Genomic DNA, 55934 nt, shown 5'->3' on the forward strand with positions numbered 1-55934 from the left:
CCGCAGTTCGGGAAGGACATGACGGCGGGTCTCGGCTTCATCGCCCTCGCCGCAGTGATCTTCGGCCGGTGGGATCCGATCCGCGCGACGCTCGCCGCGCTGCTCTTCGGGTTCGCGACGAACCTGCAGAACCTGCTGTCGATCCTGAAGACGCCGATCCCCGGCGAGTTCATGCTGATGCTGCCGTACGTCGTCACGTTGCTCGCGGTCGCCGGTTTCGCGGGTCAGATCCGCGGCCCCGCGGCGAGCGGCAAGCCGTACATCAAGTCCTGACACCCCGAGGAGTCGAGAACACATGACCGACATCGACTGGGACGAGCTGCGCCAGGTAGCCACGGAGGCGATGGCGAAGGCCTACGCACCCTACTCGCGCTACAAGGTCGGCGCCGCCGCGCTCGTCGGAGACGGCCGCATCGTGGCCGGCTGCAACGTGGAGAACGCCTCGTACGGCGTGACCCTGTGCGCCGAGTGCGCGCTGGTCGGAGACCTGCACATGTCGGGCGGCGGCCAGCTCGTCGCCTTCGTGTGCGTGAACAACGATGGGCAGACCATCATGCCGTGCGGACGCTGCCGTCAGCTCCTGTTCGAGCACGCGATGCCCGGGATGCTGCTGGAGACCGTCTCCGGCATCCGCACGATCGACGAGGTGCTGCCCGATGCGTTCGGGCCGCGCGACCTGGAGGACGCCCGATGACCGTAGAGCCTTTCGACGCTGTGGACGTGATCCGCGCCAAGCGCGACGGGGGAGCGGTCTCCGAGCCGGCCCTGCGCTGGATGGTGGACGCGTACACGCGCGGCTACGTGTCGGACGCGCAGATGGCGTCGTTCGCGATGGCGGTGTTCCAGCGCGGCATGGAGCGCGACGAGATCCGCGTGCTCACGGACGCGATGATCTCGACGGGTGAGCGGATGAGCTTCGCGAGCCTCGGCAAGAAGACCGTCGACAAGCACTCGACCGGCGGCGTCGGCGACAAGATCACGCTTCCCCTCGCCCCGCTCGTCGCGGTGTTCGGCGTGGCGGTGCCGCAGCTCTCCGGGCGCGGCCTCGGCCACACGGGCGGAACGCTCGACAAGCTCGAGTCGATCCCCGGGTGGCGTGCAGCGCTCAGCAACGAGGAGATGTTCGCGCAGATGCAGGGCGACGTGGGCGCGGTCATCTGCGCCGCGGGCTCCGGTCTCGCGCCCGCCGACAAGAAGCTCTACGCGCTGCGCGACGTGACGGGGACGGTCGAGGCGATCCCGCTGATCGCGTCGAGCATCATGTCGAAGAAGATCGCCGAGGGCACGGACGCGCTCGTGCTCGACGTGAAGTTCGGCTCCGGCGCCTTCATGCAGGACATCGAGCGTGCGCGGGAGCTGGCCCGGACGATGGTCGCGCTCGGTACCGACTCGGGCGTCGCGACCACGGCTCTGCTCACCGACATGAACGTGCCCCTGGGGCTCGCGATCGGCAACGCGAACGAGGTCCGCGAGTCCGTCGAGGTGCTCGCCGGCGGCGGCCCCGCTGATGTGCGCGAGCTCACCCTGGCCCTGGCGCGCGAGATGCTCGCCCTCGCCGGCCAGCCGGACGCCGACGTCGAGAAGGCTCTCGACGACGGGCGCGCGATGGACAGCTGGAAGGCCATGATCCGCGCACAGGACGGCGACCCGGATGCCGCACTGCCGACGGCCCGCGAGACGCATGTCGTCACGGCCCCGGCCGACGGCGTGGTCACCCGCATGGACGCGCTGCCTTTCGGCGTCGCGGCGTGGCGTCTGGGCGCCGGTCGCGCGCGCGCCGAGGACCCGGTGGTGTTCGAAGCGGGCATCGACCTGCACGCCAAGCCCGGCGACCGCGTGACCGCGGGCCAGCCGCTGTTCACGCTCTCGGCCGCCGACGAGGCCCGGTTCCCCCGCGCGCTCGAGGCGCTGGAGGGTTCGTGGGAGCTCGGCGACCAGGCTCCGGAGACCGGTCCGATCGTGCGCGAGCGCATCACCGCCTGAGCCCGCGACCGGTAGCCTGAGAGCTGCGGATCCGCGACCGAGAGGAACCTCATGTCGATCGACGCGAACGGCGACGTCACCATCCAGGGGACGTCCGTGCGCGCCCTGCCGAAGGTGTCGCTGCACGACCACCTCGACGGGGCCGTGCGGCCCGCCACGATCATCGAGCTCGCCGACGCGATCGGCCTCGACGTGCCCGCCGACGACCCCCGTGCGCTGGGGAAGTGGTTCGCGAAGAAGAGCGATTCCGGCTCCCTCGTCGAGTACCTCAAGACCTTCGGCCTCACGACGGCCGTCATGCAGACCGAGGAGGGACTCACGCGCATCGCCCGCGAGTTCGTAGAGGACCTCGCGAAGGACGGCGTGATCTACGGCGAGGTCCGCTGGGCGCCCGAGCAGCACCTCACCCGTGGTCTCTCGCTCGACCAGGCCGTCGAGGCCGTCCAGCAGGGGCTGGAGGAGGGCGAGGACGCCGCGGACCGCGCCGGCCACAGCATCCGCGTCGGTCAGCTGCTCTCGGCGATGCGCCACGCCGACCGTGCCCGGGAGATCGCGGAACTCGCGGTCGACTTCCGCGGACGCGGAGTCGTCGGCTTCGACATCGCCGGTCCCGAAGACGGTTTCCCGCCGTCCGACCACCGCGCGGCGTTCGACTTCCTCGCCGAGAACTTCTTCCCCGTCACGGTGCACGCGGGGGAGGCGGCGGGCCTCGCGTCCATCCGCTCCGCTCTCGTGGACGGTCGTGCGCTGCGCCTCGGGCACGGCGTGCGGATCGCGGAGGACCTGCAGGTCGTGACGCAGGAGGGCGATGAGGTGCAGGTGCAGTTCGGCGACCTCGCGCGCTGGGTGCGCGATCGGGAGATCCCGCTCGAGCTGTCCCCGTCGTCGAACCTGCAGACCGGGGCGATCTCGGCGTGGGGCAAGACCTTGGCCGACCATCCCTTCGACCTGCTCTACCAGCTGGGCTTCGCGGTGACCGTGAACGTCGACAACCGCACCATGAGCGCCACGTCGCTCACCCGCGAGCTCGCTCTGCTCGTCGAGGCGTTCGAGTACGACCTCGACGACCTCGAGACCTTCCAGTTCAACGCCGCTTCGGCCGCCTTCCTCCCGGTCGAGGAGCGGGAGGAGCTCGTCGAGATGATCGCCGAGGGCTTCGCCGACTAGTCATGGAGGGCTGAGGGATGGCTTCCGGGGGGGAAGAAGCGGCGCATCGTCATCACTGTCACGCTCGCTGTCCTGGTGGTGCTCGGCGGAGCCGGCGCGGCCGGCTACGCATGGCTCACACGCGAGCCCGAGAAGACGTCGCCGCGGGCGAGCGGGGCGGTGATAGAGCATCCGCTGACGCCGGCGCAGCAGCTCGTGAAGGACTCGGGCGATCCCGCCGGATGCGCCGTCACGTTCGTGGGCGACGGCGCCCCCGCCGATCCGATGCTGCAGTCGCAGAGCGGGCTGTACGTCGGGTTGCCGATCCCCGCGATCGACGGCCGCGTGTTCGCCGGCTGGTATGCGACCCCGGAAGACGCGACTGCCCTCACGGTCGCGGCCCGCGTCAACGGTGCCGATCCGGTGGTCTGCACCGATCAAGAGGTCGAGCTGTTCGCCGGATGGACGACGCCGGAGGCGAACGCCGCCGAGAACGCGCAGATCCCGATCCTCATGTACCACCAGTTCACGACGAACCCCGAAGGCGAGAAGGGCTGGCTGCGCGGCAACTACGCGTACATCGGCGACTTCCAGGCGCAGATGCAGCACATCGCGACCACCGGCTTCTACCTTCCGACCTGGGATGAGCTCAGCGCGTTCATCGACGGACGGCTCTACCTGCCCGCGCACTCCGTGATCATCACCGACGACGACGCCGACCAGACGTGGTTCGACCTCGCGGTGCCCGTGATCGACGAGTACAAGCTGCTCTCGACCTCGTTCATGATCACGGCGTACCGGCAGGACCCTGCGCCGTCGATCTACGTGCAGCGCCGCTCGCACACGAACGACATGCACCAGGCCGGTGCGAACGGCAAGGGGCGCATGGTCAACTGGACGGCCGAGGAGATCGCCGCCGACATGAACGCCTCCGGCGACATCCTGGGTGTGCGCGAGGTCATGGCGTATCCGTTCGGGCACTACAACGACACGGCCAAACAGGGCGTCGCGATGGCCGGCTTCGAGATGGCCCGCACGATCGAGCCGGGCTACGTCACGATCGGCACGGACAAGTACGCCCTGCCGGTCGTGCGCATCGACTACGGCATGGGGCTGGACGCGCTGATCAAGCGGATCGGCTGACCGCGACCCGATATCACCGGGTGGGGAGCTCCGCGAAGAATCCCTGGAGCAGCTCGTCGACCCTGGCGTGCATGTCGGTGCGGGAGATCGCCGGCGTCCCGTCGCCCGCCTGGGGTCCGTAGTCGCCGAAGGACGCGTGCGAGGCGCCGTCGATCTCGACCATCTCGGCGTCAGCCGGCAGCAGATGCCGCGCAGCATTCACCTTCGCGGGAGTCGACAGTCCGTCCTCGCTGCCGGAGATGCTGAGAACCGCGAGGCCGCTCGTCGAGAGGTCGTCGGCGCAGTACGAGCCGAACAGCACGAGCGCCTCGGCGTCGGCGGCGAGCCGGCACGCGCGCACCCCGCCCAGCGAGTGGCCGCCCACGGCCCAGTCGTCGATGTCCGGAGCGGCGGACGTGAACTGGTCCAGCCCGCGCAGGTCGAAGAACGCGAGGTTCAACCAGGGGCGGGTGATCACGACGGTCGTCCCGTCGTCGACGAGACCCTGCAGGATCGACGCGTAGGCCCAGGGATCGACCTTGGCGCCGGGAACGAAGACCAGGCCGCGGTCGGAGTCGCCGTCGGCCGGTGTCATGACGATGCCCTGAGGGGCGTCCTCGATGTGGATCGCGGCATCCGCGCGCACCTCGGCGAGCGGTTCCGGCTCGGCCGGCATCACGCCCACTTGACTCCACACGAGGATGCCGCCGACACCGAGCACCACGACGGCGAGAAGCCCCCACAGCACGACCTTCAGGACCCGGCGGCCGCGTTTCTTCTGCACCTCTCCAGGCTACGTCGTCGTGCGGCGCCGAGGAGCCGCGGGGAGTGGCCGCAGGAGAGCATCCCTTTCGTGCCTCACGGCGGCCCGATAGGCGTGATTGTTCACGTAGTACGACATGCGAGCGAGTCCGAGGTACCGGTAGCCGCCCGTGACATCGGGCCACGGTTCGCCGACGACGCGCGCGCGGAAACGGGCGGCGCGCGGCGGGTCGTTCGCCACGGCATCGAGGTACGCCGCGAGCAGATCCGCCTGCTCGTACCGCCCCTGCCAGCCGATCCCGGACGCCTCGATCATGCCGACGACATACAGACCGTTGAACGACGCGGGGAACATGTTCAGGAACAACCGCGGCGAGGCGCCATGCCAGTGCAGGTGCTCCCGGTCGACGAAGGGGTAGTCGAGGCGGTAGCCGGTGGCGAGGATCACGAGGTCGTACTCGTCGGACGAGCCGTCGCGGAACCGGACCGTCGGTCCGTCGAACCGTTCGACGTCGGGGCGGATGCGGAGGTCGCCCTGGCCGAGGTGGTTCAGCACCATGGTGTTCACGATCGGATGCGACTCGTAGATGCGGTAGTCGGGCTTCGGGAAGCCGAACCGCACCGGGTCCCCCGTGAAGGCGCGGAGCACGCGGCTGTCGAGCGCCTGCTTGAGCCGGGCGGGCAGTGGACGACCCTGGTTGAGCGTGTCGCTCGGCTTGCCGAACAGATAGCGCGGGACGAAGTAGTAGCCGCGCCGCACGCTCATGTCGACGGAGGCCGCATGGTGCACGGCATCCACGGCGATGTCGCATCCGGAGTTGCCTGCACCGATCAGCAGCACGCGCCTGCCTGCGAGCTGCGAGGGGGACTTGTAGGCGCTCGTGTGCAGCACCTCGCCGTCGAAACGGCCGGGGAACGTCGGGACGTTCGGCTCGGCGAGTGTGCCGTTCGCGAGCACGACTCCGTCGTACCAGAGCGTGTGCTCGCCGTCGGGTCCGATGCTGGTGAGATCCCAGCCGCCGTCGCGCGGCGTGAGACGGGTCACCCGCGTGTCGAAGCGGAACAGATCCGTGAGGCCGAACCGCTCGGCGTAGGCGCGGAAGTAGCGCAAGAGAACGCGGTGATCCGGGTAGTCGGCGTCGGAATTCATAGGGAACTCCTCGAACTGCGTCGTCGTGCGCGAGGAGATGAGGTGCGCGGACTCGTACATCGTGCTGCGCGGGTTGTCGATGTCCCACAGCCCGCCCACGCCGTGCGAGGCCTCGTAGCCGTCGATCTCGATCCCGCGCCGAGAGAGAGCGCGCGCCGCCGCGAGCCCCGACGGGCCCGCACCGATCACGGCGTATCTGCTCATGGTCCTCCCCGCACGTCCTCGTGCCGAGGGGCCGCGCACAGGGCGACGCCCCCTGCCGATCGTATCGGCCGGGGGCGTCGGGGCGGCATCCACGTGTCAGGCGCGGAGCGCCGTCTGCCGTGACGCGACGGCGTCGCGCACAGCGGGGAACAGCGGATGCTCCGGATCGAGGCCCGTGGTGCGGGTGGTGAACGCCTCGGCATCCTCCGTGCGCAGCAGCTCCTGCAGTTCGACGGCCTGCTCGTCGTCGGGCTCCTCGAACTCGAGCGCGGCCGTGACCGCGCCGATCAGCGCGGTCGTGGTCAGCCCGCGCTCCGCGGCCATGGCCGCGGGGCCGATGAAGCGCTCGTGCCGCGAGATCTTGCGGAGCGGCTGGCGGCCCACGCGCTGCACGGTGTCGACGAGGGCTGGATTGCGGAAGCGCTCGAGGATCGTCGCGCGGTACTCCGCGAGGTCGGTGGGATCGAGACCGTGCTCGGCGACCAGGACGGCCGAGGTCTCTTCCAGCGCGGCCGACACGCGCGCGGCGATGTCGGGATCGTCGAGCGCGTCGGAGATGCGCTCGATGCCTGCGCGTGCGCCGAAGTACGCGGTGGCCGCATGGCCCGTGTTCACCGTGAAGAGCTTGCGCTCGATGTACGGCGCCAGGTCGTCGACGAAGTGCGCCCCGGGGATGCGCGGCAGGTCTCCGCCGAACGCTCCCGACTCGATCGCCCACTCGTAATACGGCTCGACGGTGACGTCGATGCCCCCGTCGGCCGGCTGGCCGGGCACGATGCGATCCACCGCGGTGTTCGCGAACACCGCGCGCGAGAGCAGCTCTCCGGCATCCGCGCCCGCGGCCTTCTCGACCTCGGCACGGAGGGTGTCGGTCGCGCCGATCGCGTTCTCGCAGGCCATGACCTGCAGGGGTGCGGCGTCGGGGGAGCGGCGGGCGAGGCCCGCCACGATGGTCGGCGCGACGAAGCGCAGCACGGTGGGGCCGACCGCGGTCGTCACGACGTCGGCGGTCGCGACCTCGGCCGCGACGCCCTCCGGGTCGTTCTTGCTGTTCACGGCGCGGAAGCCCGTGACGACGTGGTCGGAGCCTCCCGGGCCGGCCTCGTGCACGGTGTACGAGTCGACCGCGTTGATCGCGTCGACCAGAGCGTCCGCGACATCGGAGAAGACGACCTCGTAGCCGCCCTCGTGCAGCAGCAGGCCGACGAATCCGCGACCGATGTTGCCGGCTCCGAAGTGCACGGCCTTCCGGGTGTCCGCTGCGGTCATCAGGAGTTCACGTCCGCGAGCAGCGCGAACAGCTCATCCGGGGTCTGCGCCGCGTTGAGCTTCGCGACGTCGTCCTCGTCGGAGAACAGGATCGCGATCTGCGACAGGATCTCCAGGTGCTCGTCGCCGCGACCGGCGATGCCGATCACGAACGTCGCCTGCTCACCGGCCCAGTCGACGCCGCCGTCGTAGCGCACGACCGACAGCGCGGAGCCGAGGATCGCGTCCTTGGTCTCGTTCGTGCCGTGCGGGATCGCCAGGCCGTTGCCCATGTAGGTCGAGACCGTCTCCTCGCGCTGACGCATCGCGTCGACGTACGCGGGGGTCACGGCGCCGGCGGAGACCAGGATGTCGGTGGCCTCCTGCAGTGCGGACTCCTGCGTGCTGGAGCCGGAGTGGATGCGGACCTGGCCGAGGGTGAGGACGCCCATGGTGATTCCTTTCGGGTTCTGCGGATGTGGGGGCGGGGCGGATGCCGTGGCACCCGCCCCGCCCGGTCTGTCACTCGCCGGATTCGCGCTGCTCGCGCACCATCTCGACGACTTCTTCATACTGCGGTGCGTTCATGAAGTTGTCCACGGACACGTGCACCGAGTTCGGCGACTTCGAGCGCGCCCGATCCGTGAGCTGCTGCTGCGTGATCACGAGATCCGCGGTGCCGTCGAGGTTCGCGATCGCCTGATTGGTGACCGTGACGCCCTCGATGCCCGCCTTCTTGAACTTGTTGCGCAGCACGCTCGCGCCCATCGCGGACGATCCCATGCCGGCGTCGCACGCGAACACGACGTTGTGGATCGGGGTCGTGGCGACGGCGGTGGCCGTGGTGCCTCCCGCGGCTGCGCTGGCTGCGGAGGATGCTCGGAGCGAGTCCATCGCGGCGGACGACTTGCCCTTGTTCGCCTCGGTCTGCGCGATGGCCGCGTCGAACGAGTCGCCCTCGGCTTCGAGGTCACGCTTGCGCGACGAGCGAAGGATGACCGCGGTGATGAGGAACGTGACTGTCGCGGCGATGAGCACCGAGAGGTACACGACGAGGACATTGCCGACTCCGCCGCCGAGCGCCGCGGCGGTCACCGCGATGATGCTTCCCGGAGCGGCCGGGAAGCCGAGGCCGCCGCCGAGCACCATGTTCGTCGTGACGCCGGCCGCACCACCCGCGATGAGCGCGAGGATCGTGGTCGGCTTGCTGAGCGCATAGGGGAAGTAGATCTCGTGGATGCCGCCGAAGAACTGGATGATCGCGGCGCCGGGTGCGGAGGCCTTGGCCGCGCCGACTCCGAAGAACGTGAAGGCGAGGAGGAGACCGAGACCCGGGCCGGGGTTCGCCTCGATGAGGAACAGGATCGACTTGCCGGTGTCCGCGGCCTGCTCGATGCCGAGCGGGGTGAACACGCCGTGGTTGATCGCGTTGTTGAGGAACAGCACCTTCGCCGGCTCGACGATGATCGAGACGAGGGGCAGCAGGTTGAGCGAGACGAGCCAGTCGACGGCCGCACCGAGCACAGCGCTGACGCCGAGCATGACCGGACCGAAGGCGAAGAATCCGACGATGGCGAGGATCATGCCGAGGATGCCGGCGGAGAAGTTGTTCACGAGCATCTCGAAGCCGGGGCGGATCTTGCCGTCCCACAGGCGATCCATCTGCTTCGTGATCCATGCGGCGATCGGTCCCATGATCATGGCGCCGAGGAACATCGGGATGTTCGTGCCGACGATGACACCCATCGTGGCGATGGTCGCGACGACGCCACCGCGCTCGCCGTAGACCATGCGGCCGGCGGTGTTGGCGATCAGGAGCGGCAGCAGGTAGGTGACCATCGGGCCGACGAGACCGACGTACGCGAAGAAGTTCCCGCCGTCGCCTTCGGCGAGAGCGGTCATGGCACCGTTCCAGTTGATGGCGGCGGCGTCGCCGCCGCCGCCGATGATCTCCGCGACCGGCGACCAGTGCCATGCGGCGCCGAACGGGCTGTCCGCGCCGAAGAATCCGGCGGGGATGAAGAGCATGGTGATGAAGCCCCACGCGATGAACGCCGCGATGTTGGGCATGATCATGCCGGACAGGAACGTGCCGAAGCGCTGCACTCCTGTTCGGAGGCCGCCCGATTTCGTGGGGGCCGGTGACGTCGTCGTCATGATGTCGTCTCTTTCTGGTGAGGGAGGGAGGTCGTGGCGTCGGCCACGGCCTGTCGGGCCCCGGCGGCGTCATCGGCTGCCAGTGCCAGTTCGGCGAGGTTGCGGGCCTCGTCGAGAGTGCGGGTGGACAGGGTCTGGCGCACGTCCGCCAGGGCGGACGGTGCCATGGAGAGGCTCGTCGCGCCGAGGCCGACGAGCACGACGGCGAGCAGCGGATCCGCAGCCGCCTCGCCGCAGATGCCGACGGGCTTGCCGAGGCGTGCGCCCGCGGCGCCCACCTCCCGGACCAGGCGCAGCACCGCGGGGTGCCACGGGTCCTGGAATCCGGCGACCGATCCGAGGAGGCGGTCGGCGGCCATCGTGTACTGCGTGAGGTCGTTCGTGCCGATCGAGGCGAAGTCCGCGTGGGCCAGTACGCGATCGGCGAGCAGGGCGCTGGAGGGGACCTCGACCATGACGCCCGCGGTCTTCAGGCCGTACTCGCGCGCGAGAGAGGTGAAGTACGCGGTCTCCTCGACGGTCGCGACCATGGGGGCCATGACCCACAGTTCGGCCTCGGTCTCGGCATCCGCCTCGGCGAGGGCCGTGAGCTGCTCGCGCAGGATGTCCTCGCTGGCGCGGAGGGCGCGGAGGCCGCGCAGACCCAGGGCGGGGTTCTCCTCGTGCGCGTCGTTGAGGAAGGCGAGCGGCTTGTCGGCACCGGCGTCGAGCATGCGCACGACCACCTTCTTGCCCGGGAACGCCGCCAGCAGCTCCCGGTACGCCTCGCGCTGCTGCGCCACGGTGGGCGCCTGCGACGACGACAGGAACAGGAACTCGGTGCGGAAGAGCCCGACGCCCTCGGCCCCACGTGCGACGGCATCGGATGCGTCTGCGGGCTTTCCCAGATTCGCCAGCAGCGGGATCAGCGTGCCGTCGGCGAGGGCGCCGGGAGTCAGGGGTGCGGCGTCCGCCGAGAGGCGGGCCGCGGCGCGCTCCTCGGCGCGCTCCTTCTCGTCGTCGGTCGGGTCCGTCGTGACGATCCCTGCGGCCGCGTCGACGATGACGTTCTGACCGCTCGTGAGCTCGGAAGCCGCAGCGGCGCCGACGATCGCGACGATGCCCTTCTCGCGGGCGAGGATCGCCGTGTGCGAGGTGGGGCCGCCGTCGAAGGTGATGAGCGCGAGCACCTGGTCGAGGTTCAGCAGGGCTGTGTCGGCCGGCGCGAGGTCGCGGGCGACGAGCACGAACGGGTGACCGGGGTCGGGGACGCCGGGCGCCTCCACGCCGCGCAGGCGGGCGAGCACCCGCTGGGCGATGTCGTCGAGGTCGGCAGCGCGCTCGCCGAGATAGCCGCCGACGGCCTCGAGCGTGGCCTTGAATCCGGCGAAGGCGTCGTGCACAGCCCACTCGGCCGTCGCGCCGTCGTCGATGCGGGAGTCGACCTCGTCCTGCAGAGTCGGGTCCTCCGCGATCATGGCCTGCGCCTCGAGGACCTCCTGGGCGGACCCGCCGGCCGTCTCGCCGCGAGCCGTGAGCTCCTGAGCGACGGCAGCGATCGCTTCGCGGACGCGCGAGCGCTCGGCATCCGCGCCCTCGGTGCTCGGGGCGTTCTCGGGCGCGGGCAGCGCCTCCGTCATCCGGACGACCGGTCCCTGGGCGACGCCCAGACCGATCCCCACTCCGCGCAGTTCGCTCATGCGGTGTCCTGGTCGTGATCGGTCGTCAGCAGTTCGGTGAGCGTGTCGAGCACGGTCTCCGCGTTGTCGCCGTCGGCCGTGAGCGTGACGTAGTCGCCGTGCTCGATCGCCAAGGCGATCACGCCGAGGATGCTGGCGGCGTTGACCGCCTTGCCGGAGTCCTTGGCGATCGTGACGGGGATGCCCGAATCCTTCGCCGCCTGTGCGAAGAGCTTGGCCGGTCGTGCGTGGAGTCCGTGGGAGGAGCCGATCCGGACGGTACGGGAAGCGGTCATGGTGTTCCTTTCGGGGTGTTCCTGACGTCGATGATCGAGCGCGCGAACGCGAGCGTGCGGGTGCCGTCCCTGTCGGCGAAGACGTCGTCGGGGAGCAGCGCGACCGGGGCGATGACCGCCTCGCGGAGCGCCTCCAGACGCGGCGCCATGTGCGGGCCGAGGAGGACGAGGTCGTGATCGCTGCCGACGAGGGTGCTCTCGGTGCCCGCAGCCGCGTCCCAGTCAAGACCGGCGTCGGCAGCCGCACGGCGGAGTCGCTGTGCGACGAACGTGCTCGACGCGCCCGCGCCGCACACCACCAGGATCCTCATCGATCGATGCCACCTTTCCTGAGAACATTCTGGGAACAGGAGGATGCCGGGTGCCAACAGGTTCCTTTCCGCCCCCGCGGAACCCCCGTTCCGGCGCGGGGGTTCGACGCACCTGGCAGGATGGAAGACACGTCACGACAGTGCGGTCAGCACGGGAGAACGGGAGGACGATGTCTCGGCAGCGCCAGGACCAGCTCCTCTCGACCCTGCTGCGTCGGGGCAGCTGGGCGACGGCCGCGAGTCTCGCCGATCAGCTCGGAGTGACTCCGCGCAGCATCCGCTCCTATGTCGCGGCCCTCAACTCACGGACGTCCGGCGCCGACGCGATCGAGTCCGGACCGGCCGGATACCGGGCCGGGGCGAGCGCGCGTGAGGCGCTGCGCACGCGCCAGGGCGGCGAATCCGCCCCACGTGACCGCCTGCACGCGCTCGTCCGCGCGCTCCTCGACGACCCGGATGGGATCGACGTGTTCGCGATGGCCGAGCGGCTGCACGTGAGCGAGGCGACGCTCGAAGCCGACCTCGCCCGTGTGCGCACGCTCCTCGACGACAGCGCGCTCGTGCTCGAGCGCGACCGGGAGACGGTGCGTCTGCGCGGCGACGAGACCGCACAGCGCCGCCTGCTCTCGCGCCTGGCGCATGACGAGATGGACGCGGCGTCCTTCCACCCTGAGACGTTCCGTCGAGCGCTGGACGGCAGCGCCGTCCCCGCGCACGCCGTCGGCCCGTTCAAGTCGGAGCTCGTCCGCGAACTCGGCGCACTCGGCTACTACGTGAACGAGCTCGCGATCTCCGACGTGCTGCTGCACATCGCGATCGCAGCGGATCGGGTCGCAGCCGGCCACGCCCTCGAGGCGACCGCTACCGGAGCTCGCCCGGAGATCCCCGCGGTCGGCACCGTCATCGCCCGCCTCGCGCAGGAGCACTTCCAGGTGTCGCTCGGCCCGGGCGACAGCGGGCACCTCGCCTCCCTGGTCCTCACCCGCGTCGTCGCGCCGGGTCAGGATGCCACCCGCGACGTCGCCCGCAGCGGCATCGAGCCCGGGGTCGAGGCCGCGGTCCGCGAGGAGATCGCGCGCGCGGCCGAGGACTTCCAGGTCGACCTCCTCGACGAGACCTTCGTGCTCCGGCTCGCGCTGCACGTGCAGAACCTCCTGCGCCGCGCCGAGGAGAGCGCCCTCACCCGCAACCCGCTCACGCGCTCGCTCAAGACCTCGTACCCGATGATCTTCGAAGTGGCGGTGTCGATCGCGAGCGGGCTCCATGACCGGCTCGGCACGCCCATCCACGACGACGAGATCGCCTACATCGCCATGCACGTCGGCGGGCGGCTGGAACGCAGCCGCAAGGCCGAGACGATCCTCACCGCCACGATCGTTTGCCCCGGGTACTACGAGCTCCACGAGCTGCTCCGATCGAGCGTCGACCGATCGCTCGGCTCGGCGATCGAGGTCACGAGCGTCGTGACGAACGTCGATCCCGACTGGTCGTCGTTCGACACCGATCTGGTGCTCAGCACGATCGAGCCCGGTGCCGCTGGTGACCGCTATGTCCGCATTCAGCCCTTCCTCACGGATGCCGACGTCGACCGCATCCAGCAGGCGGCGGGGCGCGTGCGCCGCGCTCGCCGCCTTGCGCGCCTCCGCGCCGAGCTCGCCCGGTACTTCGTCGCCGACGCCTTCGTCCATCCGCTCCCCGACGAGGGGGAGGAGACCATCATCCGCCGTCTGGGAGGCTTGCTGGTCGACGCGGGTCTGATCGGCGAGGACTACGTCGACAACACGATCGCCCGCGAACGCATGTCCTCGACCGCGTTCACCGACGCCCTGGCCGTGCCGCACGCCCTGCAGATGACCGCGGCGCGGACAGCGATCGCGATCGGGGTGGCCGAGGGCTCGGCGGCATGGGGCGACGGGCGCGTGCAGGTCGTCGCGCTCGCCGCCTTCAGCGAGAGCGACCGTACCGCGTTCCAGACCGTCTTCGAGCAGCTCGTCGAGGTGTTCAGCGAGAGGGACAGCGTGCAGCGCATCGTGCGCCGCGGCACCACCTTCGAGGCCTTCCTCGACGAGCTCGTCGCCGTGATCGACGGCTGAGCCCGACCCGCTTGCGCCCCGAACGGGTGTGTCAGCCGCGCGGATCGAGCACGCCCGCGAGCGTGTCGAGCACCGCATCGGCCCCGGGCGACTCGGGTGTCTCGAGCACTACCGCATCTCCCTCGGCGAGGGCGAGGTCCATGATCGCCAGCACGCTGCTGAGATCGACCACCGCCCCCGTCGAGGTCTGCAGGGTCACGCCGTGAGAATGCGCCTGGACGAGGCGCACGAGCTCCGCGACGGGACGCGCGTGCACCCCGTTGTGCGCGGTGATCACGACGTGTCTGCGTGGCATGGCGCGGCCTAGGAGCGTTCGTCCAGGAGGGCGCGGACCGCGGCCTCGAGCTCTCCGATCGCCTGCGCCGCGTGCTCCGCGGATTCGCCGGCGGCGTCGATGTAGACCTTGAGCTTGGGCTCGGTCCCGCTCGGGCGCACGATGATGCGCGAACCGTCGACGAGGCGGTAGCGCAGCACGTCGCCGGACGGCTGACCCGGCTCGGCCTGCAGCAGGTCCTCGGCCGTCGAGATCGCGCGCTCTCCGAACCGCGTGGGCGGGAGCGTGCGGAGCGAGAGCATCACCGTTCCGATGACCGACAGGTCGTCGACGCGTACCGACACCTGTCCGCTCGCGTAGTGACCGTACGTGTCGCCCAGTTCTACGAGGAGGTCGGCGATCGAGGCCCCGCGACCGTAGGCCTCCGCGGCGAGGCCGAGGATCGCCACGACGGCGGAGATGCCGTCCTTGTCGCGCACCGTCTCGGGGTTCACGAGATAGCCGAGAGCCTCCTCGAAGCCGAACACGATGCCGGGTGCGCGTGAGATCCACTTGAAGCCCGTGAGCGTCTCGTGGAAATCGAGTCCGTGGTGCGCGGCGATCGCCCCTAGGCCGGGCGACGACACCAGCGAGCAGGCGAGTGACGCGCCGGGCGTTCCTGCGGCCGCACGCGCCGCGCGGGCGCCGAGCAGCAGGCCCACCTCGTTGCCCGTGAGACGGCGCCAGCCGCCCTCGGCGGACGTGTCGGGGATCGCGACGGCGAGGCGGTCGGCGTCCGGATCGTTCGCGAGGATGAAGTCCGCCTGCACGCGCTTCGCCCGGGCGAACGACAGGTCCATCGCGCCCGGCTCCTCCGGATTCGGGAACGACACCGTGCGGAAGGTCGCGTCCGGCTGCAGCTGCTCACCCACCACCATGGGCTGCGGATATCCCGCCGCCTTCACGATCGACGAGACGGTCTCCCAGCCCACGCCGTGCATCGCCGTGTACACCCAGCGCAGACCCGAGGCCGCCTCGGGGGCGGGCGCGACGGCGGCCGTGGCCGTCACGTAGGCGTCGACGACGTCCTCGGCCGCCGTCTCGTACGAGGTCGACCGGGGGAGGGCCGACACGTCGCCGGCATCCGCGACCCGCTGGATGTGTGCCGCGATCTCGGCATCCGCGGGCGACACGATCTGCGAGCCCTGGTCCGCACCGCCGAGATACACCTTGTAGCCGTTGTCGTTCGGCGGGTTGTGCGAGGCCGTGACCATCACGCCCGCATCCGCACCGAGATGGCGCACGGCGAAGGCGAGCACCGGGGTCGGCAGCAGGCGGGGAAGCAGGATGGCACGCAGACCGGCACCCGCGAACAGCTCGGCCGAGTCCGTGGCGAACACTCGCGAGTTGCGGCGTCCGTCGTAGCCGATCACGACCGTGGGGGTCGAGTCCGGTGCCTTCTCGCGCAGGTACGCCGCGAACCCGGCGGCGGCCTGCGCCACCAGCACGCGGTTCATGCGGTTGCTGCCGGCGCCGAGCGCGCCGCGCAGACCGGCCGTGCCGAAGGCGAGGCGCGTGGCGAAGCGGTCGTCGAGGTCGGCGAGCGCGGCCGCGTCACCGCCGCCCGCGCGCGTGATGACGCCGGCGAGCTCGTCGCGGGTCTCCTGGTCGGGGTCCTGGCGCAGCCATGCGCGCGCCTGTGCCAGGCGCTCCTCGCTCACAGCGCCTCGACCACTCGGGCCAGCAGCGCCGAGATCACCGGCTCGGCCTCGCGGCCCGCCTCGATCACCTCGGCGTGGCTGAGCGGCGTCTTCTGGATGCCGGCGGCGAGGTTCGTGATGAGCGAGAACCCGAGGATCTCCATGCCCGCCTCGCGCGCCGCGATGGCCTCGAGCGCGGTGGACATGCCGACGATGTCGCCGCCGATGCGCTTGGCCATCTGCACCTCGGCCGGCGTCTCGTAGTGCGGGCCGCGGAACTGCGTGTACACGCCCTCGTCGAGGGAGGGGTCGACCGTACGGGCGATGTCGCGCAGGCGCGTCGCGTACAGGTCGGTGAGGTCGATGAACGTCGCCCCCTCGAGCGGCGAGTCGGCCGTGAGGTTGATGTGATCGCTGATGAGCACCGGCTGGCCCGGCTTCCACGTCTCGCGCACGCCGCCCGCGCCGTTCGTGAGGACCATGATCTCGGCTCCCGTGGCCGCGGCGGTGCGGACCGAGTGCACGACGCGGCGCACCCCGTGGTTCTCGTAGTAGTGCGTGCGGGCGCCGATCACGAGGACGTTCTTGCCGCCCGGGGTGCGGATGCTGCGCAGGGTGCCGACGTGGCCCTCGAGCGCGGGCTTCGAGAAGCCGGTCACCTCGGTCGCGGGGATGGTCGCGACGGTCTCGCCGATGAGGTCGGCGGCCTTGCCCCAGCCGCTGCCGAGCGTGAGGGCGATGTCGTGCTTCTCGACGCCGGTGAGGCGGGCGATGTCCGCGGCGGCTGCGGCGGCGACCTCGAACGGGTTCGCAGTCGGGTCGTCGAGAGGGTTGCTGTGGTTTTCAGGCATGGATCCACTCTAGGAAGGTGGACGGCCGGGTGCCAGGATTGCGGAAGAATGGAGACCATGTCTTCCACCCCTTTCGAACGCACTCAGCGCGTCGCCGTGCTCGGCGGCGGTCCCGGCGGCTACGAGGCAGCCCTCGCGGCCGCCCAGCTCGGAGCCGAGGTGACCCTGGTCGAGCGCGTGGGCGTCGGCGGGGCGGCCGTGCTGACCGACGTCGTGCCCTCGAAGAGCCTCATCGCCACCGCGGATGCGGCCGTCGCGATCTCGGAGGCGTCCGACCTCGGAGTTCAGTTCTACGCGAAGGGCGAGCACGGCAAGCCGCTCAAGCCCGAGATCGCCATCAACCTGGCCGCGGTCAACAAGCGGCTGATCGCCCTCGCCGGCCAGCAGTCCGAGGACATGCGCGCCACCCTGCTCGAGGCCGGCGTCCGCATCCTGTCCGGTCACGGCCGCCTCGAGGGGCCGAACGCGATCATCGTCTCGACCGGGCAGGACGGCACGGACTTCGACCGCGTCGAGGCCGACACCATCGTGGTCGCTGTCGGCGCCTCGCCGCGCGAGCTCTCCTCCGCGAAGCCCGACGGCAAGCGGATCCTCACCTGGACCCAGCTGTACGACATGAAGGCGCTCCCCGAGCACCTGATCGTCGTCGGATCGGGTGTCACGGGGGCGGAGTTCGCCTCCGCGTACATGAACCTCGGAGCCAAGGTCACGCTGGTCTCCAGCCGTGAGCAGGTGCTCCCCGGCGAAGACCAGGATGCCGCGAAGGTCTTGGAGAAGGTCTTCAAGCGGGGCGGTATGGAGCTGCTGTCGAAGGCCCGCGCCGAGAAGGTCGAGGTGATCGACGACGGCGTCCGGGTGACGCTCGCCGACGGGCGCACGGTGGAGGGCAGCCACTGCCTGATGGCCGTCGGGTCCATCCCGAACACGCAGGGCATCGGTCTCGAGGAGGCCGGCGTCGAGCTCACCGAGCAGGGCAACATCCGGGTCAACCGGGTGGCGCGCACCTCCGTCCCCAACGTGTACGCGGTGGGCGACTGCACGAACTTCTTCCCGCTCGCCTCCGTCGCCTCGATGCAGGGCCGCACGGCCGTGTTCCATGCGCTGGGCGACATTGTGATCCCGCTCGAGCTCATCAAGATCACTTCGAACATCTTCACCGCGCCGGAGATCGCGACGGTCGGCTACTCGCAGAAGGACGTCGAGGACGGCGTCGCCGACGGCCTGGTCTACAAGCTGCCCCTCGCGGCCAACCCGCGCGCCAAGATGATGGGCATCAAGGACGGCTTCGTCAAGCTCATCGCCCGCAAGGGATCGGGCACCGTGATCGGCGGCGTGATCGTCGCCCCCAAGGCATCCGAGCTGATCTACCCGATCGCGGTGGCGGTCGAGCGTCGGCTCACCGTCGACCAGGTCTCGCGCGTCTTCGCGGCCTACCCGTCCCTGTCGAGCAGCATCACCGACGCGAGCCGCGCGATGCACCTCGTCAACATCTCGTAGATCGGGCTGAGCGTTTCGTCTCGCTCCGCTCGCTCGACGAACGGCGGTCGCCCCGCGAGGAGCGCAGCGACGAGACGAAAGCCCATGACGCGAGAAGGGCGCTCCACCGTGGTGGAGCGCCCTTCTCGTATGGGCGGGTCGAGTGCGGGTCAGCTGATCGTGAGCAGCTGGTGGCCGGCCGAGACCGTCGCCCCGGCATCCGCGCTGATGTTGCCGACGACGCCGTCCTTGTGCGCCTGCAGCGGCTGCTCCATCTTCATGGCCTCGAGGACCACGACGAGATCGCCCTTGACGACCTGCTGGCCCTCCTCGACCGCGACCTTGACGACCGTGGCCTGCATCGGCGACTTCACGGCGTCGCCCGACGCTCCGGCGTTGGCTGCGGTCGCATGGCTGCGACGCGACGGGGGCACGGCGGCGGGACGTCCCGCGGTGCCGGCGGCGACCGCGACGCGGTCGGGCAGGCTGACCTCGAGGCGCTTGCCGGCGACCTCGACGACCACGGTGTGGCGGCCGGACGTCGCGGCGGGCGACTCGAGCTCGCCGTCCCACGCGGGGATGTCGTTGACGAACTCGGTCTCGATCCAGCGCGTGAACACGCCGAACTCGCCGTCCTCGGCGGTGAACGCCGGATCGTTCACGACCTTGCGATGGAAGGGCAGCACGGTGGGCAGACCCGCGACCTCGAACTCCTCGAGGGCACGTCGGGAGCGCTCGAGGGCCTCGGCGCGGTCCTTGCCGGTCACGATGATCTTCGCGAGCAGCGAGTCGAACGCTCCGGAGACCGAGTCGCCGGCCGTGACGCCGGAGTCGAGGCGGATGCCGGGACCGCCGAAGGTCTTGAAGACGTGGATCGGGCCCGGCTGGGGGAGGAATCCGCGACCCGGGTCCTCGCCGTTGATGCGGAACTCGATCGAGTGGCCGGTGGGCGCGGGGTCGTCGTAGTCGATCGTGCCGCCCGCGGCGATGCGGAACTGCTCGCGCACGAGGTCGATCCCGGTGACCTCCTCGGACACCGGGTGCTCCACCTGCAGACGCGTGTTCACCTCGAGGAAGGAGACCGTGCCGTCGGCGCCGATGAGGAACTCGCACGTGCCTGCCCCGACGTAGCCGACCTCCTTGAGGATGGCCTTGGACGCGGAGTACAGCTGCGCGTTCTGCTCCTCGGTGAGGTACGGCGCGGGCGCCTCTTCCACGAGCTTCTGGTGACGGCGCTGCAGCGAGCAGTCGCGCGTCGAGATCACCACGACGTTGCCCTCGGCATCCGCCAGGCACTGCGTCTCGACGTGACGCGGCTTGTCGAGGTACTTCTCGACGAAGCACTCGCCACGGCCGAAGGCCGCAACGGCCTCGCGGGTCGCCGACTCGAAGAGCTCAGCGACCTCGTCGAGCTCGCGTGCGACCTTGAGGCCGCGTCCGCCGCCGCCGTATGCGGCCTTGATGGCGATCGGCAGGCCGTACTCCTTCGCGAACGCGACGACCTCGTCGGCGCCGGAGACCGGGCCGGGGGTGCCGGGGGCGAGGGGCGCCCCGACCTTCTCGGCGACGTGACGTGCGGTGACCTTGTCGCCGAGCGCCTCGATGGCCTCGGGGGACGGGCCGATCCACGTCATCCCCGCGCCGATCACAGCTCGGGCGAAGTCGGCGTTCTCGGCGAGGAAGCCGTAGCCCGGATGCACGGCGTCCGCGCCGGCGCGACGGGCGACCGAGAGGATCTTCTCGATCTGCAGGTACGTCTCGGCGCTGGTCTCGCCCCCGAGGGCGTAGGCCTCGTCGGCGAGCCGGGTGTGCAGTGCGTCGCGATCCTGGTCGGCGTAGACGGCGACCGAGGCGATCCCGGAGTCACGGGCGGCACGGATGATGCGTACGGCGATCTCGCCGCGGTTGGCGATGAGCACCTTGGCGATATCAGGCATGATTGCCAGCCTAGCGAGAAGAAAGCCGATCTCTTTGACGACTCCCCACAAGAAAGGTGGGGAAACGTCGAGGGGACCCTACGACCAGAGGTCGGTCCACTGCACGCCGAGCTCGGCGGCCAGGCGGCGGATCGTCGACAGTGACATGCCCACGACGGTGGAGGGATCGCCGTCCACCCGCGTGATGAACGCGCCGCCCAGGCTGTCGACCGTGAAGGCCCCGGCCACGTGCAGAGGCTCGCCGGAGGCGACGTACGCCGCGATCTCGGCATCCGAGATGTCGTCCGCGAACGTCACGGCGGCCTCGGCGGTCGCGGTGGCCTCGATCGGCTCGGCGCCCGGGGCCACCCGATACACGGAGTGGCCGGAATGCAGGATGCCGGTCGCGCCGCGCATCTCCTGCCAGCGCCGCGTCGCCTCCTCCGGCGTGTAGGGCTTGCCGTACACGCGGCCGCCGAGCGCGAACATGGAGTCGCCGCCGATCACGAGCCCGTCGAAGGTCGCGTCGGTCGCGAGCTTCCGGGCGACGGCTGCGGCCTTGGCCCGCGCGAGCAGGAGCACGAGGTCGGCGGGAGGGAGGTCGGCGCCGCGCTCGGCCGCCGCCGCGGCGGCCACGGCGTCCTCATCGACGTCAGGGGACTGCGTGAGCGGTTCGATCCCCGCCTGACGCAGCAGCATGAGACGGGCGGGGGAGGTGGAGGCGAGGCAGACGCGCATGTGCACCACCGTATCCTCGAAGGATGACTTCCTCCTCTGACCTGCTCGATCTGGACATCACCGGCATCGCGCACGGCGGAACCTTCGTCGCCCGCCATGAGGGGCGTGTCGTGTTCGTCTCCGACGCCATCCCCGGGGAGCGCGTCCGCGCACGCCTGGATGCCGAGTCGACCGGTGAGTCGAAGAGCTTCTGGCGCGCCGAGACCGTCGAGGTGATCCATCCCTCGCCGCACCGCACACCGCACATCTGGGCGGAGGCCGACGTCGAGAACGCCCCCGAGTCGCGACCAGGCGGAGCGGATCTCGGACACATCGAGCTCGCGCACCAGCGCGTCCTCAAGCGCCGGGTGCTCACGGAGGCTCTCGACCGGTTCGCTGGGGGCGGGCTCGAAGCCCCCGAGATCGAGGCCGTCGACTCCACGGACGGCACGGGGTGGCGCACGCGCGTCACACTCCACATCGACGACGACGGCGCGGTCGGCCCCTACGCGGCTCGCAGCCACCGCGTCATCCGCGTCGGAGAGCATCCGCTGGCACGGCCGGCGATCGCGGAGGCCGCCCTCTCGCTCACGGGCGGGCGCCCCGGGAGCGTCGACCTCATCGAGCCCGCCGACGGGCGGGTGCGCATCCTCCGACGCGACAGGATCGACGGGCGCCCCGGTCGCGGTCAGGGGCGCAGGCCGGAACCGGAGGTCGTGCACGAGCTGGTCGGCGACCGCCGGTTCCAGGTGGATGCCGGCGGCTTCTGGCAGGTGCACCCTCGCGCGGCATCGGTGCTCGACGCCGCGGTCTACGGCGTGCTCGACGGGCATGTCGACGAGACCGCCACGCACTACGACCTCTACGGCGGAGTCGGTCTGTTCTCGGCCACCCTCGGCGACCTCGGGGCCACCGACGTCGTGACGGTGGAATCGAGCCGCCGTGCGACCGCGCACGCCGCGGAGAACCTCGCGGACCTCGACGCGACCGCCGTCACCGCCCGGGTCGATCGCTACCTCGCAGGCCTTCCCTCCGGTGCCACGGCCGGCGCCGTGGTGCTCGATCCGCCTCGGGCGGGCGCCGGTCGCGCCGTCGTGGAGGCGTTGCACGGGCTCGCGCCTGACGCGATCGCCTACGTGGCCTGCGACCCGGTGGCGCTCGCCCGCGACCTGGGCACGTTCCGGGATCTGGGCTGGCAGGTGCCGACGATGCGCGGATTCGATCTGTTCCCGCACTCCCATCACTTCGAGGTCGTGGCGCTGCTCACCCGCTGAGCGCCGCGCTCATCCCCGATCGCGACTCAGTAGGCTGGACGGATGAGCAGGGTCGCACTCATCGACGATCACGAATCCGTCCGTCTCGGTCTGGAGGCGGCGTGCGCTCGTGACGGAGCGCAGACCGTCGTGTTCTCCGGCAGCACCGTCGGTTCGTACCTCGAGTGGCGGGCGTTGACCGCCGCCGCGCCGGCCGACGTCGTGGTGCTCGACCTCACCCTCGGCGACGGCACCACCGTGACCGAGAACGTCTCCTCGCTCGTCGCCGACGGGGCGAGCGTCGTGATCCACAGCGTCGCCGATCGCCCGGCCGCCGTGCGCGAGGCGCTCGTGGCGGGAGCCGCGGGCGTCGTGAGCAAGTCCTCGGCCCTCGACGACGTCCTCGACGCCATCCGCACCGTCGCGCAGGGCGACCCCCTCAACAACGTCGAGTGGGCGAGCGCGGTCGACGGCGACCGGGAGTTCGCGGACGCTCAGCTCTCGACCCGCGAGCGCGAGGTGCTGCGGCTGTACGCGACGGGCCTGCCGCTCAAAGCCGTGGCCGAGCGACTCGGCGTGGCCTACTCCACGGCCAAGGAGAACATCACCCGCATCCGCGTCAAGTACGTCGACGTCGGGCGCCCTGCGCCGACCAAGGTCGACCTGCTGCGCCGTGCGATGGAGGACGGCATCGTGGCCTCCGACGGGGCGCCGAGTGCCCGCTGATCCGCTCAGCATCCGCGAAGCCTGGAGCCAGATCCCTTCTCCGGGCAGCGTGGAGACCGAGTTCGAGCGCTTCACGGGCAAGCGCATGGAGCGCATCCTCGCGACCGTGGTCGCCATCGGGTCGGCCGTGCTCGGCACGCAGGCGCTGATCGCGGCGCTCTCGACGACGTCGTGGAGCGACGGCCCCCGGGTCGCGACGCTGCTCGCGGTGTACATCCCCTTCGCCGCCATGCTCGTCGCGTGCGTGATCGGGCGGGCGGTGCGCGTGGCATCCGGTCTCTTCGCCGTCGCCTACGTGCTGGCGCTCGGAGCCTGGCCGAGTCTCGTCGGTCCTGACGCCTCCGCGGCGGATCAGCCGTGGATCTTCTTCCTCGTCAACGTGGGCGTCGTCGCGGCGATGCTGGCGTTCCCGCTGTGGCTGCAGTTCGCCTGGGCGGTGGGGCTCCCGTTCGTCTACGGCTACGTGCGGCTCGTGGAGGGCTCGTTCTCCCGCGACTTCTGGGTCACGACGGCGTTCGACGTCTCGTTCACGCTGATCCTCGGCATCGTCATCATCTCGCTCGGGTGGATGTTCCGCTCGGTGGCCGCGGGCGTGGACGAGGCGCGGGCGCGCGCGGTGGCGTCGTACGCGGATGCCGCCGCCGCGGCCGCAGCGGAGGAGGAGCGCGTCGCGATGTCGGCGCTCATGCACGACAGCGTGCTCGCCGCCCTGATCGCGGTGGAGCGGGCCGAGGGGGAGCGGGCACGCGACCTCGCGGTGGGCATGTCGCGCGAGGCGCTGACCCGTCTGGCCAACACCGAGGCCGCTGTCGCGCAGGAGGGCAGCGACGAGCCGATCGGCATGTCGCAGATCGTCGTCGAGTTGCGCCGCGCCCTCTCCGAGCTCGGGGCCGATGCGATCGTGGAGGAGCGCGGCGGACCCGGTCTGATCCCGGGGCGTGCGGCCAGGGCCCTCGTGCTCGCGGCGCGTCAGGCGCTGGGCAACGCGGTGACCCATGCGCACGGGCGCGGTCTGCACATCCTCGCGGAGGGGCACGGTGAGGAGGGCATCCGCGTCATCATCTCCGACACCGGTCCGGGCTTCGACGTCGATGCGATCGGCGCAGACCGTCTCGGCATCCGCGCGTCGATCCTGGCGCGCATGGCCGGCGTCGCCGGTTCCGCCAAGATCGACTCGAGCGAGCACGGCACCACGGTCGCCCTCGGATGGGAGAAGTCGTGAACCGGACGGTGCGCAGCGTCGCCACCTCGCTCGCCGTGGGCTTCGCGATGTACTTCGCGGCGCGCGGCGTGTGGTGGATCGAGCAGCCGACCGGCCCGCTCTTCATGGTCGCGGCGATCGGCCTCTACCTGGTGGTCGTGAACGTCGCGATCCTGTGGGACTCGGCCGTCGATGTCAGGATGCCGCTGTGGACCGCGCTCGTCGCGCTGAGCTCGTCCGCGCTGATCCCGGCGCTCGTGACGCTGTCGTTGGATCCCGCCACACTGCGATCGCCGTTCGCGACCTGGTACATCGGCGCGCTCGGTCTGCTCGGCATCGTGTGCATCGTCCGCCGGCGCTTGGTGATCGGCTGGCTCAGCGTCATCGTCCTCGTCGCGGCGTCGTCGCTCGCGCTCGGGTTCTTCAGCGCCCTCTCCCTCGGCCTCGTGGGATCGATCATGTGGGTCGCGGTCGCGCACCTGCTCGTGATGTTCTGGGACAGGGCGGTGCGCGACACCGAGCGCCTCGCCGGCATCCAGCAGGCCGTGTCCGCCTGGCACGCCACGCAGCAGGTCCGGCAGCAGGAGCGCCGGTTGCGCACGCAGTTCGCGCTCGCGGTCGCGGGGCCCGTCCTGGCTCGAGCCGTGGCGACGCACGGGATGCTCGACGCCGCCGAGCGGCTCGAGGCGCGCCTGGCGGAGGGGCGGCTGCGCGACGAGCTCCGCGGTGCCGACCTCCTCAACGACGAGGTGCGCGACGCGATCGAGGACGCACGCCGTCACGGCGCGGCCGTCACGGTGTTCGACGAGGGAGGGCTGGACGACGTCGCTGAGGCGCGCCGCGCCGAGATCCGCGACGAACTCGCGTCGGTGCTGCGCGCGAGCGTCGCCGAGAGGTGGATCATCCGGGCTGCGCGCGATCCGCGCACGGCGGTGACCGTCGTGGGTCGGGCCGCGGCCGGCGACTCGAGCGACGACGACGCCGTCGACGTGTGGCACGAGATCCCGCGGGCCCCGGAGGCCTGAGGACGCTCCCCGGCGCGGGGGTCGATCGTGGCGTCCCGCCCGACGTGCGGTTTGCGCGCTCCGCCTCGGCTCCGGCCGGGGGAGGTGACCGGAGGCGAGGGGGGAAAAGAGTGGGCGAGGGGCGGCGAAGCCGCCTGCCCCTCGCCATGCGGGACAGTTACCCGAAAACCGTCCCGCCGAAGACCGGTCTGCGTCTGTCTACCCTGGGACAGAGAGACCAGCCGAACGCGAAGCGTCCCCCTCAGTCTGATGGTTCTTCAAGACGTTGTCTGTAGGTATTTTGGGGGACACGAACTCCGGGCGCATGCGAGAAGATGGGGCATGGTCAAGCGCCGCGGAACCAACCTGCCTCGGATGGGCGATTTCAATCAGTCCGTCATCCTGGAGGCGATCCGTCGGTCGGGGGAGGGCCTGAGCCGCATCGAGCTCGTCGACGAGACGGGGCTCTCGGCCCAGACCGTCACGAACATCACGCGTCGCCTGCTCGATGAGAAGGTCATCGCCGAGGCCGGCCGCACGATCAACGGCCCGGGCAAGCCGCGCGTCACGCTGCGCCTCGTGCCGGAGAGCCGCTACTCGGTCGGTGTGCACCTCGACCCCGCGGTCATCACAGTGGTTCTGCTCGACATGGCGGGGACGGTGGTCCATCGGCACGTGGTGCGCACCTCCGAACGGGAGCCGCGTCTGATCGTGGACACCATGGCTCGCACGATCGACGCCCTGATCCGCGACGCCGGGGTGGATCGCGCCGCGGTCGCGGGGGTGGGCGTCGCCGCGCCGGGACCGATCGACGCGGACCGAGGGACCGTGATCGATCCGCCGAAGCTCGACGGGTGGCACCGCGTTCCGCTGCGGGCCGTGCTCGCGGAGGCGACGGGACTCGACGTGACCCTGGAGAAGGACACGACCGCGGCTGCCGTGGGGGAGCAGTGGACGGGACGGTGGGACGCCGACCGCTCGTTCCTGTTCGTGTACCTGGGAACCGGCATCGGCGCCTCCCTCGTGCGCGACAGCGAGGCCGTCCGGGGCAGCTCGCACAACTGGGGCGAGATCGGTCACATCATCGTCGATCCCGACGGCCCCGAGTGCGCCTGCGGCAGTCGAGGGTGCGTCGAAGTGGTGTGCACCCCGCAGGCGATCGTCGAGCGCGCGACCCGCGGCGGCGTGCTCGACGCGGCCGCGGACGCGAACGGGGTCGAGGAGCGGTTCTCACTGCTGTGCGATCGGGCGCGAGCGGGGGACGAGGCGGCGCTCGGCGTGCTCAGGGGAGCGGCCGGGCATCTCGCCGTGCTCATCTCCTCGCTCACGAATGCGATGGACGTGGATCGAGTGGTGATGGGCGGTCCGTTCTGGAGCCGTGTGGCGGACGTCTACCTCCAGGAGCTCCCCGCCCTGCTGGAGCGACGTGACGTCACCCGTGCGCTGCGGGCGCTCTCGGTGGACGGTACCGTCGTGGGCGACGACGTGGCCGCGGTGGGGGCGGCGTGCGTCGTGCTCGACGAGATCCTGAGCCCGCGTCCTACGGACCTGTACCTCGAAGACTGAATAAGCCTGCAACCCGTATGCCGGAATATCGGCTTCAACCGTCGGTGCGTAAGTCCACTCGATGTACTATCGAAGCGGATGCGATGACTGGGGTACCGAGGGGGAAGCCGTCACGCATTTACGACGGAGGCTGTCTGCGCGGTCCGTGAGCTGGGGGGCTCGCGGACCCGCAGTTCGGCCGCTCAGCCGGAGAAGCGGCCCCAGGGGATGTCGCGCCTCAGCGGACGCCGCAGCGGGCGCTGCGTGCGGGTCCAGGCCGAGACGATCGGCTCCTCCGCCACCGCCTCCGCCGCCTCCTGCGCATAGGCGTCGCTGACCACGGCGATCAGCGCCGCGAGCTCCTCCTCCGTCGCCGAGCCGCGCGTGATCTCGATGGTCGGCCGTTCGTCCCGGCCGTCCGTCGAACCCTGCTCCTCCGCGCCCGTCACAGCGGGATGTTCCCGTGCTTCTTGGCCGGTAGCTCCGCACGCTTGCCGCGCAGGGCGCGCAGCGCCTTCGCGACCGACACGCGGGTGTTGGCCGGCTCGACGATGCCGTCGATCTCGCCGCGCTCAGCCGCCAGGAACGGCGAGGTGACGCTGTAGGTGTACTCGTTCGCGAGGCGGGTGCGCACCGCGGCGACGTCCTCACCGGCCTCCTCAGCCTTCTTGATCTCGTTGCGGTAGAGGATGTTCACCGCGCCCTGACCGCCCATGACCGCGATCTCGGCCGTCGGCCAGGCGAGGTTGACGTCGGCGCCGAGCTGCTTGGAGCCCATCACGATGTAAGCGCCGCCGTAGGCCTTGCGCAGGATCACGGTGACCATCGGGACGGTGGCCTCGGCGTAGGCGTAGATCAGCTTCGCGCCACGCCGGATCACGCCCGTCCATTCCTGGTCGGTGCCGGGGAGGTAACCGGGCACGTCGACGAGCGTGACGATCGGGATCGAGAAGGCGTCGCAGAAGCGCACGAACCGGCTGGCCTTCTCGCCGGCCTCGATGTTCAGGGTGCCAGCCATCTGCGACGGCTGGTTCGCGATGATGCCGACCGAGCGGCCCTCGACGCGACCGAAGCCGATGAGGATGTTCGGCGCGAACAGCGGCTGCACCTCGATGAAGTCGCCCGCGTCCACGACGTGCTCGATCACGGTGTGCATGTCGTACGGCTGGTTGGGGGAGTCCGGGATGATCGCGTTCAGCGAGCGATCGGCATCCGTGGTCTCCCACTCGAAGCCGCTCTCGTACCCGGGGATCTCCGCCATGTTGTTGTCGGGCAGGAACCCGAGGAGCGTGCGCGCGTAGTCGAGCGCGTCGTCCTCGTCCTGCGCGAGGTAGTGCGCGACGCCCGAGCGGGTGTTGTGCGTGAGGGCGCCGCCCAGCTCCTCCATGCCGACATCCTCGCCCGTGACCGTCTTGATGACGTCGGGCCCGGTCACGAACATCTGGCTGGTCTTGTCGACCATGATCACGAAGTCGGTCAGGGCAGGGCCGTACACGGCGCCACCGGCGGCCGGGCCCATGATGATCGAGATCTGCGGGATCACGCCGGAGGAGCGGGTGTTCAGGCGGAAGATCTCGCCGTACTTGCTGAGGGCGAGGACGCCCTCCTGGATGCGCGCGCCGCCCGAGTCCAGGATGCCGATGATCGGCATCCCGTTGGTGAGCGCGAACTCCATGATCTTGATGATCTTGTCGCCCGACACCTCGCCGAGCGAGCCGCCGAAGGTCGTGAAGTCCTGGGAGTAGACCGCGACCGTCCGGCCGTTGATCGTGCCGACGCCGGTGACGACGGAGTCGCCGTAGGGGCGGTTGCGATCCATCCCGAAGGCCGTCGTGCGGTGACGCACGTACTCGTCGAACTCGACGAAGCTCCCCGGATCGACGAGCAGCTCGATGCGCTCGCGGGCGGTCATCTTGCCCTTGGCGTGCTGCTTGTCCTGCGCGACCTTCTCGGCGTCGACAACGGCTTCGTTGTAGCGAGCGCGGAGGTCTGCGATCCTGCCGGCGGTGGTCGAGAGTTCGGGCTTTTCCGTCACGGATTCCACCTTATCGTCGCCCCGGCGCTCTTCCTTGGATGCTCACCACAACGGCTCGCCGGATCCTTTGGCGTCTGTCGTGCACGAGCCTGGCGGCGCCGTCAGCCGTGCCGGCCGTCGTCGGCAGAGGACCACGTGCCGTCGGGGAGGCCGTGATCGCCCGCGGATTCGATCTCGGCGACGTCCTTCGTGCGGCGGCCCCGCCCCACCGACGCCACCTTGCGTCCGGCCCAGCCGGCACCGCGGGCAGCGGCCCCTGCGGCCCCCGCCACGGCGTTTCCGAGGTACTGCGCGCCGTGCAGCATCCGCAGCTCGACCTTCTCGGCGCCGTCGACGGGCTCGAGCTCGAGCGGGAGGTCGACGGGGGCGGCGCCGAACGCCCGGTGCGAGGTGGTCAGCACACGGCGGCCGAGGATGTGGTTGCCTGCGCCGCCGATCGCCGCGCCGACGCCGAACGGCAGCGCCTTGCCGAGGAACGACGCCCCGCCCGCGGCCGCGAACTGCTTCACGAACATGCTCTTGAGACGATCGACGAGCGGTCCGACGGCTGCCCGGGGGAGCGATGTCGTGACGAGCTCGCCCCAGTACGAGGAGCGGGTGCCGCCACGGCCCGTGGCCTGTCCCGCGAGCTGGCTGACGAGCGCGACGCCCTCCTTGCCGAGCATGAGCGTCATGACCAGCGCTCGGGCGCGGTCGGGGTTGGAGACCGCGATCCCGTGCACCTCGGCGACCGACTGCGCGAACAGCGCGGTCGATTCGACGAAGCCCAGGGTCTCGACACCGGAGAGGGCGAGCGTGACACCCGTGCCGATGCCCGGGACCACGGCCGTCGCCCCGACCGCGGCTCCCCCCGTCGTGACGGCGGCGAGATACCGGCGCTCGAGGATGCGGATGATCTCCGCGGGCGTCGCATGGGGGTTGCGCAGACGGATGCTCCGGATGTGCGCGAGGACGAGCGGGCGCTGGATGGCGAGCACGCGATCCAGTCCTCTGACCATGAAGGGATGCTCGGGCGAGCCGACCGGCGGCACGCCCCGGTCCCAGGGCGCGTCGTCGGGGAGGGAGTGGATCTTGTGCACCTTCGGGGCCATGCACACGATCCTAGGAACGGATGCCGCGAGAACGCCGAAAGCCCGGCCCCGTTGACGGGGCCGGGCTTTCGTGCAGTGCGGATCAGACGAAGAGGTTCGCCCGCTCGAGGTCCTCGGCGAAGTCGACCTCGACCGCGTACAGGTCGGAGACGTCCATCGGCTCGAGGAGGAGGCCGTCCTCCGCGATCGCGAGCTCGAGCCCGCGCTCGAAGTAGTCCTGGTCCTCGACGCGCTGCAGCTGGCGCATGAACGCCTTCTTGTGCGTGGAGGAGATGTAGTTGATTCCGACGGCCTCGCCGAGACCGCCCTTGACCGTCTTCGACAGCTCCTTGATGAAGCCCTCGGCGGTCACGGTGTACTTGACCTCCTCGTCGCTCACCTTGGAGGTGTTGACGGTGACGAATGACTGGTCGCGCTCGATGTACTCGGCCGCGCGGCCGAGGATCATCGGGTCGAAGACGACGTCGCCGTTCATCCAGAGCACGCCGACGCGGCCGGTCGCGCCGAGAGCGCGCAGGAGGCTCTTGGAGGTGTTGGTCTCGTCGTAGCGCTCGTTGTGCACGTACTTCGCGGTCGGGAACGCCTCGATGATGGTCTCGGCACGGTAGCCCACGACGGTGGTGATGCGTGCGTCGGAGCCGAAGGCGGCGCGGATGTTGTCGTGCTGCTGACGCATGATGGTGCGGCCGTCGCTCAGTTCGGTGAGCGGCTTCGGCAGCGCACGGCCGAGGCGCGAGCCCATGCCTGCGGCGAGGATGACGGTCTGAAGAGTCACGAGTGCTCCTAAGGATTAGGTGTTCACGGTCGGTTCACCGACCGGACACTTCGTCGTGCCGTGAGTCATGCTAGCGATACAGCCTGGGAAGCACCGGGGCGCGGAGGCCCCGTTGCCGTTTCGTGATCCAGTACACACCGAACACTCAGATTCGTCCAGGGCTTGACAGGACCACGAGGAATCCCGAGGTTTCGCTCCCTTTATTGCGGCGAACGGAGGAATATTCCCGCCCCGTTGATACCGTAGGACGGTGACTGCCTCCCCCGACGACCGCACCGATCCGGCATCCGATGCCGTGACCCCTTCCGAGAAGAAGACGCCGGTTCGGAAGACCCCGGCGAAGCGCACTCCCGCGAAGCGGACTCCCGCGCGCTCGGCCGCTGAGCAGGCGGCCCCGACGGTGGAGGTGGTCGTGGAGCCGGTCGCGAGGACGGATGCCGGTTCGGCGGGCGCAACCGCTCCCACGGCGGCGAAGGCGCCGACGAGGCGCCCGACCGCCGCGAAGAGCACCGCGGCGAGGACGACTGCGGCGAAGAGCACTGCGGCGAAGAGCAGTGCGGCGAAGAGCAGTGCGGCGAAGTCGACTGCGGCGAAGACGGCTGCAGCCCGCTCGACCGCAGCGAAGGCGTCTACGGCCAAGTCCGCGGCGACGAAGACCGCAGCGGCCAAGGCGGCGGCGGAGAAGTCGGCGGTGAGGAAGAGCGCCGCCCGCACCACGGCGGCGCGCACATCGGCCGATCGGACCGCCGCGGCGAAGAAGGCCGCAGCGACCAGGGCTGCCAAGGCTGCAGCCGCGAAGGCGGAGGCCGAGGCGCGAGCCGCGCAGGAGAACGCGTCGACGGAGGTCGCGGAGATCGCGACGCCCGCGGTCGAGCGTCCCTTGGAGACACAGTCGGAGGTGCCTGCTCCGTTCGAAGCCGTTCCTGCAGAACCCGCCGCGGCCGAGCCTGAGCGCGAGCCGATGCACCCCGTCGCTGAGGCCGCACTCCCCGCGAAAGGCGCCGATCAGGCAGAGCCGGTCGAGGCAGAGCCGGTCGAAGCAGAGCCGGTCGAAGCAGAGCCCACCGTGGCGGAGCCGACCGAGGCGGAGCCGGTCACCGAAGCGCCGGCGGAAGACCTTCCCGCAGCGGTCGACGACGCTCCAGCGGAGGCCGTGGACGACGCTGTCGCCGAGGCCCCTGCACAGGAAGACCCGCCCGTCGAGGAGGTCACCCCGGTTGTCGACGATGCTCCGGCGGAGGAGCCCACGACGTCGAGCGCCGCCGCATCCGGAGTCGAGGCCATCCGCATCCGCGGTCTCGTGAAGAGCTTCGGCGATCACATCGCCGTCAACGGCGTCGACCTGACCGTGCCCGCCGGATCGTTCTACGGCATCGTCGGCCCGAACGGCGCCGGTAAGACGACCACGCTGTCGATCGTGGCCGGTCTGCTGCGCTCCGACAGCGGCGAGGTCGTGATCTGCGGCGTCGACCAGAGATCCGATCCGCTGGCCGCGAAGAGGATGATGGGCGTCCTCCCGGACCGCCTGCGCACGTTCGACCGTCTGACGGGGCGTCAGCTCCTCTACTACTACGGCCTGCTCCGCGGCCTGGCCTCCGACGTGATCGAGAAGCGCGTCGGCGATCTGGCTCGGGCGTTCGACCTCGGCGACGCCCTCGGGCGCGTCGTCTCCGACTACTCCGCCGGCATGACGAAGAAGATCATGCTCGCGGGAGCCATGATCCACTCGCCGCGCGTGCTGGTGCTCGACGAGCCCTTCGAGGCGGTCGACCCGGTGTCGTCGGCGGTGATCCTCGACATCCTGCGGGCGTACGTCGCGCACGGCGGAACCGTGATCCTCTCGAGCCACGGGATGGACCTCGTCGAGCGCGTGTGCTCCCGGGTCGCGATCATCGTGGGCGGAGACGTCCTGGCCGAGGGCACGATCGACGAGGTGCGCGCCGGGCAGACGCTCGAGGCGAGGTTCGTCGAGCTGTCCGGCGGCATCGGCGAGGTGGAGGGGCTCGAGTGGCTGCACACGTTCTCCGACTGAGGGCAGCGCTCCTGATCGGATCGCTCCGCGGCGAACGTCGGGTGCGGACGCTGCTCATGCTCGCTGTCGTGGTCGTCATCACGGTGCTCGTGTGCGCCGCGGTGCTGAGCCTCGAGTCCGCTCACGTCGACGTCGCCCGCACGGTCGTCGTCCTCGGCAATGCGGCGCTGTTCCTCGGGTTCCTCGTGGGGCCCATCCTCGTCGGCGCGGTCGATCAGCTCGATCCGCGGAGGTTCGCGGTCTTCGGCGTCGACGAGCGACGGATGCCGGCGGTCCTGGCGCTCGCCTCGCTCATCAGCATCCCGAGCCTGGCGGTGATCGCCGTGCATGCGAGCGTCTGCGTGGTCGCGGTGCGCCTGGGAGCCCCGTGGCCCGCGGCCGTGCTCCTGAGCGTGGTCAGCGCACTCACGACGATCCTCGCCGCCCGGGTCGGCATGGCCGTCAACGCCCTGCTGCTGCCCGAGCGCCGATCGCGTGAGCTGACCGCGCTGTTCGCGCTCGCCGTGATCGTCGTGGCGTTCCCCGTCGCGGTGTTCCTCGCGTCCCTGCGATGGGACGGCCAGGTGCCCGGGATCGTCGAGAGCATCACGACAGCGATCGGGGTCACGCCGCTCGCAGCCGCCCCGCGCTTCCTGTTCGCGGCTGCGGCGGACGACGTCGCCGGCGCCTGGATCAGCGGCCTCGTGGCCATCGCCACGCTCGTGATCCTCTGGGTGCTGTGGTCGTGGCTGGTGCGCCGTCTGCTGACGACCACGGAGCGCCCCGTGGCGTCTCGCGAGCGGACGGGTCTCGGCTGGTTCGGTCTGCTGCCGTCGAACGCCTTCGGCGCGATCGCGGCGCGCAGCCTCGTCTACTGGCTTCGTGACCGCCGGTACATCATGAACGTGATCGTGGTCCCCATCGCCGGGGTGCTCACCGTGCTGCCGCTCGTGGTCGCGGGCGTGCCGCTGGAGATCGCCGCACTGGTCCCGGTGCCCGTGATGGCCCTCTTCTTCGGGTGGCTCCCGCACAACGACGTCGCCTACGACTCGACCGCCCTCTGGACGCACGTGGCGAGCGGCGTGCGCGGTGTGCCCGACCGGCTCGGCCGTCTCGTGCCCGTGCTCCTCGTGGCGCTTCCGGTGCTCGCGGTCGCGGTGCCGCTCACCCTGCTGTCGATCGACGATTGGCGGCTCCTGCTGCCCCTCGTGGGCGTGGGCGCGAGCCTGCTGCTGTCGGCGCTCGGACTCTCGAGCATCGTGTCGGTGATCGCGCCGTACGCGGTCTCGCGTCCGGGCGACAGCCCGTTCCAGCAGCCGCAGCGCCCCACGTCGCGCGGCGCCTACGGTCCGGCGGCGGCGTTCCTCGGAGCGATCGTGCTGAGCGGGCCGACGATCTGGCTCTTCGCGCTCACGACGATCGAGGGCTCCGCGTACGCGCCGGCGACCTTTTGGGTCGGTCTCGCGAGCGGACTGGTCGTGCTCGCGTTGGGCGTCGTGATCGGCGGGCGGATCTTCCAGCAGCAGGGCGAGCGGCTGATGGAGTTCGTCGAGACGGCATGAGGGCCGCCCATCGGCATCCTGGCGCGACTAGACTCAGCGCATGAGTACTCCGCTGGACAGCCCCGATCAGGGCGGCGTGGCAACGCTTGATCGCGAACTGGAAGAGCTTCTCCGCGAGGAGAATCTCGAGCCGGGCGACCATGAGCGCTTCTCGCATTACGTGAAGAAGGACAAGATCCTCGAGTCCGCGATCACCGGCAAGCCGGTGCGGGCGTTATGCGGCAAGAAGTGGACCCCGGGCCGCGACCCGGAGAAGTTCCCGATCTGCCCCACGTGCAAGGAGATCTACGAGTCGATGGTCGGCTGACCGCCGCTCTCTCGCGTCGCGCCTCGGTCGTCGGCCGTCGACCAGCGGTCAGTCCGCGTCGACGAAGACCGTCGGGATCGCCGGGTCGGACTTGCTGAGCGCCAGCGCACGCACCGGCAGCTCCTCGCGCACGCGGAGGTGGTGCTCCCGAGCGGATGCCGTGCCTGCCGCTCCCTCGTAGGACGCGTCGATGTCCCCGGCCTCCATGAAGGTGACCTGCAGCGCGCGACCGTCCGGGTGATCCGCGGCTGTGTCGAGCTGCTCGAAGCCGTCCGAGACCACGACCGTCTCGCTGGTCGCGACGCCGTCGACGATCGTGCGGAACGCGGCCTTGCGCCCGCCGTGCGAGGCCTTGTCGGTCGAGGCCTTCGCGACGCCGACCCAGGCGCCGTCCGACCCCTGCCGTGCGACGAGCTTGTAGACCATGCTCGCAGTCGGGTAGCCGGAGCCGGTGACCACGGACGTGCCGACGCCGTAGGCGTCGACGGGGGCGGCGGCCAGCGTCGCGATCGCGTACTCGTCGAGGTCGCTCGTGACGGTGATGCGCGTCCCGATCGCTCCGAGCTCGTCGAGCTGGGCGCGCACCTCGGCTGCCACGATCGGCAGATCACCCGAGTCGAGGCGCACGCCGCCGAGCTCCGTGCCGGCGACCCGGATCGCGGTCTCGACGCCCGTGCGGATGTCGTACGTGTCGACCAGTAGGGTCGTGTCGACCCCGAGGCTCGCGATCTGCGAGCGGAACGCCTCCTCCTCGGTGTCGTGCAGCAGCGTCCATGAGTGCGCCGCGGTGCCCATCGTGGGGATTCCCCACTCGCGACCGGCTTCGAGGTTGCTCGTGGCGCCGAAGCCGGCGATGTACGCGGCGCGCGCGGCCGCGACGGCCGAGCGCTCGGCCGCACGGCGCGACCCCATCTCGGCGAGCGGCCGCTCTCCGGCGGCGATGCTCATCCGCGCGGCGGCCGTCGCCACCGCGGAGTCGTGGTTGAGGACGCTCAGGGCCAGGGTCTCGAGCACGACGGCATCCGCGAAGGTGCCCTCGACCGTGAGGATGGGGGAGCCGGGGAAGTACAGCTCGCCCTCACGGTAGCCGCGGATCGAGCCGGTGAAGCGGTAGTCCTCGAGGTAGGCGAGGGATGCGGCATCCACCACGTCGTGGTCGCGCAGGAAGCGCAGCTCGTCGTCGCCGAAGCGGAAGTCGCGCAGCAGGGTCAGCAGGCGTCCGGTGCCGGCGACGACGCCGAAGCGGCGGCCGCCGGAGAGCCTGCGGGAGAAGAGCTCGAACACGCTGGGCCGCGCGGCCGTCCCGTCGCGGAGCGCGGCGGCGAGCATGGTGAGTTCGTAACGATCGGTCAGAAGCGCCGTGGACGTCATCCGCTCAGCATAGTGACGACGACGCCCTGCGGCGGCGCGCATGTCGGGGGTGTGCGCGACTAGGCTGGGGAGTCATGAACGACGCGCCGATCGGAATCTTCGACTCCGGTGTCGGCGGGCTCACGGTGGCGAGGGCCATCCGGGCCCAGCTGCCCCGCGAGTCGTTCGTCTACATCGGCGACACGGCGCACTCGCCCTATGGGCCCAAGCCGATCGCGGATGTGCGGCGCTACGCGCTCGAGGTGCTCGACACCCTCGTCGACCAGGGCGTCAAGATGCTCGTGATCGCGTGCAACACGGCATCCGCGGCGATGCTGCGCGATGCGCGCGAGCGCTATGACATCCCGGTCGTCGAGGTCATCGCGCCGGCTGTGCGGCGGGCCGTCTCGACGACCCGCAACGGCCGCGTCGGCGTGATCGGCACGGTCGGCACGATCGGCTCGCGCGCCTACCAGGACATGCTCGAGGTGAACGAGCGGCTGTCGGTGTTCACGGCGGCGTGCCCGCGGTTCGTGGAGTTCGTCGAGGCCGGGATCACCGACACCCCCGAGGTGCTCGCGACGGCGGAGGAGTATCTCGCCCCGCTGCGCGAGGCCGGTGTCGACACGCTCGTGCTCGGATGCACGCACTACCCGTTCCTGCGCGGCGCGATCAGCTACGTCATGGGCGAGGACGTGACGCTCGTCTCGAGCGACGACGAGACGGCGGGCGACGTGTTCCGACAGCTCGTGCGCGGCGACCTGCTCGCTCCCGCCGACGCCGCGGCGTCCTACGTGTACGAGGCGACCGGCGCCTCGGCCACCGAGTTCACCGCCCTCGCCAACCGGCTGATGGGCCGCGAGGTGCGCGACGTGCAACTCGTGCAGACCGGCGTCATCACCCTGCCCGACGTCGCTCGCTGATCCACCGACTCCTGATTCTTCTCCCCGCCGCCAGACCGAACGCGTCACCCGACCGAAGGAACACCATGTCAGACATCGTCCGTGCCGATGGCCGCTCCACAGACCAGCTCCGCGAGGTCACGATCGAGCGCGGCTGGAGCGCTCACGCCGAAGGGTCGGCCCTGATCAGCTTCGGCGGCACCAAGGTGCTGTGCACCGCCTCGTTCACCAACGGCGTGCCCCGCTGGCTCACCGGCAAGGGCAAGGGCTGGGTCACCGCCGAGTACTCGATGCTGCCGCGGGCCACGAACAGCCGCAACGACCGCGAGAGCGTCAAGGGGCGCATCGGCGGGCGGACGCATGAGATCTCGCGCCTGATCGGTCGGGCGCTGCGCGCCGTCGTCGACACCAAGGCGCTGGGCGAGAACACGATCGTGATCGACTGCGACGTGCTGCAGGCCGACGGCGGCACGCGCACGGCCGCGATCACGGGCGCGTACGTCGCGCTGGCGGACGCGATCGAGTGGGGTCGCGAGAAGAAGTTCATCGCCAAGAACTCGACGCCGCTGATCGACTCGGTGTCGGCGATCTCCGTCGGCATCATCGACGGCGAGCCGATGCTCGACCTGGCGTACGTCGAGGACGTGCGCGCCGAGACCGACATGAACATCGTGGTCACCGGTCGCGGCCTGTTCGTCGAGGTGCAGGGCACGGCCGAGGGAGCGCCCTTCGACAAGCGCGAGCTCGACGCGCTGCTCGACCTCGGTGTCGCGGGCTGCGCCGACCTCAAGACCCACCAGCTGACGGCGCTCGCAGGCTGATGAAGGTCGTCCTCGCCACGCACAACGCGCACAAGGTCGCGGAGTTCCAGCAGATCGTCTCGCTCACGCGGCCCGATCTCGAGATCGTCGCGTATGACGGACCGGAGCCCGTGGAGGACGGTGTGACGTTCGCCGAGAACGCGCTGATCAAGGCGCGTGCGGCCGCGGTGCACACGGGGCTCGCGGCGCTCGCCGACGACTCGGGCATCTGCGTCGACGTGCTGGGCGGTTCGCCGGGCGTGTTCTCGGCGTACTGGGCGGGGCAGAAGAAGGATGCCGCAGCGAACCTCGAGCTGCTGCTCGACCAGCTGCGCGACATCGCGGACCCGCACCGCACCGCGCACTTCACGTCGTCGATCGCGCTCGTGACGCCCGACGGCGCCGAGCGCGTGGTCGAGGGGCTATGGCCGGGGCGCCTCGCGCATGCGGCATCCGGGGCGGGTGGCTTCGGCTACGACCCGATCTTTCTCCCCGATGGCCAGCCTGCGGGGGAGGAGCGTTCGGTGGGCGAGTTCACCGCGGAGGAGAAGCAGTCGCAGTCGCATCGGGCTCGAGCGTTCGCCGAACTCGTGCCGCTGCTGGCGGAGCTCTGAACGCTTGTCGCTAACCACTACGCTTGACGTACTTCATTCGTAGTGGTTGAGTGGTGGGCATGAGAGAGCTCACCTACTACATCGGCGTCACCCTCGACGGTTTCATCGCGGGACCCGACGACGAGGTCGACTTCTATCCCGTCACCCCCGCGTTCGCCGAGACGCTCGGCACCGAGCTCGCCGACCTGCAGCCGGCCTTCGTGCGTGCGGGGCGCGGGGGAGCGGACCAGCCCGTCACCCGCTTCGACACGGTCATGATGGGGCGCCGCACCTACGAGCCCGCGCTCGACCAGGGCGTGCTCGACCCGTACTCGCACCTGCGCACGATCGTCGTCAGCACGACCCTCGACGTTCCCGAGCATGAGAACGTCGAGATCGTGCGGACCGATCCTGTCCAGCGCGTGCGCGAGCTCAAGGCCGAGGACGGCCTCGGGATCTACCTCGCGGGCGGCGCGGGCCTCGCGGGCACGCTGCTCGACGAGATCGACCGGTTGATCGTCAAGAAGTACCCGGTGATCGCCGGCTCCGGCATCCCGATGGTCAGTCACGGCTTCCAGCCGACCGCGTTCGCGCTCGACCGCGCCCGCACCTACGACAACGGCTGCGTCGTGCTGGAGTGCACCCGGGCGCGGTGAACGGCGGCAGCGGGACTACTGAGAATCATCACCATTCCCGAGTACGCGGATCCGTCCCGAACGGACGGAAAGCGCCTCTAACCTGGTCGTATGCATGATCACGCGCCCGCCGCCGGCGGTATCCGCTCGGCCGGTCATCGTCGTCTCCTGGCGATCTCGCTGACCCTCACCGCGACCATCATGGTCGTGCAGGTGGTCGGCGCGATCCTCACGGGATCGCTGGCTCTGCTCGCCGACGCCGCGCATATGTTCACCGATGCCTCCGCGCTCGTGATCGCGCTGATCGCGGCCTCCGTGGCCGCCCGCCCCGCGGACGGCCGCCGCACGTTCGGCTATCAGCGGGCCGAGGTGTTCGGTGCGCTGATCAACGCGATCATCCTGATCCTGCTGTCGGGGTGGGTCGGCATCGAGGCCATCGGCCGCCTGCTGAACCCCGGCGAGGTCGAGGTCGCGGGCGGGCTCATGCTCGTCGTCGCCGCGGTCGGCCTCATCGCGAACGCGATCTCGATGTGGCTGCTGAGTCGCGCCCAGCGCACGAGCATCAACGTGCGCGGCGCGTACCTCGAGGTCATGGGCGACCTGATCGGCTCGGCGATGGTGATCGTCGCCGCGATCGTGATCGTCACGACAGGATGGATGCCGGCGGACGCGATCGCGTCCATGGCGATCGCGGTGCTCATCATCCCGCGCGCGATCGCGCTGCTGCGGGAGGTGTTCTCGGTGCTGTCCGAATCCGCGCCGAAGGGCACAGCCGTGGCCGACATCCGCCAGCATCTGCTCGACTACGAGGGCGTGGTGGGCGTGCACGACGTGCACGTGTGGCAGCTCACGCGCGGCGCCCCGGTCTTCAGTGCGCACGTGAGCGTCGAGCCGGCTCTGCTTGCGGACGGGCGCTCGGCGCGTCTCCTGAGCGAGATGCAGGAATGCCTGGCGGAGCACTTCGACGTCGAGCACTCGACGTTCCAGATCGAACCCGCCGAGCAGTCCGACTGCGAGCCGCACCACGCCTGATCCGGCCCGGCTGACCGCTCAGCTCTCCACGACGACTTCGTCGGGCGACTTGTCCGGACGCAGCCCCCGCCAGCGCGCGTGGCGCAGCACCCCGTCGGGCGTCCAGTTCGCGAACTCGACCTCGCCGACGAGCTCGGGCCGCACCCACAGCGCGTCCGAGGCGTCGGGGGCGGGCACGCCGCCGAGTGGAGCGTCGTCCACGCGCAGCGGTGCCAGGCGTGCGAGCAGGTCGCGCAGCATCCGATCCGTGAATCCGGTGCCGACACGTCCGACATAGCGCAGGCGCCCGGAATCCGGCACGGCGAGCAGGAGAGACCCGAACGTCCCCTCCCGATCGCCCTTGCCCGGACGGATGCCGACGATCACCGCCTCCTGCATGCGGGTGTGTTTGATCTTGAGCCACGAGGGCGAGCGCTGCCCCGCCCGATACGCCGACCGCGGGTCCTTCACGACCACGCCCTCGAGACCGAATTCCTCGCTCGCGGCGAGGGCGGCCTCCAGGTCGTCGAACACCGGCGGGACGCGCATCGGAGCATCCAGGTCGGACACCACGTCCTCCAGCAGCGTCCGCCGCTGCGACAGGGGCATCGACGACAGGTCATGACCGTCGAAGCGCAACAGGTCGAAGACGAGGTACACGATCGGGGTGCGCACGACCTCGCGCTCGATCTCGCGCGCGCGCGTCAGGTGCATGCGGTTCTGCAGCAGCGAGAAGCTCGGGCGACCCTGGGCGTCGAAGGCGACGATCTCGCCGTCGACGATCGCGTCGGAGGCCGGCAGGAACGGCGCGCCGTCGGCCGTGAGCTCCGGATAGCGCGCGGTGATGTCTATGCCGCTGCGGGCATGCAAGCGCAGCCGCCCCTCCGCCCAGGTGCCGACGGCGCGGATCCCGTCCCACTTGACCTCGACCCAGGGCGGCGTGCTGAGCCCACGCGCGATGGCGGGCGTGCCGTTCTCGGCGAGCATCGGCGAGAGGGATGCCGGGACCGCATCGGACGCGGACCCCGACGCCGCGGCGATCCGCGGACGATGCTCCTTGCGTGCCGGTCGCTCGGTGACGAGCTCGCGGTCATCGCGGGGCACCGGCGGGTTTTCAGGCCTCAACGCGGCGAGGGGATCGACACCCGCGGCCGCGCGTTCCAGGACCTGCTCGATGTCGAGCTGCGCGAGGTCGGGGTCGTCGAGCTCGTCCCAGGTGCGCGGCGCCGCGACCCAGGGCTGTGCGCGCCCGCGGAGCGAGTAGGGCGAGATCGTCGTCTTCTTGCCGTTGTTCTGGCTCCAGTCGAGGAACACCTTGCCGCCGCGCGCGGCCTTCGCCATCGTGCTCGTGGCGAGATCGGGATGCTCGGTCTCGATGATCCGCGCGACCTCCTTCACGACCCCGGAGATCTCGTCGCTGGTCTGCTGCCCCGGCAGCGCCGCATACAGGTGGATGCCCTTGCTGCCGCTCGTCACGGGCAGCGGGTCGAGCCCGATGCCGGTGAGGATGCCGCGGGCGATCCGCGCCACCTCGGCGCACTGCGCGAGGCCCACGCCGGGCCCCGGGTCGAGGTCGAGCACGAGGCGGTCGGGTCGCGCGGGGAGCCCTGCCGCATCGAAACGCCACTGCGGCACGTGCAGTTCGATCGCGGCGACCTGTGCGAGCCACACGAGCGTCGGCACGTCGGTGACGAGCGGGTACTCCTTCGGACCGTCGGAGTGCTGGATCGCCTGACGCGGGATCCAGCTCGGCGCTCCGGGCTCGAGCTGCTTCGTGAAGAACGAATCGGCGGGAGCATCCGTCGTCCCCACTCCCTCGACCCAACGCTTGCGGGTGACGGGGCGTCCGTCGAGCAGGGGGAGCAGCAGGGGAGCGATCGCCGTGTAGTACGCGAAGACCTCGCCCTTGGTGGTGCCCGTCTCGGGGTAGACGACCTTGTCGAGGTTCGTGACGCGCAGTCGGCGGCCGTCGATCTGCACGTTCTGCGCCTCGGCTGCCATAGGGACAGCGTAGTGAGGGCCCGCCTCGTCAAGGGACTGGCTGTGACGGGTGCGACTGGTGTTCACTTATGCCATGAGGACGATCTGGAAGGGCGCGCTGACCTTCGGTCTCGTGAACGTGCCGGTCAAGGTGTACTCCGCGACCGAGGACCACGACGTGCCGCTGCATCAGGTGCACGACAAGGACGGCGGGCGCATCCGCTACCAGCGCACGTGCGAGGTGTGCGGCGAGACCGTCGCGTACGCCGACATCGACCGCGCCTACGTCGACGAGGGGCAGACCGTCGTGCTCACAAAGGACGACCTCGCCGCCCTGCCGGCCGAGAAGAGCCGAGAGATCGACGTCGTCGAGTTCGTTCCCTCGGAGCAGGTCGACCTCCTCACCCTCGACAAGCCGTACTACCTCGAACCCGACTCTAAATCGCCCAAGGCGTACGTACTGCTGCGCAAGACCCTCGAGCAGACTGACCGCACCGCGATCGTGCGGTTCACGCTGCGGCAGAAGACCCGCCTCGCGGCGCTGCGCGTGCGCGGCAAGGTCCTCGTGCTGCAGACGCTGCTGTGGGCCGACGAGGTCCGTGAGGCCGAGTTCCCCTCGCTCGACGAGGACGTGCGCATCTCGAAGAAGGAGCTCGAGCTCTCGGCATCCCTCGTCGACAGCTACTCGGCGGACTTCGACCCCGAGTCGTTCGTCGACGAGTACCAGAAGGAGCTGCGCACCCTGATCGACGCCAAGATCGAGGCCGGCGACACGTTCGACGTGGCCGACACGTTCGGTGAGGAGGAGGGCGACGCCAAGAGCGGCGAGGTGATCGACCTCATGGAGGCGCTGCGCGCGAGCGTCGCGAAGTCCAAGGCCGCGCGGTCGGGCGGCTCGGATGCCGATGCGGACGATGACGCCGAGAAGGCGAAGCCGAAGAAGTCCGCGACGAAGAAGAAGGCCGGCTGACCGGCATCCGCTCTCGCGCGTCGGGTCAGTGCTTGCCGTCGCCGTCCAGGTCGGGTGCGCGGTCGAACACCTCGGGCTCGAGCGCGAGCTCCTCGGCCTCCGCAGCATCCGTTGCGCCTTCGCCTGCCGCGGCCTCCTTCTTGGCCTTGTGGCGCTCCGACAGGTAGTGCCAGAGCGTGACGAGCGCGGTGCCGCCCACGGCGGCGAGCAGGATGAGGTCGATGTAGCTCTCGACGAAGTGCGCGACCGGGGGGATGAACCCAATCAGGTAGCCGAACATCGTCAGGCCGAAGCCCCACAGCACCGCGCCGATCAGGTTGTACAGCGTGTAGCGGCGCCACGGCATGTGGCCGACTCCCGCCGCGACGGGCGCGAACGTGCGGACGATCGGGACGAAGCGGGCGAGGATGACGGTGATGCCGCCGAACCGCTCGAAGAACGCGTTCGTGCGTTCGACGTTCTTCTTGCTGAAGAGGCCGGACTCCTTGCGTTCGAAGACCGCCGGACCGCCCTTGTGGCCGATGACGTAGCCGACCTCACCGCCGACGAACGCCGCCAGGCCGATCAGCAGGGCGACGATCCAGACGTTGATGCCGAAGACGCCGTGCTCGGAGCCCGCGATCGGGTGCGACAGCAGACCCGCGATCACGAGCAGCGTGTCGCCGGGGAGCAGGAAGCCGACCAGCAGACCGGTCTCGGCGAAGACGATGAAGCACACCACGAGCAGAGCCCAGGGCCCGGCGGCACCGATGATCGTGGCGGGGTCGAGCCAGGGGAGGAGAGCGGCGTGATGCATGGATTTCCCGTCGTAGTGCTGAATGCGGCGGTGCTGACGTCGGCCGCGGAAGGATGCGACTGATCGGTGCGGAAGGTGGGACTTGAACCCACACGCCCTGAGGCACAGGAACCTAAATCCTGCGTGTCTGCCAATTTCACCACTCCCGCGCGGTGGGATAAGTCTACTGACCGGGGCATCGTGCGATGCTGGGGATCCGCCCGCAGTCGGATGAGGACAGTGTGGATAACTCGTCCGGGCAGGCCGGGATTCTTGCGAGGATGCCCGGGTGAATCAGCCCTCCCTCGTCATCGCCGAACGCGTCCGCCGTCGGCTGCGCGCCGAGGGGATCGAGCCCGCGGTGGATGCACAGGCCGCGCGGGCGGTCGCACAGGCCGAGGTCCGGCGGTTCAACGACGTCGCGCTGGCCCGCGGAGAGGCCCTGGCCGACGACGAAGCGCAGTGCGTCACCGACGTGCTCGCCTCGGTGCACGGGTTCGGGGCGCTGCAGCCCCTGCTCGACGATCCCGAGATCGAGGAGATCTGGCTCAACGGACCCGGCAGCGTGCACGTGGCGCGCGGTGGCGTCGCCGAGCGGATCGATCTGCGACTCACCGAGGTGCAACTGCGCGACCTCGTCGAGCGGATGCTGCAGTCCACCGGACGCCGGGTCGACATCGGTCAGCCCTTCGTCGACGCGTCGCTGCCCGACGGCTCGCGCCTGCACGTCGCGATCGCCGACGTCGTGCGCGGAGGGTGGGCCGTCAACATCCGCAAGTTCCTCACGCGGCACCGGGGTCTCGACGCGCTGGTGGCGCAGGGAAGCCTTCCCGCCGCGCTCGCCGCGGACTTGACGGCCGCGGTGCGGGCGGGGCGCAGCCTGATCGTGTCGGGTGCGACGCACGCGGGGAAGACCACGATGCTCGCTGCCCTGCTCGAGAGCGCCGCCGAGCGGCAGCGGATCGTCACGGTCGAGGAGACGTTCGAACTGGCGCTGCAGGGTCCGGACGTCGTCGCCCTGCAGGGGCGCCAGGCGAGCCTCGAGGGGGCGGGTGAGATCACGCTCCGTCGGCTCGTGAAGGAGGCGCTGCGCATGCGACCCGACCGGCTCGTGGTCGGAGAGGTCCGGGATGCCGAGGCGCTCGACCTCGTGCTCGCCCTCAACACCGGAGTGCCCGGAGCTGCCACCGTGCACGCGAACTCGGCTGAGGAGGCGCTCGAGAAGCTCGCGCTGCTCCCGCTGCTCGCGGGCCGCAACATCGACCGTGGTTTCATCGCGCCGGCGCTCGCCGGATCGATCGACCTCGTGGTGCACTGCGAGCGGTCGGCCGACGGCGTGCGGCGGGTGCGGGAGGTCGTCGCACCCACCGGTGCGATCGTCGCGGGGCGGATCGAGGCGCGGACGGTGTTCCGACGCGACGGCGGTCTCGTATGACGGCGCTCCTCGGCGCGACGCTCGCCGCCGGCATCCTGCTCGTGATCTCGCCGTGGCTGTGGCCGGGAGGGAATGGCGCGGACCGTGTGGTGCGGAGGGGGATCCTCACCCGGATGCTGGAGGAGGCCGGGTTCGCCGCGATCGCTCCCCGCATCCTGATCGTCGTGATGATCGGCCTGGCGCTCGCCGCGGCCTCCGTCGTGTGGCTGCTCGTAGGCATCCCGGTGCTCGCTGCGCTGGCCGGCGGCGCGGCGGCCGTCGCGCCCCTGCTGTTCCTCCGCGCCCGGCGGCTGCGCCTGCGCAAGGTACGTCGTCAGCTCTGGCCGGACGTGTGCGACCTGTTGATCGCCTCGATCCGGGTGGGGCTGTCGCTCCCCGACGCCGTTGCCTCGCTCGCAGACTCCGCTCCGCTCATGATGCGGCCCGCGTTCGAGGTGTTCGCGCGCGACCTGCACGCCACGGGACGCTTCGAGAGCAGCCTCGACCGGCTCAAGGCGACCCTGGCCGACCCGATCGCGGATCGGATGATCGAGACGCTGCGCATGGCCCGGCAGGTGGGAGGCACCGAACTCGGGGCGGTGCTGCGCGCGCTGTCGTCGTCGGTGCGGGCGGATGCCGCGCTGCGCGGCGAGGTCGAGGCGCGTCAGTCATGGATCCGCGGTGCCGCCGTGCTCGGAGCGGTGGCGCCCTGGGTCGTCCTGGGGCTGCTGGTGATGCGGCCGGAGGGTGCGGCGGCGTACGGCACGCCGGAGGGCGTCGCGGTGATCTGCATCGGCGCGGCTGTCTCAGTGGTCGCGTACCGGATCATGATCAGGATCGGGCGGCTGCCGGAACCCGAGCGGTGGTTCGGATGAGCGTGTTCTCGACGATGGCCGTGGCGGTGCTCGGCGGGGGAGCGCTCGCCGCCGGAGCGCTGCTGATGCTCGCCGCGCTTCCGCGCTGGTCCGCCACTCCGCTCGCGATGCGCATCGCGCCGTACGTGCGCGACGTCGTCGCCGAGGAGGCCCTTCCGCCCGCTGCGCTGCCCAGGGTCGGAGCGCTTCCGGCGACCTCGCGCTCTCTGCGAGGTCACGCCCTTGCCGTGGTCGAGCGTGTGCTGGGGGATGGCGCATCGCTGCAGAAGCGGCTCGCGCAGGCGGGAGCAGCACTGAATGCCGCGGGGTTCCGCAGTCGACAGCTCGGCTGGACCGTGGCCGGCATCGCCGCCGGCGCGCTGGCGCTCATCGTGATCGTGCTCGCCGGGCGGATGTCGCTCCCCGCGCTGCTGCTGCCGATCCTCGCCGGCGCCGGCGCGGCGATCGGGTACGACATGCAACTGTCGGCTCGGGTCACGGCGCGACGTCGGAGACTCACCGACGAACTGCCCACGACACTGGAGTTCCTCTCGCTGTGCCTCGCCGCCGGAGAAGGACTCCTCGATTCGCTGCGCCGGGTCGCGCAGGTCGGCACCGGGGAGCTCACGACCGAGCTTCGCGGAGTGGTGCTGGCGGTCGGCACGGGATCGCCGCTCGGGGAGGCTCTGCGCGAGATGTCGGTGCGGCTCGAGCTGCCGGGACTCACCCGCGCGGTCGATCAGGTGATCGCGGCGCTCGAGCACGGTGCACCGCTCGCGGGGGTGCTTCAGGCACAGGCGGGGGATGCGCGGGAGGACGCGAAGCGGGTGCTGATCGAGCAGGCGGGGCGCAAGGAGATCTTCATGCTCCTGCCGCTGGTGTTCCTGATCCTGCCGCTGTCGGTGCTGTTCGCGATCTATCCGGGACTGTTCATCCTGCGACTCGGCATCGGCTGAGTGCACCCAACGAGAGGACGACATGAACACACTGCGACGCTGGCGGCACGCGGCCGCCGAGAACCTGCGGGACCTCCGTGACGACGAGACGGGCGATGTACCCGGCTGGGTGCTGGTCACGTTGATGACGGCAGGGCTGGTCGTGCTGATCTGGGCCGTGGCGGGCCCCGCACTGAGCGACCTGTTCGAACAGGCGATCCAGCGCGTCTCCGGCCTCTGAGCGCGCTATGTCCATGTCGCTGCATGATGACGAGCGCGGGTCGAGCCCGGTCGAGTTCGTGCTCGTCGGCACCATGCTCACGGTGCTCACGCTGGCGGTGCTGCAGCTCGCGCTCGTCGTGTATGTGCGGAACGTCGTGCACGACGCCGCGGTCGAAGGCGCGTATTACGCGGCTCTGGCAGATACGGTTTCCGAGGAGGGTGCCGCGCGTGCGCGCGAGGTGGTCACGCGTGCCGTGGGCGCAGCCTATGCGGAGGACGTCACAGTGGGTCCGGCGCGGCAGGCGGGGGAGGACACGGTCGTGGTGCGGATCCGCACCACGCTGCCGCTCCTCGGTCTGATCGGGATTCCCGCCGCGCTGCAGGTGGAGGCGCATGCCCCGGTGGAGACGTTCGATGTCGAGTGAGCAGGCTGTCTCGGTGGATGAGAGGTCGGCGGAGGTGGGATCGGCGGCGCTGGAGTTCATCGCGGTCGGGGTGCTCCTGCTCGTGCCGCTGGTGTATCTGATCGTCGCGCTCGGCACGATCCAGGAGCAGGCGCTCGGCGTGGAGGCCGCCGCCCGGCATCTGGCTCGCACGCTGTCGCTGGCTCCGGATGCCGAGGCGGGAGCGGCACGCGCTCAGCGGGTGCTCGACGGTGTGACCGCCGAGTACGGCATCGACCCGGCGGCACTGGACGTCGACATGACGTGCGCGCCGATCGCGACACCTTGTCCTGCGGCGGGGACCACCGTGACAGTGACGGTGCGCACCCGCGTGCAGCTTCCGCTCGTGCCGGCCGTGCTCGGTCTCGATCGTGCTGCCGCCGTGCCCGTCGAGGGCATCGCCGTGCAGAAGGTGTCGCGCCTGTGGGGTGCGTCGTGAAGGCTCTCGCGGGGGATGCGGATGATTGCGACGAGGAGGGGAGCGTGCTGCTGCTCGCGCTCGGCTACGCGGTGCTCGCGATCTCCCTGATCCTGGTGTGCGTATGCGCGACGGACCTGTACATCGCGCAGAAGCGCCTCGACGCGCTCGCCGACTCCGCCGCGCTCGCCGGAGCGGACGGCTTCATCGTCGAGGTCGAGGGGGATGCCGTGCGCGCCGAACTCACGAACGCTGCCGTGCAGGGGCAGGCGGTCGCCCTCCTGCGGGAGCGGCCCGGTGACGCGACGCTCGTTTCGGCATCCGCCCCCGACGGTCTCTCCGCCCGCGTCACGATCACGACCGACTGGCACCCGCCGGTCGTGTCGCTGTTCGTGCCGGAGGGCGTGCGCCTGGAGGCGACCGCGACGAGCCGGACCGCGTTGCGTTAGGACCGCGCGGGCGAACATGCCTGCTTGCGTCGACGGCCGGAGAGGTGCTCCTCGATTCGCTGGGTCGGGTCTCGCAGGTCGGCGGGGGGACAGCGCACGAGCAAGCTCCGCAGTGTGGTGCTGGCGGTCGGCACCGAATCCTGTCTGGGAAATGCCCTCCGGGAGATGCCGGTGCGGCTCGAGCTGTCGGACTCACTCGCGCGCTCGATGAGGTGATCGCGGCGCTCGAGCACAGTGGACCGCTCGCGGGGCAGTTCAGGCGCAGCCGGGGATGCGTGGGAGGTCGCCATGCGGGTGCTGATCGAGAAGCCGGGACACATGGAGGCGCTCATGCTCCTGCCCCGAAACGATCGCTCGACGAACGATAAGCCGAAGTGATCGGTTGAACGAACCATCAGTCCGCCTCGTCGCCGTTCGCTTCCATGAACGGGGCGAGTTGAGCGGGGGATGGACGTGCAGCCGGAATTCCAGATGGATAAGCCGAGGCAACTGGAGCTTCTCGTGCTCGCTCGCGAAGGTTGGTCATCGACCTGATGTAGTCGTCGAGTTCCTCTATGAAATGCGGGTCCAATCTGCTGCGGACGGCGGGGTCGAGATCTCTAGATGAGAATGACTCGCGCAAAGCCTTTGCGGCAGCGTCCCCGATAGTTGAACCGATTCCGTCTGGTTCCCACACGCAGGCAGTCGCGTGCTCATCTTGAGGGTACCAAGTGAACATCGGGCCGAAGGTGGCATGGCAGAGTTGCTCGAAGGCTCCAAGCACCTCGTCCATGTCGGGCGCGAAGAACTCCCAGTATGCGGGCTGAGTAGCCCGCGTGCTGCCAGGCGGGATGTTCCCTTTGGAGCTTTGCGCGCCGTGGAGCACGACGCGGATGTCGTCGCCGGTGCTAAGCGTTCCCCAATCAAAGACTGGCCACATCTGTGGGTGCATGAAAACTGTGCGGAAATCTCGCGAAGCGCGAAGCGTCTCGAGCGGAGACGATAACCACCCCTCCGCACCTACAGACTCCCACCACGTCAGGAACTTATCGTTTGAGTTGATGGGCGGCTCTGACTGGGCGAGGTGAACTCTGATGCGTCCGTGAACTGAAGCCAACGCAGACAACGTTGCGTAAACCTGTTCGAAGAAGCCTTGGGTCAGCTCGTACGCGACATCCTGTTCGTCGGGCGTTGGCTGCTTCCCTAGGCCCATTGGCGAATTGGCGGCCGCGCGGATGAAAGAGGCGTACGCGTTACGCTTCCTCAGTAAGCGACGCAGTTGCTCGCGAAGATGCTGCACTGCGAGACGCTGGGCCGGATTGAGCCTCACGTGGTCCGCATTGTGGGTCGCATAGTTCAGGCGGTGCGCCATCGCGCTTGGGTTGCCGTCCATAGGATCATCCTCGCAGTACCCACGGACACGATGACGTTGCGACAGCATGGGCAGCTACGCCTCAGTAGATGGGTGTTCCCTGTCTGCGACGAGCATGCGAGCGAGAATTTGCGAAGCACAAAGCACAAAGCACTCTGTCGCGACGCGCCAGCGATTGCCCCATCGACCGTCAATGAGATTCGTCTCGGCGGCATCGCGGCCATCCGTTGTCCTCGTTACTTCTCGAGTGGACGCTGCACGCGTCTCGAGATCAGGTGCGAAGCAACGTGGCATGTAACGGCGGTGGCAGACGATGACGCCATCCTCTCGAGCCAAGGTCAACGCTTTGTGTCTCACCTCGGCCCCAGCGCCGCGTGTGCGTGGCCGCGGCAGGTGCACCTGCCAGGATTAATGTGCGCTGGCACCGGGGGTGCTCTGCGGCCATGATTGTCTCGTGAGCAAGAGTGATGAGCCAAACAAGCTGTTCAAACGAATCGGAATCCTGATGCAGGAGGCGTTCGACTTTATCGGCGAGTCGGCGGACCATCATCACAACAAACTCAAGGTGTTAGCCGTCCCTCGTCTGGATCCAGACCGGCGACGAGCCGTATATTTCGTTCGCGCGCGCGGTCAGCTTGTTCCCGCGGAACTCGAGTACAAGCTGAGCAGCATCCTCTTTCAAGCGCGTGCCACTCTCGATAGAGCCATCTTCGCTGCTTCGCACGCGGATCCGAGCGAGACGTGGACCGAGAGCGAAAACACGCAAACTGCGTTCCCAATCGCGGCAACAGAAGCACACTGGGATTCTCTAACCCGGCGTAAGCACTTGGTCGCGTTGGGAGAACGAAGAGTTGCAAATTTGCGGGACATTCAGCCGTTCACCACCGGCGCTTCGCTTCCCGGGCTGTTGAATGACCTTCACCGGTTCGACAAGCACCGCGATCCCTTGACCCTATTTCTCATTGCTGATCCGCAGTTTCCCATGCTTTTCAACCACGTGATCGATCATCCGGCTGGCCCCGGAGAGTGGTGGATCGATTTTGTCCAGCCGAATCCGCCATTGGCTGTTGGGCTTGAACTGGTCGAGCGTCGCACCACCCGCCCGATGGTCAGCGCCGGACCTGAGGATATCCCTGTTGCCCTTGCCGCGCGTATCGGCGAAGATCTGGTAGACGTGCAAGATCTTCTTTGGGATGCGATGGAGTACGTCAGCAGGGCTGTCGAGATCCTTGAGGGGCAAAAACCCACGGCGGCGGATGCCTTTGCCGCGTACATCTCCGCCGAGCGCAGGCAGCTAGCCGCATTCCAGCGCGGGATGCTTGACGATGACTGGACTGAGTGGCTGTACCTCTCGGGGTCGGATGGGAATCAGGGAGCGAGCTTCCGCTCTACCGCTGACGGGACGCACTGACAGTGCATCTGGAGTTCGAACGGGACCTCTGCGTTCAATGTCACTTCGCGGCGGCAATGGCGATCGCCTTCGTGCTGGCGGTCATCGTATTCGACTCGCTCATACGGGCGAAGGGGTTGTCATCGTCGTCTTTGATCCTGTGGTTGTCCGCGATCCTGCTGCTGCCGTTCGCCGGACCGCGCTGCGGTAGGGCAGCCTCAGCCTCGGAACGCCGACCGGATCCGCACCCAGAGCGGGTCGGCTTCGGAGAGCGCCGACACGAGCCGCAGCACGCCGCCGAACTGCACGGACCCCGAGACCAGGGCGAGCACGCCGATCGCTCCGAAGGCTGCGGTCACCGACGTCCATTCCGTCACGAGATCGCGGATCAGCAGGGAGACGCCGGCGATGCCGAGCAGCAGCGCGAGCGTGGCCGTCGTGATCCGCGCGAAGACCCGCGGTTCGAAGTTCACCGTCCGCGCCTGCAGCCACCCAGCGGCTCGGCGCTGGCGACCGCCGTGCGTGTACGGCAGCCGCATCCACCACGACGCCGCGCGCAGCATCCGTCGTCCCGATCGCCACAGGACGACGAGCACCGCGACACCGGCGGACGCGACAGCAGCGGCGACGACGATGACCACCACGTCCAACACGGCCGGCACCCCGCCCAGCATGGCGATCGTGCCGACCATCCCCACGGCCACGAGCAGGCCGAGCGCCGTGAGGAAGAACGTCAGGAGTCCCAGCCCCCAGCGCGACCAGCGCTCGTAGTCCGCGCGGAGCGCTGACGCCGCGCGGTCCGCATCGACGGGGTGGGCGTCCTGCGAGCCGGCCGTGTCGAGCAGAGGGCGGGAGGCGGGCAGCACGAATGCGAAGGCCATGCGACCAGGCTAGGGGGCCGCCGCGACCTCCGTCGTCAGCGCGCCAATCGCGAGAGAACCTGCGCGACCCGGTTATGGAACTGCGGAGGCACCTCGTCTGGCAACGCGTCGAGCGGCCACCAGCGGACGTCTTCGGATTCGTCGCTCACGACCAGCGCGGTGTCGCCGTCGAGGGTCAGCGCGACACCGATGTCGAGGTGCGAGGCGCAGCGGCCGAAGGCCGCGGACAGCGCGTGGTGGTCGAGGTCGTACGCGTACTGCTCATCGAGCGCCGCCGGTGCGACACCCGTCTCCTCGGCGAGCTCCCGCAACGCGGCATCCGCGATCGACCGATCACCGGGCTCGAGGTGACCACCCGGCTGCACCCAGAATCGGCCCTTGCCGTGGAACACCAGCAGGATGCGCGTGAGCGACGGATCGAACACGAAGGCGGATGCCGTGGCATGGTGCGGGCCGTCGTCGCGGGCGACCGGACCGTCATCGTCGGCGAAGAACGAGGCGAAGTCCGCCTGGACGGCGCGATCGTGATCGGACTCCGCCGGGAACCCCGCGACGAGCCTGCGCACGTCCGCGCCGAGCACGCTCATTCGGCATTCTCCGCCGGTCCGCCATCCTCCACAGGCCCCGGATTCTTTGCACGCGGCACGAACCGCGGGATCCAGCGCAGGAACCCGCCGGCCCCGACGAGGCCGATCACGCCGATCACCGCCGCAGCGACCGGCAGCGACGCCACCGCCGTGATGCCCGACACGAGCAGCGGCGCCACCGCGCCACCGGCATCCGTCAGCGTCCGCCACGATCCCAGGAACGCCGCCGGTTCCCGTTTCGGCGCGACATCGGCACCCAGGGTCAGCAGGATGCCGCTGGACAGGCCGTTCCCCACCCCGAGCACGGCCGCGAACATACCGAACCACAGCACCGCGGCATCCCCATCGTGCGTGAACGACAGCGCGAGGAACCCCGCGCCCATCAGCACCATGGCGGGCATCGCCGCCCACAGCCGCCCGAAGCGGTCCATGACCTGGCCGCTCGCGTAGAACAGGGCGAAGTCGATTGCGCCCGAGATGCCGACGACGAGCGCGATGGTCGAGGCGTCGAGTCCGAGCGAGAGCCCCCACAGCGGCAGCACCACCTGGCGCGCCGAGCGGACAGCTGAGAGGGATGCCGCGGCGAGGCCGAGACGCCCGAGCACGGAGCGCTGCTGCCACATTGTGCGGAAGATGCCGGTGGGCGGCGCTGTGGCGATCGCCCCGCTCACGGCCTCGCCGGTGTCCTCCGCCAGGGGAGCGGTGCGCACGGACGTCGTGGGCGGGATCGTCTTCTCCGGGTCGGGGCCGAACAGCACCAGCACGACCATCACGATCAGGCATGCGAGGAAGAACCAGATCGCCGCGGCCTCGGTTCCGAACAGCTGCAGCAGTCCCGCCGCGACGAAGGGGCCGATGAAGATGCCGAGCCGGAAGCTTCCTCCCAGCAGCGACAGCGCCCGCGCACGGAACGCGATCGGCACGCGCGTCGTCATGAACGCGTGTCGTGCGAGCCCGAACGCGGCGGCGCAGAAACCCAGCAGGAACACGGATGCCGCCAGGATCGCGGGCGACGGCGCGAACACCATGCCGACACCGGCCCCGATCGCGACGACCCCCGCGATGACCATCGTGAACCGCTCGCCGATGCGCGCGACGGCCCACCCCGCGGGAAGGTTGCCGCACAGCTGGCCGACCACGAGCGCCGAGGCGACCAGAGCCGCGAACGCGACATCGGCGCCCATCGACGCGGCGATCACCGGGATCAGCGGGATGACCGCACCCTCGCCGAGCGAGAACAGCACGGTCGGCAGGTACACCATGGGCCCGAAACGTCTCAGAACCGTGGATGCGCCGCTCACTCCCTTCACGCTACTCCCGTTCGCGGCGCGTCCCCGCCCGGGCAGGCGGCACGTTAGGCTGGGTGAGCCATGCTCGAACTCGATCTCTCCGCCGACATCCAGGCCCTCCGCGTCACCTACGGTGACATCCGCGAGGTCGTCGATGTCGATGCGCTCCGCTCCGACATCGCCCGACTCAGCGAAGAAGCCGGCGCGCCGGATCTCTGGGACGACACCGAGCGGGCCCAGAAGGTGACCAGCGCCCTCAGCCACGCCCAGTCGGCCCTCGCCCGCGTCGAAGGCATCGGCCGTCGGCTCGACGACCTCGAGGTGCTCGTCGAACTCGCGAACGAGATGGGCGACGAGGACTCCGCGATCGAGGCCCGCAACGAGCTCGCCGCGCTCACCGAGGTGATCAACCAGCTCGAGGTGCAGACGCTGCTCGACGGCGAGTACGACGAACGCGCCGCGATCATCACGATCCGCTCCGGCGCCGGCGGCGATGACGCCACCGACTTCGCCGAGATGCTCATGCGCATGTACCTGCGCTACGCCGAGCAGCACAAGTACCCGGTCAAGGTCATGGACACGTCCTACGCGGAAGGCGCGGGCATCAAGTCGACGACCTTCGAGATCGACGCCCCCTACGCTTTCGGCACCCTGTCGGTCGAGGCCGGCACGCACCGCCTCGCGCGCATCAGTCCTTTCGGCTCCGCCGACAAGCGCCAGACCTCGTTCGCTGCCGTCGAGGTCATCCCGCTCATGGAGGAGGCGACCGAGGTCGACATCCCCGAGGGCGACATCCGCGTCGACGTGTTCCGCTCCTCCGGCCCCGGCGGGCAGTCCGTCAACACGACCGACTCCGCCGTGCGCATCACGCACCTCCCGACCGGCATCGTCGTCTCGATGCAGAACGAGAAGTCGCAGATCCAGAACCGCGCCGCCGCCATGCGCGTGCTGCAGACCCGCCTCCTGCTGCTGCAGAAGGAAGAGGAAGCGGCGAAGAAGAAGGAGCTCGCGGGAAACATCACCGCGAGCTGGGGCGACCAGATGCGGTCGTACTTCCTCTACGGGCAGCAGCTCGTCAAGGACCTGCGCACCGGCCACGAGTCGGGAAACCCGGCCGCGGTGTTCGACGGCGACCTCGACGGGTTCATCTCCGCGGGCATCCGCTGGCGCAAGCGCAAGGACGAGGACTGATCCTCCGGGCGGTCCTCAGCGAGCTGCGCCCTGCACGGTGCCCGTGACGTCCTCGTAGCTGTAGACGATGCACACGACCTCACGGTCACCCATCCGCCACGTGCGCTGCGTCGGCACCGACCAGTAGAAGTCGAGGACCGAGTCGGCGTACGCGTAACCGACGAAGGCTTCGAACTCGGCGATGCAGCGCTCGTCGGCGATCCGGCTGACCTCCTCGTCGCCCGGGAAGTCGCCGTCGTCGATGTCGAACGTGAAGTACACCTCGTCGGTGTGCGGCTGGTCGCAGGAGACGACGGGCACGTAGTAGACGTCCTCTTCCCAGTCGACGTAGGGGATGCACTGGCCGACCTCGAGGTCGGCCCAGCCGACCTGCTCCGCGTCGTCGGGGACCGTGGGGCCGTCGCTCGGCGCTGTCGTCGGAGGAGCGATCGGCGTGCCGCCGGTCTCGGGCGAGGTGCCGGCGGAACCGAACGAGATGAGCACGACCGCGACGGCGAGGAACGACCCGAGCACGCTCACGCCCATGCCGGCGATACCCGGCCACTTGGGTGCGCGGAAGAACAGCGACACGATGCCGAGCACGAAGGCGAGACCGAGAATCGCCCAACCCACGACCGCGATCGCGGGCACACACGACAGGACGGCCCCGAGGACGGCGAGCCCGAGGGCGACCACCCCGAGGATCGGGAACCGGCGTGGCGGAGCCGCTGCGGCGGGTGCACCCCAGGCGGGCTGTGCGGCGCCGGGGTAGATGTTCGGTGCGCCCCAGCCAGGCTGGGAGACGGAGCCGGGGTATCCCGGGGCGGCGCTGACCGGCACTGTGGGCTGCTCCGCCGAAGCCGCGCCCGGCAGGGCCCACGGTGGAGTGAAGGCGGCGGTCGCCGCGGCGTCGTGCGGAGGAGCAGGAGCGCCGACGGCAGGAGCGCCGACGGTGGGCATGC

Annotated in this window: 55 protein-coding genes and 1 tRNA gene (2 of these 56 cut by a window edge); 30 read left to right on the plus strand and 26 right to left on the minus strand. The window is 69.9% G+C overall.

What is annotated here, in order from left to right; all coding sequences use genetic code 11:
• From AKH00_RS11325 to AKH00_RS11345, 5 genes are all read left to right on the plus strand, one after another.
• Nucleotides 1–273 carry the 3' end of an ABC transporter permease gene (locus AKH00_RS11325; RefSeq protein WP_442922393.1) on the plus strand. 1011 nt of this gene lie to the left of the window's left edge, so the window shows 273 of its 1284 coding nt (coding positions 1012–1284); the start codon falls outside the window, past its left edge; the stop codon is at nt 271–273.
• 22 nt (nt 274–295) lie between these two features.
• On the plus strand, nt 296–694 hold the full coding sequence (locus AKH00_RS11330) for a cytidine deaminase (RefSeq protein ID WP_050722786.1): 399 nt from the start codon (nt 296–298) through the stop codon (nt 692–694).
• Complete coding sequence (locus AKH00_RS11335; RefSeq protein ID WP_050722787.1) at nt 691–1983, plus strand: thymidine phosphorylase; 1293 nt, start codon at nt 691–693, stop codon at nt 1981–1983. Before AKH00_RS11330 ends, AKH00_RS11335 begins: the two co-directional genes overlap by 4 nt.
• 51 nt (nt 1984–2034) lie before the next feature.
• A complete protein-coding gene (locus AKH00_RS11340) occupies nt 2035–3150 on the plus strand; it encodes an adenosine deaminase (protein WP_050722788.1) in 1116 nt (371 codons plus the stop codon).
• A gap of 75 nt (nt 3151–3225) precedes the next feature.
• Complete coding sequence (locus AKH00_RS11345; RefSeq protein ID WP_235556749.1) at nt 3226–4272, plus strand: polysaccharide deacetylase family protein; 1047 nt, start codon at nt 3226–3228, stop codon at nt 4270–4272.
• A gap of 13 nt (nt 4273–4285) precedes the next feature.
• Here the strand turns inward: AKH00_RS11345 and AKH00_RS11350 are convergent, their stop codons facing one another.
• The 8 genes from AKH00_RS11350 to AKH00_RS11385 form a co-directional block, all read right to left on the minus strand.
• Nucleotides 4286–5035: an alpha/beta hydrolase gene (locus tag AKH00_RS11350; protein ID WP_050722790.1), complete on the minus strand. Its 750-nt coding sequence runs from the start codon at nt 5033–5035 to the stop codon at nt 4286–4288.
• A gap of 9 nt (nt 5036–5044) precedes the next feature.
• Entirely contained in the window at nt 5045–6367 is a 1323-nt protein-coding gene (locus AKH00_RS11355; RefSeq protein WP_050722791.1) for a flavin-containing monooxygenase, read from the minus strand.
• A gap of 96 nt (nt 6368–6463) precedes the next feature.
• On the minus strand, nt 6464–7636 hold the full coding sequence (locus tag AKH00_RS11360; protein ID WP_050722792.1) for a mannitol-1-phosphate 5-dehydrogenase: 1173 nt from the start codon (nt 7634–7636) through the stop codon (nt 6464–6466).
• Nucleotides 7636–8067 (minus strand): PTS sugar transporter subunit IIA, encoded by a 432-nt coding sequence (locus AKH00_RS11365; protein WP_050722793.1) that lies wholly within the window; start codon nt 8065–8067, stop codon nt 7636–7638. Before AKH00_RS11365 ends, AKH00_RS11360 begins: the two co-directional genes overlap by 1 nt.
• A 70-nt stretch (nt 8068–8137) precedes the next feature.
• Complete coding sequence (locus AKH00_RS11370) at nt 8138–9772, minus strand: PTS mannitol transporter subunit IICB (protein ID WP_050722794.1); 1635 nt, start codon at nt 9770–9772, stop codon at nt 8138–8140.
• On the minus strand, nt 9769–11451 hold the full coding sequence (gene ptsP, locus AKH00_RS11375; RefSeq protein ID WP_050722795.1) for a phosphoenolpyruvate--protein phosphotransferase: 1683 nt from the start codon (nt 11449–11451) through the stop codon (nt 9769–9771). The genes AKH00_RS11370 and ptsP overlap by 4 nt, the downstream gene beginning before the upstream one ends.
• A complete protein-coding gene (locus AKH00_RS11380; protein WP_050722796.1) occupies nt 11448–11726 on the minus strand; it encodes an HPr family phosphocarrier protein in 279 nt (92 codons plus the stop codon). The genes ptsP and AKH00_RS11380 overlap by 4 nt, the downstream gene beginning before the upstream one ends.
• Nucleotides 11723–12037, minus strand: coding sequence for a PTS sugar transporter subunit IIB (locus AKH00_RS11385; protein ID WP_050722797.1), 315 nt, complete (start codon nt 12035–12037; stop codon nt 11723–11725). The genes AKH00_RS11380 and AKH00_RS11385 overlap by 4 nt, the downstream gene beginning before the upstream one ends.
• 170 nt (nt 12038–12207) lie before the next feature.
• Between AKH00_RS11385 and AKH00_RS11390 the strand changes: the two genes are divergently transcribed.
• Nucleotides 12208–14130 (plus strand): BglG family transcription antiterminator, encoded by a 1923-nt coding sequence (locus AKH00_RS11390; RefSeq protein WP_050722798.1) that lies wholly within the window; start codon nt 12208–12210, stop codon nt 14128–14130.
• 31 nt (nt 14131–14161) lie between these two features.
• On the opposite strand, the gene AKH00_RS11395 is transcribed toward AKH00_RS11390, so the two are convergent.
• The 3 genes from AKH00_RS11395 to AKH00_RS11405 are packed head-to-tail and all read right to left on the minus strand — an operon-like array spanning nt 14162 to nt 16934.
• Nucleotides 14162–14425: an HPr family phosphocarrier protein gene (locus AKH00_RS11395; RefSeq protein ID WP_082297559.1), complete on the minus strand. Its 264-nt coding sequence runs from the start codon at nt 14423–14425 to the stop codon at nt 14162–14164.
• A gap of 8 nt (nt 14426–14433) precedes the next feature.
• Nucleotides 14434–16104: a phospho-sugar mutase gene (locus AKH00_RS11400; protein ID WP_050722800.1), complete on the minus strand. Its 1671-nt coding sequence runs from the start codon at nt 16102–16104 to the stop codon at nt 14434–14436.
• A complete protein-coding gene (locus AKH00_RS11405; protein WP_050722801.1) occupies nt 16101–16934 on the minus strand; it encodes a purine-nucleoside phosphorylase in 834 nt (277 codons plus the stop codon). The genes AKH00_RS11400 and AKH00_RS11405 overlap by 4 nt, the downstream gene beginning before the upstream one ends.
• A gap of 48 nt (nt 16935–16982) precedes the next feature.
• Between AKH00_RS11405 and AKH00_RS11410 the strand changes: the two genes are divergently transcribed.
• A complete protein-coding gene (locus tag AKH00_RS11410) occupies nt 16983–18431 on the plus strand; it encodes an NAD(P)H-quinone dehydrogenase (RefSeq protein ID WP_200903839.1) in 1449 nt (482 codons plus the stop codon).
• A 149-nt stretch (nt 18432–18580) separates the two neighbouring features.
• On the opposite strand, the gene AKH00_RS11415 is transcribed toward AKH00_RS11410, so the two are convergent.
• Complete coding sequence (locus tag AKH00_RS11415; protein WP_050722802.1) at nt 18581–20347, minus strand: acetyl/propionyl/methylcrotonyl-CoA carboxylase subunit alpha; 1767 nt, start codon at nt 20345–20347, stop codon at nt 18581–18583.
• 78 nt (nt 20348–20425) lie between these two features.
• Complete coding sequence (locus AKH00_RS11420; protein WP_050722956.1) at nt 20426–21064, minus strand: Maf family protein; 639 nt, start codon at nt 21062–21064, stop codon at nt 20426–20428.
• A gap of 23 nt (nt 21065–21087) precedes the next feature.
• Here AKH00_RS11420 and AKH00_RS11425 point away from each other — a divergent pair, with 23 nt between their 5' ends.
• From AKH00_RS11425 to AKH00_RS11445, 5 genes are all read left to right on the plus strand, one after another.
• Nucleotides 21088–22317 (plus strand): class I SAM-dependent RNA methyltransferase, encoded by a 1230-nt coding sequence (locus AKH00_RS11425; RefSeq protein WP_050722803.1) that lies wholly within the window; start codon nt 21088–21090, stop codon nt 22315–22317.
• Nucleotides 22318–22359: 42 nt separating this feature from the next.
• A complete protein-coding gene (locus AKH00_RS11430; RefSeq protein WP_050722804.1) occupies nt 22360–23022 on the plus strand; it encodes a response regulator transcription factor in 663 nt (220 codons plus the stop codon).
• Entirely contained in the window at nt 23012–24244 is a 1233-nt protein-coding gene (locus AKH00_RS11435) for a hypothetical protein (protein ID WP_082297560.1), read from the plus strand. Before AKH00_RS11430 ends, AKH00_RS11435 begins: the two co-directional genes overlap by 11 nt.
• The gene (locus AKH00_RS11440; protein ID WP_235556750.1) at nt 24241–25248 is read left to right on the plus strand and encodes a hypothetical protein; all 1008 of its coding nucleotides are present in this window, start codon (nt 24241–24243) and stop codon (nt 25246–25248) included. The genes AKH00_RS11435 and AKH00_RS11440 overlap by 4 nt, the downstream gene beginning before the upstream one ends.
• 321 nt (nt 25249–25569) lie before the next feature.
• On the plus strand, nt 25570–26793 hold the full coding sequence (locus AKH00_RS11445; RefSeq protein WP_235556751.1) for an ROK family transcriptional regulator: 1224 nt from the start codon (nt 25570–25572) through the stop codon (nt 26791–26793).
• Between the two features lie 182 nt (nt 26794–26975).
• Here the strand turns inward: AKH00_RS11445 and AKH00_RS11450 are convergent, their stop codons facing one another.
• The 4 genes from AKH00_RS11450 to AKH00_RS11465 form a co-directional block, all read right to left on the minus strand.
• Nucleotides 26976–27221 (minus strand): acyl-CoA carboxylase subunit epsilon, encoded by a 246-nt coding sequence (locus tag AKH00_RS11450; protein ID WP_050722807.1) that lies wholly within the window; start codon nt 27219–27221, stop codon nt 26976–26978.
• Complete coding sequence (locus tag AKH00_RS11455) at nt 27218–28807, minus strand: acyl-CoA carboxylase subunit beta (protein WP_050722958.1); 1590 nt, start codon at nt 28805–28807, stop codon at nt 27218–27220. The genes AKH00_RS11450 and AKH00_RS11455 overlap by 4 nt, the downstream gene beginning before the upstream one ends.
• Before the next feature lie 101 nt (nt 28808–28908).
• The gene (locus tag AKH00_RS11460) at nt 28909–29898 is read right to left on the minus strand and encodes a hypothetical protein (RefSeq protein WP_050722808.1); all 990 of its coding nucleotides are present in this window, start codon (nt 29896–29898) and stop codon (nt 28909–28911) included.
• An 82-nt stretch (nt 29899–29980) separates the two neighbouring features.
• Nucleotides 29981–30673 carry a phosphocholine cytidylyltransferase family protein gene (locus AKH00_RS11465; RefSeq protein WP_050722809.1) on the minus strand — a complete coding sequence of 231 codons (693 nt, stop codon included), beginning with the start codon at nt 30671–30673 and terminating at the stop codon, nt 29981–29983.
• Nucleotides 30674–30923: 250 nt separating this feature from the next.
• Between AKH00_RS11465 and AKH00_RS18265 the strand changes: the two genes are divergently transcribed.
• Genes AKH00_RS18265 through AKH00_RS11480 form a run of 3 tightly spaced genes read left to right on the plus strand, consistent with a single transcriptional unit; the run spans nt 30924 to nt 34553 of the window.
• Nucleotides 30924–32705 carry an ABC transporter ATP-binding protein gene (locus tag AKH00_RS18265; protein ID WP_235556752.1) on the plus strand — a complete coding sequence of 594 codons (1782 nt, stop codon included), beginning with the start codon at nt 30924–30926 and terminating at the stop codon, nt 32703–32705.
• Entirely contained in the window at nt 32681–34246 is a 1566-nt protein-coding gene (locus tag AKH00_RS11475; protein ID WP_050722810.1) for a hypothetical protein, read from the plus strand. The genes AKH00_RS18265 and AKH00_RS11475 overlap by 25 nt, the downstream gene beginning before the upstream one ends.
• 40 nt (nt 34247–34286) lie before the next feature.
• Nucleotides 34287–34553: a DUF3039 domain-containing protein gene (locus AKH00_RS11480; protein ID WP_028503536.1), complete on the plus strand. Its 267-nt coding sequence runs from the start codon at nt 34287–34289 to the stop codon at nt 34551–34553.
• A 48-nt stretch (nt 34554–34601) separates the two neighbouring features.
• Here AKH00_RS11480 and AKH00_RS11485 read toward each other — a convergent pair whose 3' ends face one another.
• Nucleotides 34602–35924 (minus strand): nicotinate phosphoribosyltransferase, encoded by a 1323-nt coding sequence (locus AKH00_RS11485; protein WP_050722811.1) that lies wholly within the window; start codon nt 35922–35924, stop codon nt 34602–34604.
• A gap of 74 nt (nt 35925–35998) precedes the next feature.
• Between AKH00_RS11485 and murI the strand changes: the two genes are divergently transcribed.
• From murI to AKH00_RS11510, 5 genes are all read left to right on the plus strand, one after another.
• Nucleotides 35999–36826 carry a glutamate racemase gene (gene murI, locus AKH00_RS11490; RefSeq protein WP_050722812.1) on the plus strand — a complete coding sequence of 276 codons (828 nt, stop codon included), beginning with the start codon at nt 35999–36001 and terminating at the stop codon, nt 36824–36826.
• 65 nt (nt 36827–36891) lie between these two features.
• Nucleotides 36892–37626, plus strand: coding sequence for a ribonuclease PH (gene rph / locus AKH00_RS11495; RefSeq protein WP_050722813.1), 735 nt, complete (start codon nt 36892–36894; stop codon nt 37624–37626).
• Nucleotides 37626–38219: an RdgB/HAM1 family non-canonical purine NTP pyrophosphatase gene (rdgB, locus tag AKH00_RS11500; protein ID WP_050722814.1), complete on the plus strand. Its 594-nt coding sequence runs from the start codon at nt 37626–37628 to the stop codon at nt 38217–38219. The genes rph and rdgB overlap by 1 nt, the downstream gene beginning before the upstream one ends.
• Before the next feature lie 59 nt (nt 38220–38278).
• On the plus strand, nt 38279–38854 hold the full coding sequence (locus AKH00_RS11505; RefSeq protein WP_050722815.1) for a dihydrofolate reductase family protein: 576 nt from the start codon (nt 38279–38281) through the stop codon (nt 38852–38854).
• Nucleotides 38855–38944: 90 nt separating this feature from the next.
• Nucleotides 38945–39865, plus strand: coding sequence for a cation diffusion facilitator family transporter (locus AKH00_RS11510; protein ID WP_050722816.1), 921 nt, complete (start codon nt 38945–38947; stop codon nt 39863–39865).
• Between the two features lie 18 nt (nt 39866–39883).
• Here the strand turns inward: AKH00_RS11510 and ligD are convergent, their stop codons facing one another.
• Nucleotides 39884–41845 carry a non-homologous end-joining DNA ligase gene (ligD, locus tag AKH00_RS11515; protein WP_050722817.1) on the minus strand — a complete coding sequence of 654 codons (1962 nt, stop codon included), beginning with the start codon at nt 41843–41845 and terminating at the stop codon, nt 39884–39886.
• 73 nt (nt 41846–41918) lie between these two features.
• On the opposite strand from ligD, the gene ku reads away from it, so the two are divergent.
• Nucleotides 41919–42794, plus strand: coding sequence for a non-homologous end joining protein Ku (ku, locus tag AKH00_RS11520; protein WP_050722818.1), 876 nt, complete (start codon nt 41919–41921; stop codon nt 42792–42794).
• Nucleotides 42795–42819: 25 nt separating this feature from the next.
• Here the strand turns inward: ku and AKH00_RS11525 are convergent, their stop codons facing one another.
• Together AKH00_RS11525 and AKH00_RS11530 are read right to left on the minus strand one after the other, a co-directional pair.
• Entirely contained in the window at nt 42820–43590 is a 771-nt protein-coding gene (locus AKH00_RS11525) for a DedA family protein (protein ID WP_050722819.1), read from the minus strand.
• A gap of 67 nt (nt 43591–43657) precedes the next feature.
• Nucleotides 43658–43739 (minus strand) — tRNA-Leu (locus tag AKH00_RS11530).
• 119 nt (nt 43740–43858) lie between these two features.
• Here AKH00_RS11530 and AKH00_RS11535 point away from each other — a divergent pair.
• Genes AKH00_RS11535 through AKH00_RS11565 form a run of 7 tightly spaced genes read left to right on the plus strand, consistent with a single transcriptional unit; the run spans nt 43859 to nt 48304 of the window.
• Nucleotides 43859–45004, plus strand: a complete 1146-nt coding sequence (locus AKH00_RS11535) for a CpaF family protein (protein WP_235556753.1) — start codon at nt 43859–43861, stop codon at nt 45002–45004.
• Nucleotides 45001–45858 (plus strand): type II secretion system F family protein, encoded by an 858-nt coding sequence (locus tag AKH00_RS11540; RefSeq protein ID WP_050722820.1) that lies wholly within the window; start codon nt 45001–45003, stop codon nt 45856–45858. Before AKH00_RS11535 ends, AKH00_RS11540 begins: the two co-directional genes overlap by 4 nt.
• The gene (locus tag AKH00_RS11545) at nt 45855–46793 is read left to right on the plus strand and encodes a type II secretion system F family protein (RefSeq protein WP_050722821.1); all 939 of its coding nucleotides are present in this window, start codon (nt 45855–45857) and stop codon (nt 46791–46793) included. Before AKH00_RS11540 ends, AKH00_RS11545 begins: the two co-directional genes overlap by 4 nt.
• 22 nt (nt 46794–46815) lie before the next feature.
• Nucleotides 46816–47013, plus strand: a complete 198-nt coding sequence (locus AKH00_RS11550) for a hypothetical protein (RefSeq protein ID WP_050722822.1) — start codon at nt 46816–46818, stop codon at nt 47011–47013.
• Between the two features lie 13 nt (nt 47014–47026).
• On the plus strand, nt 47027–47419 hold the full coding sequence (locus AKH00_RS11555) for a TadE/TadG family type IV pilus assembly protein (RefSeq protein ID WP_050722961.1): 393 nt from the start codon (nt 47027–47029) through the stop codon (nt 47417–47419).
• On the plus strand, nt 47409–47876 hold the full coding sequence (locus tag AKH00_RS11560) for a TadE family protein (RefSeq protein ID WP_152926160.1): 468 nt from the start codon (nt 47409–47411) through the stop codon (nt 47874–47876). Before AKH00_RS11555 ends, AKH00_RS11560 begins: the two co-directional genes overlap by 11 nt.
• Nucleotides 47873–48304, plus strand: coding sequence for a hypothetical protein (locus AKH00_RS11565; RefSeq protein ID WP_050722962.1), 432 nt, complete (start codon nt 47873–47875; stop codon nt 48302–48304). Before AKH00_RS11560 ends, AKH00_RS11565 begins: the two co-directional genes overlap by 4 nt.
• Nucleotides 48305–48698: 394 nt before the next feature.
• Here AKH00_RS11565 and AKH00_RS17850 read toward each other — a convergent pair whose 3' ends face one another.
• Complete coding sequence (locus tag AKH00_RS17850; protein WP_152926161.1) at nt 48699–49676, minus strand: hypothetical protein; 978 nt, start codon at nt 49674–49676, stop codon at nt 48699–48701.
• Nucleotides 49677–50109: 433 nt separating this feature from the next.
• On the opposite strand from AKH00_RS17850, the gene AKH00_RS17855 reads away from it, so the two are divergent.
• The gene (locus AKH00_RS17855; protein ID WP_152926162.1) at nt 50110–51066 is read left to right on the plus strand and encodes a hypothetical protein; all 957 of its coding nucleotides are present in this window, start codon (nt 50110–50112) and stop codon (nt 51064–51066) included.
• 197 nt (nt 51067–51263) lie between these two features.
• On the opposite strand, the gene AKH00_RS11575 is transcribed toward AKH00_RS17855, so the two are convergent.
• The 3 genes from AKH00_RS11575 to AKH00_RS11585 are packed head-to-tail and all read right to left on the minus strand — an operon-like array spanning nt 51264 to nt 53775.
• A complete protein-coding gene (locus AKH00_RS11575) occupies nt 51264–51926 on the minus strand; it encodes a hypothetical protein (protein WP_050722825.1) in 663 nt (220 codons plus the stop codon).
• A 35-nt stretch (nt 51927–51961) separates the two neighbouring features.
• Nucleotides 51962–52513, minus strand: a complete 552-nt coding sequence (locus AKH00_RS11580) for an NUDIX hydrolase (RefSeq protein WP_082297561.1) — start codon at nt 52511–52513, stop codon at nt 51962–51964.
• Nucleotides 52510–53775, minus strand: coding sequence for an MFS transporter (locus AKH00_RS11585; RefSeq protein WP_050722826.1), 1266 nt, complete (start codon nt 53773–53775; stop codon nt 52510–52512). The genes AKH00_RS11580 and AKH00_RS11585 overlap by 4 nt, the downstream gene beginning before the upstream one ends.
• Before the next feature lie 108 nt (nt 53776–53883).
• Here AKH00_RS11585 and prfB point away from each other — a divergent pair, with 108 nt between their 5' ends.
• Nucleotides 53884–54993 carry a peptide chain release factor 2 gene (prfB, locus tag AKH00_RS11590; RefSeq protein WP_050722827.1) on the plus strand — a complete coding sequence of 370 codons (1110 nt, stop codon included), beginning with the start codon at nt 53884–53886 and terminating at the stop codon, nt 54991–54993.
• A gap of 15 nt (nt 54994–55008) precedes the next feature.
• Here the strand turns inward: prfB and AKH00_RS18395 are convergent, their stop codons facing one another.
• On the minus strand, nt 55009–55934 hold the 3' portion of the coding sequence (locus AKH00_RS18395) for a septum formation family protein (RefSeq protein WP_152926163.1). Its footprint extends 313 nt past the window's final position; the window shows 926 of its 1239 coding nt (coding positions 314–1239); its start codon lies off the right edge, out of view; it ends in the stop codon at nt 55009–55011.

The organism is Microbacterium sp. GCS4, from assembly GCF_001262495.1.
In the GTDB taxonomy this organism is placed as follows: Bacteria; Actinomycetota; Actinomycetes; order Actinomycetales; family Microbacteriaceae; genus Microbacterium.

Coding starts and splice junctions, on each gene's coding strand:
- murI (WP_050722812.1), top strand. CDS start 35,999: ATGAACGACGCGCCGATCGGAATCTTCGACTCCGGTGTCGGCGGGCTC.
- ligD (WP_050722817.1), bottom strand. CDS start 41,845: ATGGCAGCCGAGGCGCAGAACGTGCAGATCGACGGCCGCCGACTGCGC.
- AKH00_RS17850 (WP_152926161.1), bottom strand. CDS start 49,676: ATGGACGGCAACCCAAGCGCGATGGCGCACCGCCTGAACTATGCGACC.
- AKH00_RS11445 (WP_235556751.1), top strand. CDS start 25,570: ATGGTCAAGCGCCGCGGAACCAACCTGCCTCGGATGGGCGATTTCAAT.
- AKH00_RS11555 (WP_050722961.1), top strand. CDS start 47,027: ATGTCGCTGCATGATGACGAGCGCGGGTCGAGCCCGGTCGAGTTCGTG.
- AKH00_RS11545 (WP_050722821.1), top strand. CDS start 45,855: ATGAGCGTGTTCTCGACGATGGCCGTGGCGGTGCTCGGCGGGGGAGCG.
- ku (WP_050722818.1), top strand. CDS start 41,919: ATGAGGACGATCTGGAAGGGCGCGCTGACCTTCGGTCTCGTGAACGTG.
- AKH00_RS11380 (WP_050722796.1), bottom strand. CDS start 11,726: ATGACCGCTTCCCGTACCGTCCGGATCGGCTCCTCCCACGGACTCCAC.
- rph (WP_050722813.1), top strand. CDS start 36,892: ATGTCAGACATCGTCCGTGCCGATGGCCGCTCCACAGACCAGCTCCGC.
- AKH00_RS11360 (WP_050722792.1), bottom strand. CDS start 7,636: ATGACCGCAGCGGACACCCGGAAGGCCGTGCACTTCGGAGCCGGCAAC.
- AKH00_RS11425 (WP_050722803.1), top strand. CDS start 21,088: ATGACTTCCTCCTCTGACCTGCTCGATCTGGACATCACCGGCATCGCG.
- AKH00_RS11525 (WP_050722819.1), bottom strand. CDS start 43,590: ATGCATCACGCCGCTCTCCTCCCCTGGCTCGACCCCGCCACGATCATC.
- AKH00_RS11330 (WP_050722786.1), top strand. CDS start 296: ATGACCGACATCGACTGGGACGAGCTGCGCCAGGTAGCCACGGAGGCG.
- ptsP (WP_050722795.1), bottom strand. CDS start 11,451: ATGAGCGAACTGCGCGGAGTGGGGATCGGTCTGGGCGTCGCCCAGGGA.
- AKH00_RS11550 (WP_050722822.1), top strand. CDS start 46,816: ATGAACACACTGCGACGCTGGCGGCACGCGGCCGCCGAGAACCTGCGG.
- AKH00_RS11480 (WP_028503536.1), top strand. CDS start 34,287: ATGAGTACTCCGCTGGACAGCCCCGATCAGGGCGGCGTGGCAACGCTT.
- AKH00_RS11340 (WP_050722788.1), top strand. CDS start 2,035: ATGTCGATCGACGCGAACGGCGACGTCACCATCCAGGGGACGTCCGTG.
- AKH00_RS11430 (WP_050722804.1), top strand. CDS start 22,360: ATGAGCAGGGTCGCACTCATCGACGATCACGAATCCGTCCGTCTCGGT.
- AKH00_RS11385 (WP_050722797.1), bottom strand. CDS start 12,037: ATGAGGATCCTGGTGGTGTGCGGCGCGGGCGCGTCGAGCACGTTCGTC.
- AKH00_RS11410 (WP_200903839.1), top strand. CDS start 16,983: ATGGAGACCATGTCTTCCACCCCTTTCGAACGCACTCAGCGCGTCGCC.
- AKH00_RS11395 (WP_082297559.1), bottom strand. CDS start 14,425: ATGCCACGCAGACACGTCGTGATCACCGCGCACAACGGGGTGCACGCG.
- AKH00_RS11485 (WP_050722811.1), bottom strand. CDS start 35,924: ATGACGTCCACGGCGCTTCTGACCGATCGTTACGAACTCACCATGCTC.
- AKH00_RS11335 (WP_050722787.1), top strand. CDS start 691: ATGACCGTAGAGCCTTTCGACGCTGTGGACGTGATCCGCGCCAAGCGC.
- AKH00_RS11460 (WP_050722808.1), bottom strand. CDS start 29,898: ATGGCCCCGAAGGTGCACAAGATCCACTCCCTCCCCGACGACGCGCCC.
- AKH00_RS11420 (WP_050722956.1), bottom strand. CDS start 21,064: ATGCGCGTCTGCCTCGCCTCCACCTCCCCCGCCCGTCTCATGCTGCTG.
- AKH00_RS11505 (WP_050722815.1), top strand. CDS start 38,279: ATGAGAGAGCTCACCTACTACATCGGCGTCACCCTCGACGGTTTCATC.
- AKH00_RS11575 (WP_050722825.1), bottom strand. CDS start 51,926: ATGGCCTTCGCATTCGTGCTGCCCGCCTCCCGCCCTCTGCTCGACACG.
- prfB (WP_050722827.1), top strand. CDS start 53,884: ATGCTCGAACTCGATCTCTCCGCCGACATCCAGGCCCTCCGCGTCACC.
- AKH00_RS11510 (WP_050722816.1), top strand. CDS start 38,945: ATGCATGATCACGCGCCCGCCGCCGGCGGTATCCGCTCGGCCGGTCAT.
- AKH00_RS11365 (WP_050722793.1), bottom strand. CDS start 8,067: ATGGGCGTCCTCACCCTCGGCCAGGTCCGCATCCACTCCGGCTCCAGC.
- AKH00_RS11585 (WP_050722826.1), bottom strand. CDS start 53,775: ATGGTGTACCTGCCGACCGTGCTGTTCTCGCTCGGCGAGGGTGCGGTC.
- AKH00_RS11415 (WP_050722802.1), bottom strand. CDS start 20,347: ATGCCTGATATCGCCAAGGTGCTCATCGCCAACCGCGGCGAGATCGCC.
- AKH00_RS11355 (WP_050722791.1), bottom strand. CDS start 6,367: ATGAGCAGATACGCCGTGATCGGTGCGGGCCCGTCGGGGCTCGCGGCG.
- AKH00_RS11405 (WP_050722801.1), bottom strand. CDS start 16,934: ATGCCTGAAAACCACAGCAACCCTCTCGACGACCCGACTGCGAACCCG.
- AKH00_RS11560 (WP_152926160.1), top strand. CDS start 47,409: ATGTCGAGTGAGCAGGCTGTCTCGGTGGATGAGAGGTCGGCGGAGGTG.
- AKH00_RS11580 (WP_082297561.1), bottom strand. CDS start 52,513: ATGAGCGTGCTCGGCGCGGACGTGCGCAGGCTCGTCGCGGGGTTCCCG.
- AKH00_RS11370 (WP_050722794.1), bottom strand. CDS start 9,772: ATGACGACGACGTCACCGGCCCCCACGAAATCGGGCGGCCTCCGAACA.
- rdgB (WP_050722814.1), top strand. CDS start 37,626: ATGAAGGTCGTCCTCGCCACGCACAACGCGCACAAGGTCGCGGAGTTC.
- AKH00_RS11540 (WP_050722820.1), top strand. CDS start 45,001: ATGACGGCGCTCCTCGGCGCGACGCTCGCCGCCGGCATCCTGCTCGTG.
- AKH00_RS11390 (WP_050722798.1), top strand. CDS start 12,208: ATGTCTCGGCAGCGCCAGGACCAGCTCCTCTCGACCCTGCTGCGTCGG.